The organism is Thiomonas intermedia, from assembly GCF_002028405.1.
Taxonomy (GTDB): Bacteria; Pseudomonadota; Gammaproteobacteria; order Burkholderiales; family Burkholderiaceae_C; genus Thiomonas; species Thiomonas intermedia.
In genome coordinates this window covers 909,439-963,608 of sequence record NZ_CP020046.1, presented here as the reverse complement: position 1 = coordinate 963,608, position 54,170 = coordinate 909,439, and the positions used below count along the sequence as shown (strand labels likewise).

At 66.3% G+C, this 54,170-nt stretch carries 57 protein-coding genes, 1 tRNA gene and 1 riboswitch (2 of these 59 only partly in view); of the genes, 32 read left to right on the top strand and 26 right to left on the bottom strand.

Features of this window, described 5'->3' with window-relative positions; genetic code table 11:
• From BVH73_RS04540 to BVH73_RS04520, 5 genes are all read left to right on the top strand, one after another.
• On the top strand, nt 1-4,645 hold the 3' portion of the coding sequence (locus BVH73_RS04540) for a glutamate synthase-related protein (protein ID WP_079416481.1). It extends 107 nt beyond the left edge of the window; 4,645 of the gene's 4,752 nt are visible here — the last part of the coding sequence; its start codon lies off the left edge, out of view; the stop codon is at nt 4,643-4,645.
• 122 nt (nt 4,646-4,767) lie between these two features.
• A complete protein-coding gene (locus BVH73_RS04535; protein WP_079416479.1) occupies nt 4,768-6,255 on the top strand; it encodes a glutamate synthase subunit beta in 1,488 nt (495 codons plus the stop codon).
• A 73-nt stretch (nt 6,256-6,328) separates the two neighbouring features.
• Complete coding sequence (locus BVH73_RS04530; RefSeq protein WP_079416477.1) at nt 6,329-7,021, top strand: gamma-glutamylcyclotransferase; 693 nt, start codon at nt 6,329-6,331, stop codon at nt 7,019-7,021.
• Nucleotides 7,022-7,098: 77 nt separating this feature from the next.
• Entirely contained in the window at nt 7,099-7,287 is a 189-nt protein-coding gene (locus BVH73_RS04525; RefSeq protein ID WP_079416475.1) for a hypothetical protein, read from the top strand.
• Nucleotides 7,288-7,397: 110 nt separating this feature from the next.
• The gene (locus BVH73_RS04520) at nt 7,398-8,291 is read left to right on the top strand and encodes an EamA family transporter (protein ID WP_079416473.1); all 894 of its coding nucleotides are present in this window, start codon (nt 7,398-7,400) and stop codon (nt 8,289-8,291) included.
• A gap of 12 nt (nt 8,292-8,303) precedes the next feature.
• On the opposite strand, the gene BVH73_RS04515 is transcribed toward BVH73_RS04520, so the two are convergent.
• On the bottom strand, nt 8,304-8,510 hold the full coding sequence (locus tag BVH73_RS04515) for a zf-HC2 domain-containing protein (protein ID WP_245800411.1): 207 nt from the start codon (nt 8,508-8,510) through the stop codon (nt 8,304-8,306).
• Nucleotides 8,507-9,082, bottom strand: a complete 576-nt coding sequence (locus BVH73_RS04510; protein ID WP_079416469.1) for a sigma-70 family RNA polymerase sigma factor — start codon at nt 9,080-9,082, stop codon at nt 8,507-8,509. The genes BVH73_RS04515 and BVH73_RS04510 overlap by 4 nt, the downstream gene beginning before the upstream one ends.
• Before the next feature lie 239 nt (nt 9,083-9,321).
• Here BVH73_RS04510 and BVH73_RS04505 point away from each other — a divergent pair, with 239 nt between their 5' ends.
• The 5 genes from BVH73_RS04505 (at nt 9,322) to BVH73_RS04485 (ending at nt 12,645) form a co-directional block, all read left to right on the top strand.
• Complete coding sequence (locus tag BVH73_RS04505) at nt 9,322-9,651, top strand: BufA1 family periplasmic bufferin-type metallophore (protein WP_079416467.1); 330 nt, start codon at nt 9,322-9,324, stop codon at nt 9,649-9,651.
• A 69-nt stretch (nt 9,652-9,720) separates the two neighbouring features.
• Nucleotides 9,721-10,632 carry an MbnB/TglH/ChrH family RiPP precursor modification enzyme gene (locus BVH73_RS04500; RefSeq protein ID WP_079416465.1) on the top strand — a complete coding sequence of 304 codons (912 nt, stop codon included), beginning with the start codon at nt 9,721-9,723 and terminating at the stop codon, nt 10,630-10,632.
• A complete protein-coding gene (locus tag BVH73_RS04495) occupies nt 10,620-11,456 on the top strand; it encodes an HvfC/BufC N-terminal domain-containing protein (RefSeq protein WP_169836749.1) in 837 nt (278 codons plus the stop codon). Before BVH73_RS04500 ends, BVH73_RS04495 begins: the two co-directional genes overlap by 13 nt.
• A gap of 42 nt (nt 11,457-11,498) precedes the next feature.
• Nucleotides 11,499-11,990 (top strand): DoxX family protein, encoded by a 492-nt coding sequence (locus tag BVH73_RS04490; protein WP_079416461.1) that lies wholly within the window; start codon nt 11,499-11,501, stop codon nt 11,988-11,990.
• A 61-nt stretch (nt 11,991-12,051) separates the two neighbouring features.
• Nucleotides 12,052-12,645 carry a thioredoxin fold domain-containing protein gene (locus BVH73_RS04485; protein ID WP_079416459.1) on the top strand — a complete coding sequence of 198 codons (594 nt, stop codon included), beginning with the start codon at nt 12,052-12,054 and terminating at the stop codon, nt 12,643-12,645.
• Between the two features lie 41 nt (nt 12,646-12,686).
• On the opposite strand, the gene BVH73_RS04480 is transcribed toward BVH73_RS04485, so the two are convergent.
• Complete coding sequence (locus tag BVH73_RS04480) at nt 12,687-13,361, bottom strand: thioredoxin fold domain-containing protein (protein WP_169836748.1); 675 nt, start codon at nt 13,359-13,361, stop codon at nt 12,687-12,689.
• 159 nt (nt 13,362-13,520) lie between these two features.
• Nucleotides 13,521-14,516, bottom strand: a complete 996-nt coding sequence (locus tag BVH73_RS04475) for an SLAC1 anion channel family protein (RefSeq protein WP_154048421.1) — start codon at nt 14,514-14,516, stop codon at nt 13,521-13,523.
• Between the two features lie 150 nt (nt 14,517-14,666).
• Between BVH73_RS04475 and pdxH the strand changes: the two genes are divergently transcribed.
• The gene (gene pdxH, locus BVH73_RS04470; protein WP_079416455.1) at nt 14,667-15,305 is read left to right on the top strand and encodes a pyridoxamine 5'-phosphate oxidase; all 639 of its coding nucleotides are present in this window, start codon (nt 14,667-14,669) and stop codon (nt 15,303-15,305) included.
• 107 nt (nt 15,306-15,412) lie between these two features.
• Here pdxH and BVH73_RS04465 read toward each other — a convergent pair whose 3' ends face one another.
• Nucleotides 15,413-15,760, bottom strand: coding sequence for a hypothetical protein (locus BVH73_RS04465; RefSeq protein ID WP_079416453.1), 348 nt, complete (start codon nt 15,758-15,760; stop codon nt 15,413-15,415).
• A gap of 78 nt (nt 15,761-15,838) precedes the next feature.
• Here BVH73_RS04465 and BVH73_RS04460 point away from each other — a divergent pair, with 78 nt between their 5' ends.
• Nucleotides 15,839-16,429: a thioredoxin fold domain-containing protein gene (locus tag BVH73_RS04460; protein ID WP_079416451.1), complete on the top strand. Its 591-nt coding sequence runs from the start codon at nt 15,839-15,841 to the stop codon at nt 16,427-16,429.
• Here BVH73_RS04460 and BVH73_RS04455 read toward each other — a convergent pair.
• Both BVH73_RS04455 and msrA read right to left on the bottom strand, forming a co-directional pair.
• Nucleotides 16,407-17,492, bottom strand: coding sequence for an HPP family protein (locus tag BVH73_RS04455; RefSeq protein WP_079416449.1), 1,086 nt, complete (start codon nt 17,490-17,492; stop codon nt 16,407-16,409). The two genes, BVH73_RS04460 and BVH73_RS04455, sit on opposite strands and share 23 nt — an antisense overlap.
• A 19-nt stretch (nt 17,493-17,511) precedes the next feature.
• Complete coding sequence (msrA, locus tag BVH73_RS04450) at nt 17,512-18,075, bottom strand: peptide-methionine (S)-S-oxide reductase MsrA (RefSeq protein WP_079416447.1); 564 nt, start codon at nt 18,073-18,075, stop codon at nt 17,512-17,514.
• Nucleotides 18,076-18,215: 140 nt separating this feature from the next.
• Here msrA and BVH73_RS04445 point away from each other — a divergent pair, with 140 nt between their 5' ends.
• The gene (locus tag BVH73_RS04445; protein WP_079416445.1) at nt 18,216-18,734 is read left to right on the top strand and encodes a copper chaperone PCu(A)C; all 519 of its coding nucleotides are present in this window, start codon (nt 18,216-18,218) and stop codon (nt 18,732-18,734) included.
• A gap of 286 nt (nt 18,735-19,020) precedes the next feature.
• Here BVH73_RS04445 and ubiD read toward each other — a convergent pair whose 3' ends face one another.
• The gene (ubiD, locus tag BVH73_RS04440; protein ID WP_079416443.1) at nt 19,021-20,571 is read right to left on the bottom strand and encodes a 4-hydroxy-3-polyprenylbenzoate decarboxylase; all 1,551 of its coding nucleotides are present in this window, start codon (nt 20,569-20,571) and stop codon (nt 19,021-19,023) included.
• A gap of 320 nt (nt 20,572-20,891) precedes the next feature.
• Here ubiD and BVH73_RS04435 point away from each other — a divergent pair, with 320 nt between their 5' ends.
• On the top strand, nt 20,892-21,746 hold the full coding sequence (locus BVH73_RS04435) for a lytic transglycosylase domain-containing protein (RefSeq protein WP_245800410.1): 855 nt from the start codon (nt 20,892-20,894) through the stop codon (nt 21,744-21,746).
• A gap of 21 nt (nt 21,747-21,767) precedes the next feature.
• A riboswitch (ZMP/ZTP riboswitch) is annotated at nt 21,768-21,916 on the top strand.
• 86 nt (nt 21,917-22,002) lie between these two features.
• Complete coding sequence (gene glyA / locus BVH73_RS04430; RefSeq protein ID WP_079416439.1) at nt 22,003-23,250, top strand: serine hydroxymethyltransferase; 1,248 nt, start codon at nt 22,003-22,005, stop codon at nt 23,248-23,250.
• On the opposite strand, the gene BVH73_RS04425 is transcribed toward glyA, so the two are convergent.
• Together BVH73_RS04425 and putA are read right to left on the bottom strand one after the other, a co-directional pair.
• Nucleotides 23,238-23,975 (bottom strand): GNAT family N-acetyltransferase, encoded by a 738-nt coding sequence (locus BVH73_RS04425; protein ID WP_079420332.1) that lies wholly within the window; start codon nt 23,973-23,975, stop codon nt 23,238-23,240. The two genes, glyA and BVH73_RS04425, sit on opposite strands and share 13 nt — an antisense overlap.
• A 47-nt stretch (nt 23,976-24,022) precedes the next feature.
• A complete protein-coding gene (putA, locus tag BVH73_RS04420; RefSeq protein ID WP_079416437.1) occupies nt 24,023-28,054 on the bottom strand; it encodes a trifunctional transcriptional regulator/proline dehydrogenase/L-glutamate gamma-semialdehyde dehydrogenase in 4,032 nt (1,343 codons plus the stop codon).
• Between the two features lie 179 nt (nt 28,055-28,233).
• Here putA and BVH73_RS04415 point away from each other — a divergent pair, with 179 nt between their 5' ends.
• The gene (locus tag BVH73_RS04415; RefSeq protein WP_079416435.1) at nt 28,234-28,707 is read left to right on the top strand and encodes a cyclic nucleotide-binding domain-containing protein; all 474 of its coding nucleotides are present in this window, start codon (nt 28,234-28,236) and stop codon (nt 28,705-28,707) included.
• 21 nt (nt 28,708-28,728) lie between these two features.
• On the opposite strand, the gene BVH73_RS04410 is transcribed toward BVH73_RS04415, so the two are convergent.
• Both BVH73_RS04410 and BVH73_RS04405 read right to left on the bottom strand, forming a co-directional pair.
• Entirely contained in the window at nt 28,729-29,373 is a 645-nt protein-coding gene (locus BVH73_RS04410) for a LysE family translocator (protein ID WP_079416433.1), read from the bottom strand.
• Between the two features lie 52 nt (nt 29,374-29,425).
• Nucleotides 29,426-29,502: transfer RNA gene (locus tag BVH73_RS04405), tRNA-Ile, on the bottom strand.
• A 171-nt stretch (nt 29,503-29,673) separates the two neighbouring features.
• Here BVH73_RS04405 and BVH73_RS04400 point away from each other — a divergent pair.
• The 4 genes from BVH73_RS04400 (at nt 29,674) to BVH73_RS04385 (ending at nt 33,021) form a co-directional block, all read left to right on the top strand.
• Nucleotides 29,674-29,892, top strand: a complete 219-nt coding sequence (locus BVH73_RS04400) for a (2Fe-2S)-binding protein (protein WP_079416431.1) — start codon at nt 29,674-29,676, stop codon at nt 29,890-29,892.
• 152 nt (nt 29,893-30,044) lie between these two features.
• Entirely contained in the window at nt 30,045-30,527 is a 483-nt protein-coding gene (gene bfr, locus BVH73_RS04395; protein WP_079416429.1) for a bacterioferritin, read from the top strand.
• 112 nt (nt 30,528-30,639) lie between these two features.
• On the top strand, nt 30,640-32,058 hold the full coding sequence (locus BVH73_RS04390; protein WP_245800409.1) for an MFS transporter: 1,419 nt from the start codon (nt 30,640-30,642) through the stop codon (nt 32,056-32,058).
• A 60-nt stretch (nt 32,059-32,118) separates the two neighbouring features.
• Nucleotides 32,119-33,021, top strand: coding sequence for a D-hexose-6-phosphate mutarotase (locus BVH73_RS04385; RefSeq protein ID WP_079416427.1), 903 nt, complete (start codon nt 32,119-32,121; stop codon nt 33,019-33,021).
• Between the two features lie 44 nt (nt 33,022-33,065).
• Here BVH73_RS04385 and BVH73_RS04380 read toward each other — a convergent pair whose 3' ends face one another.
• Together BVH73_RS04380 and BVH73_RS04375 are read right to left on the bottom strand one after the other, a co-directional pair.
• Complete coding sequence (locus BVH73_RS04380; protein ID WP_079416425.1) at nt 33,066-34,745, bottom strand: GMC family oxidoreductase; 1,680 nt, start codon at nt 34,743-34,745, stop codon at nt 33,066-33,068.
• 79 nt (nt 34,746-34,824) lie between these two features.
• On the bottom strand, nt 34,825-36,345 hold the full coding sequence (locus tag BVH73_RS04375; protein WP_079416423.1) for a CoA-acylating methylmalonate-semialdehyde dehydrogenase: 1,521 nt from the start codon (nt 36,343-36,345) through the stop codon (nt 34,825-34,827).
• A gap of 131 nt (nt 36,346-36,476) precedes the next feature.
• Here BVH73_RS04375 and BVH73_RS04370 point away from each other — a divergent pair, with 131 nt between their 5' ends.
• The 3 genes from BVH73_RS04370 to BVH73_RS04360 all read left to right on the top strand — a co-directional run bounded on the left by BVH73_RS04370 (nt 36,477) and on the right by BVH73_RS04360 (nt 38,721).
• Nucleotides 36,477-37,418, top strand: coding sequence for a LysR family transcriptional regulator (locus BVH73_RS04370; RefSeq protein ID WP_079416421.1), 942 nt, complete (start codon nt 36,477-36,479; stop codon nt 37,416-37,418).
• A 91-nt stretch (nt 37,419-37,509) separates the two neighbouring features.
• Nucleotides 37,510-37,860: an ArsR/SmtB family transcription factor gene (locus BVH73_RS04365; RefSeq protein ID WP_079416419.1), complete on the top strand. Its 351-nt coding sequence runs from the start codon at nt 37,510-37,512 to the stop codon at nt 37,858-37,860.
• 75 nt (nt 37,861-37,935) lie between these two features.
• Nucleotides 37,936-38,721, top strand: a complete 786-nt coding sequence (locus BVH73_RS04360) for an SDR family NAD(P)-dependent oxidoreductase (RefSeq protein ID WP_079416417.1) — start codon at nt 37,936-37,938, stop codon at nt 38,719-38,721.
• An 18-nt stretch (nt 38,722-38,739) separates the two neighbouring features.
• Here the strand turns inward: BVH73_RS04360 and BVH73_RS04355 are convergent, their stop codons facing one another.
• The 3 genes from BVH73_RS04355 to gpmA form a co-directional block, all read right to left on the bottom strand.
• Nucleotides 38,740-39,516, bottom strand: a complete 777-nt coding sequence (locus tag BVH73_RS04355) for a HesA/MoeB/ThiF family protein (protein WP_079420329.1) — start codon at nt 39,514-39,516, stop codon at nt 38,740-38,742.
• A gap of 37 nt (nt 39,517-39,553) precedes the next feature.
• Entirely contained in the window at nt 39,554-41,056 is a 1,503-nt protein-coding gene (locus tag BVH73_RS04350; protein WP_079416415.1) for a S41 family peptidase, read from the bottom strand.
• 126 nt (nt 41,057-41,182) lie between these two features.
• A complete protein-coding gene (gene gpmA, locus BVH73_RS04345) occupies nt 41,183-41,890 on the bottom strand; it encodes a 2,3-diphosphoglycerate-dependent phosphoglycerate mutase (RefSeq protein ID WP_079416413.1) in 708 nt (235 codons plus the stop codon).
• Between the two features lie 197 nt (nt 41,891-42,087).
• Between gpmA and BVH73_RS04340 the strand changes: the two genes are divergently transcribed.
• The 6 genes from BVH73_RS04340 to BVH73_RS04315 all read left to right on the top strand — a co-directional run bounded on the left by BVH73_RS04340 (nt 42,088) and on the right by BVH73_RS04315 (nt 45,563).
• Nucleotides 42,088-42,498: a rhodanese-like domain-containing protein gene (locus BVH73_RS04340; protein WP_079420328.1), complete on the top strand. Its 411-nt coding sequence runs from the start codon at nt 42,088-42,090 to the stop codon at nt 42,496-42,498.
• A gap of 7 nt (nt 42,499-42,505) precedes the next feature.
• Nucleotides 42,506-42,769 carry a glutaredoxin 3 gene (gene grxC / locus BVH73_RS04335; protein WP_079416411.1) on the top strand — a complete coding sequence of 88 codons (264 nt, stop codon included), beginning with the start codon at nt 42,506-42,508 and terminating at the stop codon, nt 42,767-42,769.
• A 113-nt stretch (nt 42,770-42,882) separates the two neighbouring features.
• Nucleotides 42,883-43,377 carry a protein-export chaperone SecB gene (gene secB, locus BVH73_RS04330; protein WP_079416409.1) on the top strand — a complete coding sequence of 165 codons (495 nt, stop codon included), beginning with the start codon at nt 42,883-42,885 and terminating at the stop codon, nt 43,375-43,377.
• 34 nt (nt 43,378-43,411) lie between these two features.
• On the top strand, nt 43,412-44,455 hold the full coding sequence (locus tag BVH73_RS04325; protein ID WP_079420327.1) for an NAD(P)H-dependent glycerol-3-phosphate dehydrogenase: 1,044 nt from the start codon (nt 43,412-43,414) through the stop codon (nt 44,453-44,455).
• A gap of 27 nt (nt 44,456-44,482) precedes the next feature.
• Entirely contained in the window at nt 44,483-45,100 is a 618-nt protein-coding gene (gene pth, locus BVH73_RS04320) for an aminoacyl-tRNA hydrolase (RefSeq protein ID WP_079416407.1), read from the top strand.
• A 4-nt stretch (nt 45,101-45,104) separates the two neighbouring features.
• A complete protein-coding gene (locus tag BVH73_RS04315; protein WP_245800408.1) occupies nt 45,105-45,563 on the top strand; it encodes a hypothetical protein in 459 nt (152 codons plus the stop codon).
• Nucleotides 45,564-45,616: 53 nt separating this feature from the next.
• On the opposite strand, the gene BVH73_RS04310 is transcribed toward BVH73_RS04315, so the two are convergent.
• From BVH73_RS04310 to rsmD, 3 genes are read right to left on the bottom strand one after another with little or no spacing between them, the layout of a single operon-like run.
• A complete protein-coding gene (locus tag BVH73_RS04310) occupies nt 45,617-45,880 on the bottom strand; it encodes a YfhL family 4Fe-4S dicluster ferredoxin (RefSeq protein WP_079416405.1) in 264 nt (87 codons plus the stop codon).
• Nucleotides 45,881-45,889: 9 nt separating this feature from the next.
• Nucleotides 45,890-46,387: a pantetheine-phosphate adenylyltransferase gene (gene coaD, locus BVH73_RS04305; RefSeq protein WP_079416403.1), complete on the bottom strand. Its 498-nt coding sequence runs from the start codon at nt 46,385-46,387 to the stop codon at nt 45,890-45,892.
• Nucleotides 46,388-46,421: 34 nt separating this feature from the next.
• Entirely contained in the window at nt 46,422-47,069 is a 648-nt protein-coding gene (gene rsmD, locus BVH73_RS04300) for a 16S rRNA (guanine(966)-N(2))-methyltransferase RsmD (protein ID WP_079416401.1), read from the bottom strand.
• A gap of 65 nt (nt 47,070-47,134) precedes the next feature.
• Here rsmD and ftsY point away from each other — a divergent pair, with 65 nt between their 5' ends.
• Nucleotides 47,135-48,235: a signal recognition particle-docking protein FtsY gene (ftsY, locus tag BVH73_RS04295; RefSeq protein ID WP_079420324.1), complete on the top strand. Its 1,101-nt coding sequence runs from the start codon at nt 47,135-47,137 to the stop codon at nt 48,233-48,235.
• Nucleotides 48,236-48,311: 76 nt separating this feature from the next.
• Here the strand turns inward: ftsY and BVH73_RS04290 are convergent, their stop codons facing one another.
• The 4 genes from BVH73_RS04290 to chrA all read right to left on the bottom strand — a co-directional run bounded on the left by BVH73_RS04290 (nt 48,312) and on the right by chrA (nt 51,228).
• On the bottom strand, nt 48,312-48,698 hold the full coding sequence (locus BVH73_RS04290; RefSeq protein WP_154048420.1) for a c-type cytochrome: 387 nt from the start codon (nt 48,696-48,698) through the stop codon (nt 48,312-48,314).
• Between the two features lie 81 nt (nt 48,699-48,779).
• Complete coding sequence (locus tag BVH73_RS04285) at nt 48,780-49,100, bottom strand: CzcE family metal-binding protein (RefSeq protein ID WP_079416398.1); 321 nt, start codon at nt 49,098-49,100, stop codon at nt 48,780-48,782.
• Nucleotides 49,101-49,310: 210 nt separating this feature from the next.
• Nucleotides 49,311-49,949, bottom strand: a complete 639-nt coding sequence (locus BVH73_RS04280) for an FMN-binding negative transcriptional regulator (protein WP_079416396.1) — start codon at nt 49,947-49,949, stop codon at nt 49,311-49,313.
• Nucleotides 49,950-50,028: 79 nt separating this feature from the next.
• The gene (gene chrA, locus BVH73_RS04275; RefSeq protein WP_079416394.1) at nt 50,029-51,228 is read right to left on the bottom strand and encodes a chromate efflux transporter; all 1,200 of its coding nucleotides are present in this window, start codon (nt 51,226-51,228) and stop codon (nt 50,029-50,031) included.
• Between the two features lie 70 nt (nt 51,229-51,298).
• Here chrA and BVH73_RS04270 point away from each other — a divergent pair, with 70 nt between their 5' ends.
• Nucleotides 51,299-51,607, top strand: coding sequence for a cupredoxin domain-containing protein (locus BVH73_RS04270; protein ID WP_079420321.1), 309 nt, complete (start codon nt 51,299-51,301; stop codon nt 51,605-51,607).
• Here the strand turns inward: BVH73_RS04270 and BVH73_RS04265 are convergent.
• Nucleotides 51,579-52,934 (bottom strand): MFS transporter, encoded by a 1,356-nt coding sequence (locus BVH73_RS04265; protein WP_079416392.1) that lies wholly within the window; start codon nt 52,932-52,934, stop codon nt 51,579-51,581. The two genes, BVH73_RS04270 and BVH73_RS04265, sit on opposite strands and share 29 nt — an antisense overlap.
• A gap of 7 nt (nt 52,935-52,941) precedes the next feature.
• Nucleotides 52,942-53,616, bottom strand: a complete 675-nt coding sequence (locus BVH73_RS04260) for an ArsR/SmtB family transcription factor (protein WP_079416390.1) — start codon at nt 53,614-53,616, stop codon at nt 52,942-52,944.
• A gap of 527 nt (nt 53,617-54,143) precedes the next feature.
• Between BVH73_RS04260 and BVH73_RS04255 the strand changes: the two genes are divergently transcribed.
• On the top strand, nt 54,144-54,170 hold the 5' end (the start) of the coding sequence (locus tag BVH73_RS04255; protein WP_079416388.1) for an AAA family ATPase. The gene runs 951 nt beyond the window's last position; 27 of the gene's 978 nt are visible here — the first part of the coding sequence; the start codon lies at nt 54,144-54,146; its stop codon lies beyond the right edge, outside the window.

Genomic DNA, 54,170 nt, shown 5'->3' with positions numbered 1-54,170 from the left:
GGCGCACATCAAAGGGGTGAAGTCGCACGACATCGTGCAGAACGGCCTGCTCATCCTCAAGAACCTCGACCATCGCGGCGCGGTGGGCGCCGACAAGCTCATGGGCGACGGCGCGGGCATTCTGATCCAGATTCCAGACGTCTTTTTCCGCGAGGAAATGGCGGCGCAGGGTGTGGAACTGCCGCCGCCAGGCGAGTATGGCGTGGGCATGATCTTCCTGCCGCGCGAGGAGGCGTCGCGCCTGGCGTGCGAACAGGAGATCGAGCGTGCCGTGCGCGCCGAGGGCCAGGTCCTGCTGGGCTGGCGCGATGTGGCCGTCGATGCCGACATGCCGATGTCGCCCACCGTCCGCGCCAAAGAGCCGGTGATCCGCCAGGTGTTCATCGGCCGTGGCCCCGACGTGATGGTGACCGACGCGCTGGAGCGCAAGCTCTTCGTCATCCGCAAGACCGCGAGCCACGCGATCCAGAAGCTCAATCTGCGCCATGGCAAAGAGTATTTCGTGCCCTCCATGTCGGCGCGCACCCTCGTTTACAAGGGTCTACTGCTGGCCGATCAGGTGGGCGACTACTACAAGGATCTGAAGGATCCGCGCGTGGTGTCGGCTCTGGCGCTGGTGCACCAGCGGTTTTCCACCAACACCTTTCCGGAATGGCCGCTGGCGCACCCGTACCGGCTGGTAGCGCACAACGGCGAGATCAACACCGTCAAGGGCAACTACAACTGGATGCGCGCACGCGAAGGCGCCGTGAGTTCGCCGGTACTGGGTACCGATCTGCAGAAGCTGTGGCCGCTGATCTACCCCGGCCAGAGCGACACCGCGAGCTTCGACAACTGCCTGGAGCTGCTGCTGATGGCGGGCTACCCGCTGTCGCACGCCATGATGATGATGATTCCCGAGGCGTGGGAGCAGCACACCCTGATGGACCCGCGCCGCCGGGCCTTCTACGAGTATCACGCCGCCATGATGGAGCCGTGGGACGGTCCCGCCGCGATCGCCTTCACCGACGGCCGCCAGATCGGCGCCACGCTCGACCGCAATGGCCTGCGCCCGGCGCGCTACATCGTGACCGACGATGACCTGGTCATCATGGCGTCCGAGTCGGGCGTGCTGCCCATTCCTGAAAGCCATATCGTCAAGAAGTGGCGTCTGCAGCCGGGCAAGATGTTCCTCATCGACATGGAGGCCGGCCGCATCATCGACGACAAGGAGATCAAGAGCCAGCTCGCCGGCGCGCGTCCCTATGGTCAGTGGATCGAAAACCTGCGCATCCGCATCGACGACCTCGAACACCTGGGCCGAGCCGAGCCTTCGCCTCTTGCCTTGCTCGACCGCCAGCAGGCGTTCGGCTACACGCAGGAAGACCTCAAGTTCCTGATGGCGCCGATGGCCGAAAAGGGTGACGAGGCCGTGGGCTCGATGGGCAACGACGCCGCGCTGGCGGTGCTGTCCAGCCGCGCCAAGCCGCTCTACAACTACTTCAAGCAGTTGTTCGCCCAGGTCACCAATCCGCCGATCGATTCGATCCGGGAGAACATGGTGATGTCGCTGGTGTCCTTCGTCGGCCCGCGCCCCAACCTGCTCGACATCAATCAGGTCAACCCGCCGATGCGTCTTGAAGTCAGCCAGCCCGTGCTCGACTATGACGACATGGCGCGCCTGCGCTCCATCGCCCAGCACACCGGGGGCAAGTTCCGCAGCTTCGAGCTCGACATCTGCTATCCGGTGGACTGGGGCAAGGAAGGCATTGAGGCGCGCATCGCGTCCATCTGCGCCGAGGCTGTGGATGCGCTCAAGAGCGGACACAACATCCTCATCATCACCGACCGCCACATGAGTGCCGAGCGCGTGGCCATTCCGGCCCTGCTGGCCATGAGTGCGGTGCACCAACATCTCACCGCCCACGGCCTGCGCACGCAGACCGGGCTGGTGGTGGAAACCGGCAGCGCCCGCGAAACCCATCATTTCGCCGTGCTCGCGGGTTATGGCGCCGAAGCCGTCCACCCCTATCTGGCGCTGGACACCATCGCCGAGATGGCCCGCGACCTGCCGGGCGATCTCAGTGCCGACAAAGCCATTGCCAACTACATCAAGGCCATCGGCAAGGGCATGCAGAAGGTGATGTCCAAGATGGGCATCTCCACCTATATGAGCTACTGCGGCGCGCAGATTTTCGAAGCCGTCGGCCTGTCGCGTGAACTCATCGACAAATACTTCACCGGCACCATCACCCAGGTCGAGGGCATGGGGGTGTTCGAAGTCGGCGAAGAGGCGTTGCGCATGCACCGCGACGCTTTCGGCGATTCGCCCGTGCTCGCCCAGATGCTCGACGCCGGTGGCGACTACGCCTGGCGCGTGCGCGGCGAGGAGCACATGTGGACGCCCGATGCCATCGCCAAGCTGCAGCATGCCACCCGCGCGGGCAACTACAACACCTACAAGGAATACGCGCAGATCATCAACGATCAGTCGCGTCGCATGCTCACGCTTCGCGGCCTGTTCGAGTTCAAGATCGACCCGGCCAAGGCCATCGCCATCGACGAGGTCGAGCCTGCCAGCGAAATCGTCAAGCGCTTTGCCACCGGCGCGATGTCGCTGGGCTCCATTTCAACGGAAGCGCACGCCACGCTCGCCGTGGCCATGAACCGCATCGGCGGCAAGAGCAACACCGGCGAAGGCGGGGAAGACCCGCTGCGCTACCGGCCGGAGATGCGCACGGGCTCGGCCGGCATCCAGGACGGCGATACCCTGGGTTCGGTGCTTGGGCCTCAGCGCATCGTCAGCGACATTCCGCTCAAGAGCGGCGATTCGCTGCGCTCCAAGATCAAGCAGGTCGCCTCGGGCCGCTTCGGCGTCACGGCTGAATACCTGGCCAGCGCCGACCAGATCCAGATCAAGATGGCGCAGGGCGCCAAGCCCGGCGAGGGCGGGCAGTTGCCCGGTGGCAAGGTGTCCGAGTACATCGGCATGCTGCGCTACTCGGTGCCGGGCGTGGGCCTCATTTCGCCGCCGCCGCACCATGACATCTACTCCATCGAAGACCTGGCCCAGCTCATCCACGATCTGAAGAACGCCAACTCCCGTGCGTCCATCAGCGTCAAGCTGGTGTCGGAGTCGGGCGTGGGCACGGTGGCCACCGGCGTGGCCAAGGCCAAGGCCGATCATGTGGTGATCGCCGGGCACGATGGCGGCACGGGCGCTTCGCCGCTGTCCTCCATCAAGCATGCGGGCTCCGCGTGGGAAATCGGCCTGGCCGAAACCCAGCAGACGCTGGTGCTCAACCGCCTGCGCAGCCGCATCCGCGTGCAGGTCGACGGCCAGATCAAGACCGGCCGCGACGTGGTCATCGGCGCGCTGCTGGGCGCCGATGAATTCGGCTTCGCCACCGCGCCCCTGGTGGTCGAAGGTTGCATCATGATGCGCAAATGCCACCTCAACACCTGCCCGGTGGGCGTGGCCACGCAAGACCCGGCGCTGCGCAAGAAGTTCTCGGGCAAGCCCGAGCATGTGGTGAACTACTTCTTCTTCATCGCCGAGGAAGTGCGCGCCATCATGGCCCAGCTCGGCGTGCGCACATTCGATGATCTGGTCGGCCGTGCCGATCTGCTCGACGCGCGCAAGGGCGTCGAGCACTGGAAGGCGCGCGGGCTCGATTTCTCGCGCGTGTTCCACCAGCCCGATGTGCCTGCCGAGGTCGCACGCCGTCAGGTCGAGGAGCAGGATCACGGCCTGGCCCGCGCGCTCGATCACGTGCTCATCGAACGCGCCCGCCCGGCGCTGGAGCGCGGCGAGAAAGTGCAGTTCATCCAGAACGCGCGCAACGTCAACCGCACGGTCGGCGCCATGCTCTCTGGCGAAGTGGCCCGGCGCTACGGCCACGATGGCCTGCCCGACGACACCATCCACATCCAGATGGAAGGCACCGGCGGCCAGAGCTTCGGCGCCTTCCTCGCCCGGGGCATCACGCTCTACCTGATCGGCGAAGCCAACGACTACACCGGCAAGGGCCTGTCCGGCGGCCGCGTGGTGGTGCGCCCCAGTCTCGACTTCCGCGGCGATGCGCCGGGCAACATCATCGTCGGCAACACCGTGCTCTACGGCGCCATCGAAGGCGAGGCCTTCTTCCGCGGTGTGGCGGGCGAGCGTTTCGCGGTACGCAACTCCGGCGCGACCACGGTGGTCGAAGGCACCGGCGACCATGGCTGCGAATACATGACGGGCGGTACCGTGATGGTGCTCGGCGAAACCGGGCGCAACTTTGCCGCCGGCATGAGCGGAGGCATCGCCTACGTCTATGACGTGGACGGCCAGTTCGCCAAGCGCTGCAACACTGCCATGGTGGCCCTCGACAAGGTGCTGTCGTCGGCCGAACAGAAGGCGCAGATGGCCGAGGCGCTGTGGCACCGCGGCCAGACCGACGAGGCCCAGTTGCGCAAGCTGTTGCAGGACCACCTGCGCTGGACCGGCTCGCAGCGCGCGCGCGAACTGCTCGATACCTGGGAAGAGGCGCGCGGCCGCTTCGTCAAGGTGTTCCCGCAAGAATACAAGCGGGCTCTGGGCGAAATGGCCGCCAAGCGCGAGGCGCAGTCCGCCACGGCCAAAGCCAAGGCCCCCGCCGGCAACGCCAGCGTGCCCGCCAAATGAGGCCCACCCCGAGAACCTGCGCTGCGCTGGGCTCCCCCCTCAAGGGGCGCGAAACCCTTGGGGCGGCCCGGCGGGTTTCGCCTCATTGGCTCCAGTGTTCAGACATCAAATAAGGATCGACCATGGGAAAAATCACCGGATTCATGGAATTCGAACGGCAGGAAGAGCAGTACGAAGCGCCCGCCGCGCGGCTCAAGCACTGGAAGGAGTTCGTGCAGGAGTTGCCCGACGACAAGGCCAAGATTCAGTCGGGGCGCTGCATGGACTGCGGCATTCCGTTCTGCAACAACGGCTGCCCGGTCAACAACATCATCCCCGACTTCAACGACCTCGTGTGGCAGGGCGACTGGAAGCGCGCGCTCGACGTGCTGCATTCGACCAACAACTTCCCCGAGTTCACCGGCCGCATCTGCCCCGCGCCGTGCGAATCGGCCTGCACCCTGGGCATCAACGAACTGCCCGTGGGCATCAAGTCCATCGAACACGCCATCATCGACCGCGGCTGGGCTGAAGGCTGGGTGACCCCGCAGCCGTCGGCTCACAAGACCGGCAAGACCGTGGCCGTGGTCGGCTCCGGCCCCGCCGGTCTGGCCGCGGCCCAGCAGCTTGCCCGCGCCGGCCACGCTGTCACCGTGTTTGAAAAGAACGATCGCATCGGCGGCCTGCTGCGCTATGGCATTCCCGATTTCAAGATGGAGAAGAGCCACATCGACCGCCGCATGGCGCAGATGCAGGCCGAGGGCGTGACCTTCCGCACGGGCGTGCTGGTGGCCGAAATGCCCAAGGACGGCCCCGGCGCGACCGTGGCCAACGGGGCCAAGGAGGCCATCACCCCCGCCCAGCTGCAGGCGGATTTCGATGCCGTGCTGCTGACCGGCGGTGCCGAGTTTCCCCGCGACCTTCCGGTGCCGGGGCGCGAGCTCGACGGCATTCACTTCGCCATGGAATTCCTGCCGCAGCAAAACAAGGTCAACGCCGGCGACAAGCTGAAGGGCCAGATCATGGCCACCGGCAAGCATGTGGTGGTGATCGGCGGCGGCGATACCGGCTCGGACTGTGTGGGCACTAGCAACCGCCACGGCGCGACCAGCATCACCCAGTTCGAGGTCATGCCGCAGCCGCCCGAGCAAGAGAACAAGCCCCTGGTCTGGCCCTACTGGCCGATCAAGATGCGCACCTCCAGCAGCCACGAAGAAGGCTGCTCGCGCGACTGGGCCGTGGCCACCAAGGCCTTCGTTCCAGGCACCGGCAAGGACAAGAACAAGGTCAAGCAACTCAAGGCCTGTCGCGTCGAGTGGAAAGACGGCCGCATGCAGGAAGTGCCCGGCAGCGAGTTCACCCTGCCCGCCGATCTGGTGCTGCTGGCCATGGGCTTCGTGCATCCCGTGGGCAGCGTGCTGGAGGCCTTTGGCATCGACAAGGATGCGCGTGGCAATGCCAAGGCGGGCACCGAAGACGAGTCGGGCTATGCCACCAATGTGGCCAAGGTCTATGCCGCGGGCGATATGCGCCGCGGGCAGAGCCTGGTGGTGTGGGCGATCCGCGAAGGCCGCCAAGCCGCACGCGAGATCGACCGCTTCCTCACCGGCACCACCGTTCTGCCGAGGTGAACCAGCGTCCGGGCTTCACCGATTTTTTGATTTGTGCGGAGACGGTACAGCCGGTTTTTTGCACAATGCGGAGATGATGCGCGAAGCCGATGACGATCATGGTCTGCCCCAATTTCCGGGGCGGGATCCGCAGGACATGCTGGAGGCCACGCTGGCGACCCGTCCCGACGGCGATCTCTGGGTGTTCGGCTACGGCTCGCTCATCTGGAACCCGGAGGTGACGCACGACGAAGTGCGCGCCGCGCGAGTCTGGGGTTGGCGTCGCACGCTGCGCATGTGGTCGCGCATCAACCGGGGCACGGAAGACGCGCCCGGCCTGGTGTTCGCCCTGATGGCGGGGGGGTCGTGCAGCGGCATTGCCTTGCGCGTGCCCCGGCATCGGGCCGAGCGCGAATTGCGCCAGTTGTGGCGTCGCGAAATGCCTCGCGCGGTGTATGACCCCCGCTGGCTTGCCTGCCGCACCCCGCAGGGCGTGGTGCAGGCGCTGGCCTTCACCCTGGCGCCCAGCAGCCCGAGCTATACCGGCACGCTCGACGACGGGCAACTGCTCGACATTCTGCGAACCTGCCGCGGTCGCTACGGGACGACCTTCGATTACGTCGCGCGTACCGCGCACGCGCTGCACGGTCTTGGCATTCGCGATGCCGAGATCGAACGCATCATGCGGCTGGCCGCGCAACACTGTCTGGGCGCTGACGGCGAGGCGCAGGACGGCGAACCCGGGTCCGCGGCCCGATCCGGCGCGGCACGGTCGCATCCCCGATAGCATGTGGCCTTAGCGCCATGTGCCGCGACGTCGTCTCGAGGCGCGCTGCATTTTTTCCACTTTCACCAGGAATCCCATTGGTCAAGCCGAATTACTCCTACGAAAAACGCCAGAAAGAGTTGGCCAAAGAGCGCAAGAAGCAGGAAAAGCTCCAGCGCAAGGCCAATAAATCCGAGAGCGGCGCGCCCGATGCTCCGCCCCAGCCTGACCAGCCTTCAGGCGACGAGCGCGGCGAAGGGGCGGCAGACCAGCGCTCTACGCCCTGATTCGGCGCGTTGAAGACGGATGCACGGTCGTTGCATGCAGCGGCTGCTGACTTTCGTCCCATGGCACGGCGTGGGTGCTCATCGCGCCTGAACCGGCGTCATCATTCCCGATGCAAACCGATTTCCCCACGTTGGCCTACTTGGCCGTGATCGTCGGCGCGTTGCTGCACGCCAGTTGGAATGTGGCGATTCGCAGCGGCACCGACCGGCGCATGGAGACCGCCCGTCTCGTCGCGGGCGGCAGCGTGGTGGCCGCGGTCGTGCTGCCCTTCATGCGGCAACCCGCCCCGGCGGCCTGGCCGCATCTGGCGATCACGGCGATCCTGCATGTGGTTTATTTCGGTCTGCTCGCTGCAGCCTATGCCCGGGCCCGCGTGGCGGTCAGCTATCCGCTCATGCGCGGTGCAGCGCCTTTGCTGGTCCTGCTGGCGGCGGTCTGGCTGTTCCAGGAGCCCTTGACCTTGCCGGCGGTGGCCGGTGTGGGCATGGTGGGCCTGGGCGTGCTGCTCATGCGGGTGCGGCTTCTGCCCGGCGAATCGTCGGCCGTGGGCTATGCCTTGCTCAACGCGGCGGTCATCGCGGCCTATACCCTGAACGACGCCGCCGGAGCCCGCGCCTCCGGCGCACCCATGGCCTATGCCTTGTGGACCTTTCCGCTGACCGCCCTGCCCACCCTGGCCTGGCTGCTTCGACGCCGCGGGCTGACTGCGCTTCTCGCCCTGGATATGCCTTTGCCCAGGGACGGCGCGGCATCCCGGTGGCGGGCCAGCCTGCGTCCCGTTCTGCGCGGACTGGGCGGCGGAGCCAGCAGTCTGGGCTCGTATGCCCTGGCGCTGTGGGCCATGACCGTGGCGCCCGTGGCGCAGGTCGCGGCACTGCGTGAGACGGCCATGTTGTTCGGCGTGTTGCTGGCCTGGATTTTCCTGCACGAACGGCCCCATCTGCATGGCTGGATCGCGCTTGCGCTCATCGCCGCGGGCGCGGTGATGCTGCGGCTGGGTTGACCACTCTCCGATTCACTCGTCGCCGTTGTTGCGATAGTTTTTCCAGCCGTTCAGCGCGGCGCGCATGGTCTGCACCTCCTGCTCGAAACGGGGACAGGCCTTGCAGACCAGAAAATGGATGCGCACGGCCAGACGCTCGGGGAATTCGAGCGCGCGATCTTCCCGCGCCAGGATGAGCGCGGCGACTTCTCGGCAGGTGCGACGGAAGGGGTAGTTCACTTGGCGGGGTTCCCGAACCAGTTGAGTTGCAGGCATTCGCGCAGACGCATGCGGGCACGGTGCAGCATCGTCCAGACATTGGTCGAGGAGAGGCGCAATTCCTGACAGATGGCGTCGGTGTCGAGCTCCAGCCATTCGCGCATCAGGAACACGCGGCCGATCTGGCCGGGCAGCGCATCCATGCAGGCCTCGAGCACCTCGAAGAACTGGCGCTGCTGTAGCGTGTCCGACGGGCTCTGCCAGGTCTGTGGCGTCGTGCGGAAATGACCGTCGGGGGCGAACACCAGATCGTCGATCACCTCGCCGTCGTCATCGGTGTCATACGCCACCTCGCGCTGACGCTGGCGGAGTTGGTCGAGCACCTTGTGCTTGAGGATGCCCACCACCCAGGTCTTGAGCTGCGACTGGCCGGCAAAGCGCGACGCGCCTTCGAGGGCCGCCAGCAAAGTCTCCGAGACCGCATCTTCGGCCCAGGCCGCATTGCGCAATTGCAGTTGCGCCAGGCGCAGCAGCGTGGGGCGCAGGGCTTCGAGGCGTCCGTGCAAATCGGCAAGCTGCAGGGAATCGGACATGGCGGGGGACGTGAGAACGATACGGTGACCGGGGCCGGTGGCGCCGGTTCATGGAAGCCCGCGCATTCTTCCACAGCCTTCGGCCCTGCGCTGGCGCACGGCATGCGGGTTTCCACCAGGATTTGGGCTGTCAGGAACGCCGCCGCACGACGACCAAGAAGCAGCCCGGATTTCTTGTTGACCGGGTTTGAGCAGGCAGACCGTCTGCCGTCGCCTTCCACACTTTCAGGAGATTCACCATGAACAAACGCCAAGTCCTCCAGACCGCCGCCGCTTCCCTGCTGGCCATGGGTGTGCTGTCGCTCGCGCCTGCAGCGCAGGCTCAGAGCATGGACAAATGCTTCGGCATCGCCAAGGCCGGTCAGAACGATTGCGCGGGCATTTCCGGACTGCATTCGTGCAAGGGCACGAGCACCACCAGCTATGACCCGGGCGACTTCGCGGTCAAGCCCACGGGCACCTGCAAGGAGATGGGAGGCCTGAACATGGAACAGGCCAAGGCGCTGTTGAAGAACCCCGCCGAGGTCAAGATGTTCGAAGAAAAAATGGCCAAGAAGATGAGCATGTGAGTTCACGCGGCGGCTTTGCCGACGCTCTGCTCGTCGACCATCGCCGCCGCTGTGCCCAGGAGACAAGACATGATCCTCCCTGACACGGCTCGCGCGGGCATCGGCCTGCGCCAGCCCCACTACAGCGCGTTTCACGCGATGCAGCCCCGCCTGGGCTTCGTCGAAGTGCACTCCGAGAATTTCTTCAACCCCCATGACGCCGCGGCGCAGGTATTGCAGCGGGTGCGGCAGGATCATGCCGTGAGCCTGCACGGCGTGGGTCTGGCGCTGGGTTCGGCCTGCGGGCTCGATGCGACGCATCTCGATCGTCTGGCCGATCTGGTCGAGCGCATCGCACCGGTACGCGTTTCCGATCATGCCTGCTTCGCCCGCGCGCCCTGGGCCTCGCGCGGTGTGGTGCATGCCAATGATCTGCTGCCGGTGGCCTTCACCCGTGGTTCGCTCGACATCTTCGTGCGCCATGTGCAGCAGGTGCAGGAGCGTCTGCGCCGTCCCATCCTGGTCGAGAACCTGAGCAGCTATCTCGACTTCGCCGAAGCCGACTTCACCGAGCCCGAATTCTTTGCCGAACTCGGGCGGCGCACGGGCTGCGGCCTATTGCTCGATGTGAACAACCTCATGGTCAATGCCAAAAATGCCGGCGAGCCAGACCCCGTGCAGCGCGTGGCCGACTGGCTGGATGAGCTGGCCGCTGCAGCGCCTGCTGCGTTGGTGGGCGAAATCCATCTCGCGGGCCACAGTGTGCAGAACGGACTGGTCGTCGACGACCATGCCAGCGTGGTCTCGCTGCCGGTATGGCTGGCCTATGCCCACGCCTTGCGCCGCTTCGGCGCGGTGCCGACGCTGATCGAATGGGACACCGATCTGCCCACGCTCGATGTGCTGCTGGGCGAAGCGGGGCAGGCGCAGGCCCTGCTGGACGAGTACCTGCAAAACGGGCAGGGCACGCATGCGAGCGAGGTGATGGCATGTCTGCCATGAAGCAGTCCGCGCCTGGTGCGCCAATGCCTTTTGGCGGGTGCGTGGTGTCTGGCGAGGCGCGCAGACAGCAGGCCTTGCTGCATGCCCTGTGGGTGTCGCACCCGCCGCGCGAAGCTGATGAAGCGCTGGGCCTGCGCCAGACCGGAGCACGTTGGCGATCAGGCCTTGCGGCCTATCGCGGCAACGGTCTGGCCAATGGCAGCGCGGCATTGCGGGTGCAGTTTCCCACCCTTCTGGCCATGCTGGGCGAGTCGGCCTTCGACGCCGTGGCCGCGCGTTACTGGCGCGGCTGGCCGCCGAAGTGCGGCGATCTGGCGCGGCTCGGCGAAGACTTCGCCACCTGCGTGCAGGCACAGCCCGACCTGCACGACTGGCCCTGGCTGGTGGATAGCGCCCGGCTCGACTGGGCGCTGTGGCGCGCGCTCGACGCGCCTGCCGCGGCCTTCGGCGCCGACGATCTGCAGCGGCTCGCCCATGACGATCCGGCCACATTGCGTCTGCATCTCGCGCCAGGATCGTGTCTGATCAAGGCGTCATGGCCGCTCGTGTCCTTGTGGCGGCTGCATCAGCACCCGACCCCCGATGGCGCTGCGCTGCGGCAGGTCGTGCGTGCGGGGGGCGAGACGGCGTGGGTCTGGCGCGACGGCTTCCAGCCCCGCGTGCGCGCGGCTTCAGAGGCCGAAGCCGCATGGTTGACGGCCTTGCAGCGGCCGATGCGGCTGGACCTCGCCCTCGACGCTGCGGCCGATGGATTCGATGTCGGCGCCTGGTTGCACGAGGCCATGGCCCAAGGCTGGCTGGACCGGGTGGAGAGCCTGGCCTGAAAGCTTCCACCCGTTCGCACTTCCCCTTTCAAGGAGATCACCATGCATTCCTCCCACCCCCTGACCGCGTCTGCCCCGGTGTTGCGGCCCACCGGTTTCATCGCTCGTGGCTGGTGCGCGCTGAGGCGAGGTCTCGACAGCCTGCAAGCCCCGGCCCTGCTGGCGGCCCGGCTGTATGTGGCCTATGTGTTCTTCGCCTCCGGGCTGCAAAGTCTGCGCGACTGGGGCTCCACCCTGTGGCTGTATGAAAACGAGTTCCGCGTCGCCCTTCTGCCGCCGCACGTCGCGGCGGTTCTGGGCACCGCGGGCGAGGTGTTGCTGCCGCCCCTGCTGGCACTGGGCCTGTTTGGCCGCTTCGGCGCACTGGGTTTGTTTGTGGTGAACGCCGTGGCTCTGCTGTCGTATCTGCACGCGTTGCAGGCGCCGGCCATTCTGTTTCACGTCATCTGGGGCATTCTGTTGCTGGTCGTGGTGCTGTGGGGGCCGGGCAAGTGGTCGGTGGACCATGGGTGGATGAAGCGTCGGGCGTCGTAAGCGCGAACGGCGTGTTTGCGGCATACTGGCTCGCAACCCCATTGCAACGAGGAGACCCCGCATGCATCCCACCCGCCGCGCAGCCTTGCGCACGTTCTTCGCGGCCGCCCTGAGCGCCAGTGTCATCGGTCTGGCGCCGACGGCTTCAGCCCAGCAGATGCAGAATCCGAATGCCGTCAAGGTGCTGGGCGAGATGGGCAAGGCCACCCTCATCACCGAGGGACATGGTCCCCGCGTGATCTACATCTTCTTCGACGCCAACTGCCCGTACTGCCATCAGCTCTACACCGATCTGCGTCCCCGCATCGGCAAGGACGGCCTGGAAGTGCGATGGGTGCCTGTGGCCGTGCTCACGCCCAGCAGCGTGACCAAGGGCGCGGCCATTCTGCAGGCCAGTGACCGCCTCAAGGCCTTCCACGACAACGAAGCGGGCTATGGCAAGGGGCCCACGGGGCAGGGCGGAGGCATCGCGCCCGCGACCAAGGTCCTGCCAGCCACCAGTGCCATCCTCAATGCCAACAATGCGCTGCTCGATGCCACCAAGTCGCCCGGCGTCCCCACCATGCTTTACCGCGACAAGCAGGGCGACGCCATGCTGGTCGTCGGCCCGCCCGATGCGCAGCAGTTGAAGGACATTCTGGCGAGCGTGAAGTAAGGGTGGGCAGGACGCAGGGCGCGATGGGCTGGACGTTGCGCTCAGCCCGCGCTGCCCAGCACAGTCGCCAGCGCATCGGCCGGCAGCAGCCCGACGAAGAGCCGGGCGCGGCCCTTCGCCCCGCGATACAGCATCACCGGAAAGGTGTGCAGGTCGGCTTGGCGCATCAAAGCGGCATTGGCCTGGAGCTGCGCCGTGATGCGGGGGGCTGGATGCGCCAGCGGACGGATGCCGCCGGCCGGGCTATCGCCGAAATCCCAGTCGTTCTCGTTTTTATGGAAGGCGGCCAGCGGATCCGCCGCGGCGAGAATGGCCGCCGCCTTGCCCGTACTGCTGGCTTCGAGCTGCCCCACCGGGATCCATCGCAGTTGCAGTCCGTCCTTGCCGACCTCGCTGCGCGTGGCCAGATAGAGCTTGTGCGAAAACGGGCAATTCGGGTCGAAGAAGATGTAGACGATGCGCGGCCCCGTGCCCTCCTGCACCCAATGGGCCGAACCGATGGCCCCGAGCAGTCTGGCCGCGCGCGCCGCTTCGGGATCGGCCGCCCAGTCGGCTGCGGCCTCCACGCCCGCCGCCCGGGCGGCCTGAACGGCGATCGTCTGCCACAGCCATGCCGTACCGGCCAGCGGCGCCACCAGGCTCCATCGCAGCAGTCGCCGCCGACAGCGGCGCTGGGCTTGTGATGTCTCAGGGGCGAAGACCTTTGCGGGCAGCACAACATCCTCCTTGGGGGGCACTTTCGCCTTTCACCCTTCACGATAGGCAGGCCCGCGGCGCGTGTAAACCGCAGATACCCCAAGGCCTCCCGGTGGCTTGTACCTCCTGATGCAAAAAACCCGGCGGACCGGGCTTTTCGGTGCGGCGACGATTCGGCCTTATTCCGGGATGAACACCTTGCCGGCCGCGATGGCCCTGACCGTGAGCACCGCGAGCAGGGCGATGAGCGCGGTGGTCACGGCCAGCAGCGCGCCGCCCAGGCCCATGAGAAAGCCGCTGCCGATCTTGCTGCCCATGGTGAGCGAGGCGATGGTGATCGCCGCCATCGGGAAGGAATAGGCCCACCACGACATGAAGAACGGCACCTTGCGGAACTGCGGCAATTGATAGAACAGCAGCAAGGTGGTGAACAGCGCCACATAGAACAGCACCCGTGCGAAGCTGTCGACCACGCCGCCATCGAGCGCCAGATAGGAGAGAAAGCCCACGGCCGGTGGCGCGATCAGGATGAACAGCGTGGGCAGCAGTTTGGTGGGCACGGGCGGATGGAAGAAGAAGCGGTTCATCATCACCGTCAGCAACACGATCCAGAACACCAGGCCGACGCTGAAGAAGAACCAGGAGATCTCGGGCGAGCCGTGCGTCATGCCTGCAATGGGCACCAGGATGTTGCCCACCACCGGGATGAACCAGGCCGGCGTGGAATGCTGGATCTGGTAATGCGTGTGATGGATCCACGATGACATGATGACCACGGTGAAAATCAGGTGCAGCGCCACCCCAGTCCACCAGAGCGCCCACGACAGCCCCGGCAGCACATGCAGAAAGGCGATGGACAGCAGAATGGCGCTGATGGAAATGGCCGGAAAGAAGCTCACGCGCACCGGATGGCCGAACTCCGCCTTGAACTCACCGTAGTGCCGCGCCACCTTGGCCGCGTAGCCCAGCAGCAGCACGGCAAAAAGAGTCAGCGCGACATAGCTCAGGCCGATGCCCACACCGTGCGGCATGGACAGCACCTGCGCCGACTTGTGCCAGGCGATCGCCAGACCGGACGTGCCCATCACCGTGGCGAACAAGGTGATGGGGAAGTGCGCCAGCCAGCTGCTGGCGTGCGCCGTTTCGGCGGGCTGAGGGGTGGGTGCGGTGGACATGGCGGTCAATAGTTGAGAAAAACGGTACGGCATTGTGGGCGCGACGCGAGCGGCAGATATTGATCGAACGCAACATTGAAAAATTTTGATACATGAGTGTGACCGTGGTCACCTCCATCGGCATTTGGAGGCCATTTCTATACTGCATGCATGAAATCACTGACCGATTTGCGCAAGGATTATTCGAGGGCCGAACTCGACGAGGCGCATGCCGACGCCGATCCCTTCAGGCAGTTCGAGCACTGGCTGCAACAGGCGATGGACGCCCAGGTGCCCGAGCCCAATGCCATGACCCTGGCCACGGTGGGCGAAGGCGGGCGCCCGTCCACCCGCGTGGTGCTGATCAAGCAGGTCGATACGCGGGGCATCGTCTGGTACACCAACTATGCCAGCCGCAAGGGCCGGGAGCTTGCGGAACATCCCTTCGCGGCGCTGCAGTTCCACTGGGTGGAACTCGAGCGTGTGGTGCGCATCGAGGGCCGGGTGGAAAAGGTCGATGCCGACGAGTCCGACGCCTACTTCGCCAGCCGTCCGCTGGCCTCGCGCCTCGGCGCCTGGGCTTCACCGCAGAGTGCGCCGATCGAGGGTCGCGGCACTTTGCTCAAGCGCGCTGCCGAATTCGGTCTGCGCTATGGCGTGAACCCGCCCCGCCCGCCGCACTGGGGAGGCTATCGTCTGCTGCCCGATGCCTGGGAGTTCTGGCAGGGGCGGCCCTCGCGTCTGCACGACCGCCTGGCCTACACGCTGCAGGGCGAAGGGCGCTGGGGGGTCAGGCGTTTGGCGCCCTGAGAGTGCGCTGGTTCGCGTCAGGCCCGCGGGGGATGAGAAAACTTGGGGCGGCCCGGCGTTTTCTCAGGGGCGTGGCGCAGCCCGTCGTCTGGCGGAGGCTCGGCGCGTCAATCGTCGAGCAGGACCAGCGTGGCGACGGCGTCTGACCGCCGGATGGCGATGCCCAGTTCGACATACTCGGGCAGCTCGCTCATCGGGGTCGGATCGGCCTCGCAGGCGCAGCCGGGGATGATGCTGAAATAGCTCAGACCGGCTTTCACCTGGAGGGCATCGCCTTGCTCTCTGCGCTGCAACACCAGCAGGGCGACGTCGTCGGTCAAGGCGTGGCTGCCTCGGCTCAAGCCTTGTTGCAGCAGCCCGGGCAGGGCGCCGGTCTGCCGCAATTCGGTCAGCAGCACAGTGCCGAAGTCGGGCTGCGACCAGGCGGCGCAGGTCTCAGGCAGGGTCAGGGTCATCGTGGTCGGGAGTGCCGAAAGGCGTGTTCTGCGGCATTATTGAGAGCGTTGATCCATTTCCACAACAGGGAGACCCGCATGGCTTCACATCCGTCGTTGCATCGTCGTCAGGTTCTGCGCGGCCTCGGCGCGGTCGCATGCCTCGCCGCCTGGCCCGCAGCCCAGGCGCAGAGCGCCCGGCAGGCTGAAGGCGTGCTGGCACAAATCGGCAAGGCCACCTACATCGCCGAAGGCAAGGGTGAGCGTGCGCTGTACATTTTTTTCGATCCGAACTGCCCGTTCTGCCATGAGCTGTATAAAAAACTGCGCGGCCTGGTGGGCAAGACCGATGTGCAGTTCCGCTGGATTCCGCTGGGCATGCTCACCGCAAGCAGCCTGCCCAAGGCGGCAGCCATCCTGCAGTCGCCCGATCCCTTGCAGGCGTTCCAGAAAAACGAGAACGACTACGACTTCGCGGCCAACGGCCAGCCGGGCGGAGGTATCGAGCCCGCGGCTTCCATCACGGCCAAGGTTCAGGCGGAGCTGGCTGCCAATCTGGCGATCTACAACGGCCAGAAGCTGTTCGGCGTGCCGGTGGTCGTGTGGCGCAAGACGGATGGCCGCGCCGACATGATGATCGGCGTGCCGTCGGATGCGCAGATCCAGATCATGCTGAAGGAGGCGAAGTAAGCAGGGTCACCGGGGTGCGATGCAGCGCCCGCATCACGTCGCTTTGCGTGATCATGCCGGTGAGCCGCGCCGACGCGTCGATGACCGGCAGATGGTGATGGCCGCTGCTGGCGAACAGCGGGATCAGTTCGGAGAGATGCCGCGTTTGCGAGACGACGCGCACCTGCCGCGTCATGCGTGCGGCCACGGGCGCGGAAGACTCTCGCATGGCGCTGGGGGCGCCCTCGGGGTTCAGACGCAGGTCGGCGGCGGTCACAATGCCGACGACCTGTCGATGCCGGTCGATCACCGGCAGCGCCTTGATGCCGTGTTCGGTCAGACGGTCCTGGGCCTCGGCCACGCTTTCATCGGGCCGGGCGACCTGCACGTCGCGCTGCATGATGTCGGCGCAGCTCACGGCGTCCAGGCGCTGGCGGTAGGCCTGGGTCTGCGCTTCTTCAAGCAGGTTGCGCAGCGTCGCCCGATCGATGTCGAGCACTTCGCCGTAGCGTGTCACCGCCGCGTCGATGGCGCTGGACAGATCGTCGGTATTGGGCAACAGGGCCTCGGCCCCGGCGGACGGTGCGGGGTGAGGACGCCGCGTGGCGGCATGCCAGAGCCATGCCGCGGCCACGAGCAAGGCTGAATTGAGCGCCACGGGCATGAGGGCGAAGCGCCAGTCGGTGGTGTGCGTCAGCACCGCCAGCAAAGCGGCCGCGCCGCCCGGCGGATGAAGGCAGCGGGCCTGCAGCATCAGGGCAATGGCCGCGCCCACCGCCACCCCGGCCGCGATCCAGGTCGGTCCGATCCAGGCCGCGCTGACGATGCCCATCAGCGTACCCAGCGTGTTGCCGCCTATGACCGACCACGGCCGTCCCAGCGGACTGCTGGGCAGGGCAAACACGATGACGGCACTGGCCCCGATGGGGGCGACCAGCCAGGCGGCCTGCGTCCAGCCCGTGCCCGTTTCGACGAAGCGGCTCAGCAGCCCGACGGCGGCAACGCCGAGCACCGCGCCAACCGAAACGCGCAGCCACTCGACCCAGCCGACGCGGGGGCTGCCCGCGGTTTGAGCGCCGCTCAAGGTGCGATTCCCTGCGCGATCATGCCGACTCGCGCAGCAGCGCGGCGTACTTTCGACGCAGCTTGTCCACCTTGGGTGCGATGACGGCGGCGCAATACCCCTGGTAGGGATGGTGGGCGAAATAGTCCTGATGTTCCGATTCGGCAGGGCTGTAGTTGGATTCCGGCGCGATCTCGGTCACGATGGGATCGGCGAACAGCGCCTGGTCGCGCAGGCGCTGCACATAGGCGCGCACGGCCGTGAGCTGGGCGCCGTCGTGGGTGTAGATGCCCGAGCGGTATTGCGTGCCGATGTCGTTGCCCTGGCGGTTCAGGGTGGTGGGGTCGTGCATGGCGAAGAACACGTCCAGTACCGTGTCCAGATTGAGCACGTCGGGATCGAAGTCCAGGCGGACGACCTCGGCATGCCCGGTCTGGCCGGTGCAGACCTCCCGGTAGCTCGGACGCAGCGTGGTGCCGTTGCTGTAGCCGCACTCCACGCGCAACACGCCGCGCAAGGGACGGTAGGCGGCGTCGAGGCACCAGAAGCATCCTCCCGCGAGGGTGATGCGCTGAGGCAAAGAGGGCAGGGCGAAGGTTGACATGGGGCAGGAGTCGTGAGTGCGGCAATTTGCCGCGGTCCGCGCATTGTCGGAGGCTGACAAAATGCACGCCTTTTCTGTGGCGATTTTCGCCGACAATCGGCAGCGGCGTCCGTGCCGTATTGATTTCTAGGAGAACCTTGATGACGATCCGCGTGTTCACCCGCCGACAGGCCCTGGCGATGATTCCCGCTGTGTTGATGCTGACCAGCGCGTCGGCCGCGCTGGCCCAAGGCGCCGGCGCGATCGCGGTGACGCAGGCCCAGGCGCTGCCGTCGATACCCGGCGCCCGCAACGGCGGTGGCTTTCTCACCCTCGTCAACCACGGCAAGACCGATGACAAGATCGTTGCCGCTTCATCGCCCGTCTGCGGTCATGTGGAACTGCACACCATGAGCATGGAGAACAACGTGATGCGCATGCGTGAAGTGGAAACCATTCCGGTGCCTGCTGGCAAGACCTTGCGCATGCAGCCGGGCTCGGGCTATCACCTTATGTTCATGGACCTGAAAGCGCCGTTGAAAGTGGGCGAGACGGTACCTGTGACGATCAAGTTCGCGGCAGGCGGGCACATGGAGGTGAAACTCAAGGTGGAGCCGCGGGACAAGATCGCCAGTGACGCCTCCATGCCGGGCAAGGACATGCACGGCGGCATGCGCTGAAGCGTCCCCAAAAAAGAAGCGGGCCGCCAACCTGAAGGTGTGCGGCCCGGGGGTCCGACAGTCGGGTTTGCTGCCGCCTGTCAATCTCACGCAGGGATGCATGAGGGGGGTCTAACAACAGTCCGGGTTCCACCCAGTCTGTTCGCCGAGCAGCTGCACTGCAACGACGACTTGAAGGTACGCCCCGTGTGTCGGCGCCGTCAAGACCAAACATGACCCAGGCATGGGGGTATGGCCGAATCGGCTGAGTGATCATGGCGCAAGGCCTTGAAAGTTTTGCGTTTCATCAGGGGGGCGGTTGCGCCGACAAGGTGTCGATCAGACTTTGCATGCGCGCTTTCACGGCTTCGTCGGGCACGATGGCGCGGCCCCATTCGCGCTGGGTCTCGCCCGGCCATTTGTGGGTGGCGTCCAGTCCCATCTTGCCGCCAAGGCCCGACTGCGGCGAGGCGAAATCGAGGTAGTCGATCGGGGTGTTGTCCACCAGAAGCGTGTCGCGCACCGGGTCCATGCGGGTGGTGATGGCCCAGATCACGTCGTTCCAGTCGCGAATGTTCACATCCGCGTCGGTGACGACGATGAACTTGGTGTAGAGGAACTGCCGCAGAAAGCCCCAGATGCCGAACATCACCCGCTTGGCGTGACCGGCATAGGCTTTGCGGATGGACACCACGGCGAGCCGGTAGCTGCATCCTTCGGGCGGCAGGTAGAAGTCGACGATCTCCGGGTACTGTTTCTGCAGAATCGGGACGAACACCTCGTTGAGCGCCACGCCCAGCACCGCCGGTTCATCGGGCGGCTTGCCGGTATAGGTGGAGTGATAGATCGGCTGGTCGCGGTGGGTGATGCGCTGGACCTCGAAGACGGGAAACCAGTCCTGCTCGTTGTAATACCCGGTGTGGTCGCCGAACGGCCCTTCGAGGGCATGGAGGTAGCCGTTTTTCTCCATCAGGGGCACGCCGGTTTCGCTTTCACCCCGCCAGCCCGGCTCAGCGGGCGGGAGATGACCTTCGAGCACGATTTCCGCAGACGCCGGAACCTGCAGGTCGAGACCGACGCAGCGCGCCACTTCGGTGCGGGCGCCGCGCAACAGCCCCGCGAACTGGTACTCGCTCAGGGTGTCGGGCACGGGGGTGACCGCGCCCAGCGTGGTGGCCGGGTCGGCGCCCAGCGCGACGGCCACCGGAAAGGGCTGTCCAGGGTGGGCCAGGGCGAATTCGCGGAAATCGAGGGCGCCTCCCCGATGCGTCAGCCAGCGCATGATGAGCTGGCGGCGGCCGATGCGCTGCTGGCGGTAGATGCCCAGGTTCTGCCGCTTGCGCGGACGCGGCACATCCTGCGGGCCGCGCGTGATCACCAGCCCCCAGGTGAGCAGCGGCGCCACGTCGCCCGGCCAGCAGGTCTGCATCGGCAAGCGGTGCAAGTCCACCTCGTCACCTTCCAGTACGACCTGCTGGCAGACGGGGCGCGATACCGTGCTCGGGCGCATGTCCCAGACAGCCTTGACCAGATGCATCAACTCGCCGGCGTCCTTGAGGCCCTTCGGCGGTTCGGGCTCTTTGAGGCGGGCGAGCACTTCGCCGATCCGGCGCAGTTCGCTGAGATCCTTCGCACCCATGCCCATGGCTACGCGCTGGGGCGTGCCGAACAGATTGCCCAGCACCGGCATGGCATGGCCCGTCGGTCGCTCGAACAGCACCGCCGGTCCGCCCCCCCGAAGCAGGGCGTCGCAGACGGCCGTCATCTCGAGATGAGGCGAGACGGGTTCGGCCGTGCGCCGCAGCAGGGAAAGAGCCTCCAACTGGGAGAGAAAATCACGCAGATCCCGGTATTTCATATAACTAATAGAAGTGAAAGATAAGACCTTATGCGTTGACCTGGAATAACGACGTTCCTAAAATTCGATCCGTGTTTGCCCTAATACGCCTGACATTCAGGCAGGCAACACACTCGTCCCGAAGCACGCCTTGCCGTGAACGACCCATTGATCGGTCGCGGCAACCCCGGTGCAGGCCCCTATGCAAGGCCGCATCTTAGGCCGCCGGGCTCCCTTGGTGAGCCTGTGTTTTCGGATCTGTGCCCTTGGGAACTGGCGCTGGTTGTCCTCCGACACTCGCCCGTTCCGCTCAGACACAGGAGTGTTCCATGTTGAACGCCATGCAATCTTCCCTGCCGCGCGCGCGTCGGTTGGTGGGAGGTTTTTGGGAATTGACCCACCAGACTTTGATGATGGTGGGCTTGTTTGTGGTGGCCGGTGGTGCGTATTTGTACTTCCAGCCCAAGGCGATGAGCACGCTGGACCGCGGCCTGACTCAGTGGGTCATGGCGCGCAAGACGGCGACCGATGAGCTGCAGGCTCTGGCGCAGAAGCCGGCCGATGTGCTGTTGCCCGTGGCGCAAGCGGCGCCCCTGCCCAGCAGCGCCTTGCCTGCGCTGACGCTGCAGCAGCGCACCGTATCCAACTGGCTGGCGCGACGCTACAGCATTGCGCCCAATGCCATGGCCCAGCTCGTCAGCGCGGCCTGGACGGTGGGACGGCAGGAAAAGCTCGATCCGCTGCTGATTCTGGCGGTGATGGCCGTCGAGTCGTCATTCAACCCTTATGCGGCCAGCAGCGTGGGCGCCACCGGGCTCATGCAGGTGATGGCCGGCGTGCATCGTGACAAATTTGCGCCCTTTGGCGGCCCTCAGGCCAGCATCGATCCGCTGGCCAATATGCGCGTGGGCGCCCTGGTGCTCAGAGATGCGATCAGCCGCGGGGGTTCGGTGCGGGTGGGGCTGCGCTATTACGTTGGCGCCACGACCGATGCGAACGAGGGCGGCTATGCCGACAAAGTGCTGGCCGAACAGGAGCAGCTCGAACGCGTGGCGGGGCTGCCGCCCAAGGCTGCGGCGCCGATGACGGCCAGCGCAGGCCATGTCGTGTCACCGCAAGCGTTGTCGGCTGTCGCCAAATCGACCGTGGCGACCGAGCCATCGACGGCCCTGCAGAAGCACGCTTCCCTCACCTGACCCGCTGCCGACCCGCTACCATAGCTTCTGCACGACTGGCGATAGAGACTGGCGACACACGCGCGGTCTCGAGGTGGGACGAACCACCGGGGAGTGCTGGATTTCGAGTGCAGTGTTTCACCCCTTCTGGGACTGGACTGCTGCACGAGCCGTTCGCCTGGGCCAGCCTATCGCTGTCTATGATCGTCATCAGCCCAGGCTTGCGCACTTCCCTTCTGGATGAAGCGGCGCGGGCCGTCAATTGGACCTTTTTTCCATGTTCGACCGCACCAAGACCCTCGCCCAGATCGACCCCGAACTGTGGACCACCATCCAGTCCGAGAACCAGCGCCAGCAAGACCACATCGAGCTGATCGCCTCGGAAAACTACACCTCGCCCGCCGTCATGCAGGCGCAGGGTTCGCAACTCACCAACAAGTACGCCGAGGGCTATCCCGGCAAGCGTTATTACGGCGGTTGCGAGTTCGTCGACATCGCCGAGCAACTGGCGATCGACCGCGTCAAGCAGATCTTCGGCGCCGAGGCGGCCAATGTGCAGCCCAACTCCGGATCGCAAGCCAACCAGGGTGTGTTCTTCGCCCTGCTGCAGCCGGGCGACACCATCATGGGCATGAGCCTGGCCGAGGGTGGTCACCTGACCCATGGCATGGCGCTGAACATGAGCGGCAAGTGGTTCAAGGTGGTGAGCTACGGTCTGAACGCGCAGGAAGAGATCGACTACGACGCCATGGAGCGTCTGGCGCACGAGCACAAGCCCAAGCTCATCATCGCAGGCGCCAGCGCCTATAGCCTGCGCATCGATTTCGAGCGCTTTGCCAAGGTGGCCAAGGCGGTGGGCGCTTACTTCATGGTGGACATGGCGCATTACGCCGGCCTGATCGCTGCGGGCGTCTACCCCAATCCCGTGCCCCATGCCGACGTGGTGACCACCACCACCCACAAGAGTCTGCGCGGCCCGCGAGGCGGCGTGATCCTGATGAAAGAGGCGCACGCCAAGGCCATCAACAGCGCCATCTTCCCCGGCATCCAGGGCGGTCCGCTGATGCATGTGATCGCGGGCAAGGCCGTGGCGTTCAAGGAAGCGCTGGCGCCCGACTTCAAGGTCTATCAGCAACAGGTGGTGGCCAATGCGCGCGTGCTGGCCGAAACGCTGACGCGGCGCGGCCTGCGCATCGTCAGCGGGCGCACCGAATCGCACGTCATGCTGGTGGATCTGCGGTCCAAGCAGATCACCGGCAAGGAGGCCGAAAAAGTGCTGGGCGAGGCGCATCTCACGGTCAACAAGAACGCCATTCCGAACGACCCCGAAAAGCCGTTCGTCACCTCGGGCATCCGCATCGGCTCGCCGGCCATGACCACCCGTGGCTTCAAGGAGGCCGAAGCCGAGAAGACCGCCAACCTCATCGCCGACGTGCTGGAGAACCCGCACGACGCGGCCACGCTGGAGCGGGTTCGCGCCGAGGTCAAGCAGTTGACCGACGCCTTCCCGGTCTACTCCGACTGATCGCCGGGCGCGCGCCCCAGGGCGGCTGCGGTGAGTGCCGACAGGCGCTCGCGCTGCCGCCCTTTTTCATCGAAGTTTGCCGGTGCCAGCCAGCGTTTGAAGGCGCTCCTCAACTGCGGCCATTCCCCGTCGATGATGCTGAACCAGGCGGTGTCGCGGTTGCGACCTTTCACCACGGCCGCCTGACGAAAGAGGCCCTCGAACTGAAAGCCCAGGCGCTGGGCGGCGCTGCGCGAGGCCGCGTTCAGCGCATTGCATTTCCATTCCAGTCGGCGGTAGCCCAACGCAAACGCCTGGTCCATCAGCAGGAACAGCGCCTCGGTGGCCGCGGGTTTGCGCTGCAGCAGCGGCGAGAAGTAGAGATGGCCGATCTCGATGCTGCCCGCCGCAGGGGTGATGCGCAGGTAGCTGGCCAATCCGACCGCGCGCCCGGTGTGCGCGTCGAGAATGGCGAAGAACAGGGGGTCGGAGCCCAGGCCGTTGGCCATCATCCAGGCCTCATAGTCCTGCGCCGATGCGAACGGCCCGTAGGGAAGGTAATTCCAGCCCTCGCCCTGGGCGTCCAGGGTTTGCGCGGCGTAGAGGTCGGCGCCGTGCCGGGAGGGTTCTGCGGGTTCCAGCGTGCAGAAATGGCCTTCGAGCGAGGTCTTGGCGGGCAGCGCGGGCGGGCGCCAACCGGGAACGGGCTGACCCAGCGGGGCCGTGGATTGGGGGGGGAGTGACATGGACGTGGCGGTGCTCAAATCGACATTGTGGGGCATGGCACGGCTGTTCATGCCAAGGTCATGAGCTGTGCATTGCCGCCGGCCGCGGCGGTGTTGATGCTCACGCTTTGCTCGTGCATCAGGGCGTGGAGATCGATCAGGGCACCCTCGGCGAGTTGTGCCGGGCTGCGACTCTCCATGCGCACGATCGGGCCATCGCGCTGTGCCAGTTCGATCTGGGTGCGGGCCAGGGCGTCGGCGTCGCCTTCGAACAGCACGACGCTCAGGTCGGGCCGTGTTTCGCGCTGCGCTGGCGTGCAAGCCCGCACGAACCGCTTCACCTCAGGCGGCAGCGCCTCAAGCCACGATGCGATCGGGCTGTCGGGGCCTGGTATCTCGATCAGGGCATCATGGCCGGTGGCGAGCGAGGCGGCAAGCTGATGCAGCAAGCCCAGGGCGGTCTGCGGCATGCACCACAGGCCACCTTCGCGGGGCAACAGCCGGTAGCGGTTGGATTCTCCGGTCGGGCCAGGCAGGATGAAAGTGAGGCCGGCCGGACTGGCGGCGAGATAGTGCGCGCAGGCGTCGCGCAGGCGGGCCACGCCCGGAGCGTCCAGACCGAAGGCGCGGGGCTGGAGCGCGTCGATCAGGCGGCGCAGGGCGTCGTGGCTCGCGGGAGCGGGGTCGGCCGGGATGCGCTCCAGGGAGCCCGGCAGATGCAGATCGGACGGTCCGCCACGAGCCGGGTCGTGGGGTTGCACGAGGCGATCGAGGTAGAGCGGGCCACCGGCTTTGGGGCCGGTGCCGGACTTGCCCTGGCCACCGAAAGGCTGGACCCCGACGACGGCGCCGATGAGATTGCGGTTGACGTACACATTGCCTGCGCGGGCCTTCGTGCTCAACTCGTCGAGGGTCTCGTCGATGCGGCTGTGGATGCCGAAAGTCAGGCCATAGCCCGTGGCGTTGACCGCGTCGAGCACCGTCGCCACCTGGTCGCGGCGGTAGCGCAGCACATGCAGCACGGGGCCGAAGACTTCGCGCTGCAGGCGGTCGATGCGGTCGATTTCGATCAGCGCGGGGCGAACGAAGGTGCCCAGGCCGTTGCTTTCGTCGCGCCCCAGCCGCGTCACCGCCAGCCCTGCCGCCTGCATCTGGGCGATGTGCGCTTCGAGCGTGTCGCGAGCCTCGCGATCGATCACGGGGCCGATGTCGGTGTGCATGCGGTCGGGATTGCCGAGGCTCCAGTCGTCCATGGCCTCGCGGATCATGCCGATCACCCGGTCGGCCACGTCGTCCTGGATGCACAGCAGGCGCAGCGCGGAGCAGCGCTGGCCGGCCGAGTCGAAAGCCGAGGTCAGGACGTCGGCCACCAGCTGTTCGGCCAGTGCCGACGAATCGGCGATCAACGCGTTCTGTCCCCCCGTCTCGGCAATCAGGACCACGCTGCGACCCTGCGGGCTCAGACGCTGCGCTACTGTGCGCGCGATGCTTTGGGCGACCTCGGTCGAACCGGTGAACATCACCCCGGCCACGGACGGATGCGCCACCAAGGCGGCGCCCACGGTGCCGCCTTGGCCCGGCACGAGTTGCACTGCGTCGGCGGGTACGCCCGCGGCATGAAGCAGCCGGACCAGGGCGGCCGCGATCAGCGGCGTCTGCTCGGCGGGTTTGGCCAGCACGGCATTGCCCGCAGCCAGCGCCGCGGCCACTTGGCCACAGAAGATGGACAGCGGGAAATTCCAGGGGCTGATGCACAGCACCACACCCAAAGGGCGATGGGTGGCGTTGTCGAACCGGGAGGCCACCTGCGCCGCGTAGTAGCGCAGAAAGTCCACGGCCTCGCGCACCTCGGCCACGGCGCTCGGCAGGGTCTTGCCGGCTTCGCGCATGATGAGTCCGAGCAGGGGCTGCATCTGCTGTTCCAGCGCGTCGGCGGCGCGCTGCAGGCAGATGGCGCGCTCGGCCGGCGGGGTGGCCTGCCAGACCGGGGCCGCGCTCTGGGCGCGTTGCAGGGCGTCGTCAACTTGGGGCCGTGTGGTGTGGTGCACCCATCCCACGGTGTCGCGCGGATCGGCCGGATTGAGCACGGCCTGCCAGCCGTCGGCTTCGGCCTGCGCGGGCTCGGCTGGTGGAGGTGCATCCCGGACGGTAGGCGCGGCGTGAGGACGTTGTTGCGCACTGCGCAGCAGTGCGGCGCTGAGCGAGGCCAGTTGCTGCTCGTGGGCAAGGTTGAACCCGGCAGAGTTCGGTCTCGACAGCTCGCCCAGCCCGGCGAAGAGTTGCCGGGGCAGGGCGATGCGCGGATGGGGGGAGCCAAGCACGCCGGTCTGCGCGGCGATGGCGCGTGCGTCATCCACCGGATCGCTCACCAGCTCGGAAACGGGCACGGCGTCGTCGCCAATGCGGTTGACGAACGAGGTGTTGGCGCCGTTTTCAAGCAGGCGCCGCACCAGATAGGCCAGCAGGGTGTCGTGCGTGCCGACCGGCGCATAAATGCGGCAGGGCCGCGACAGCTTGCCTTCGCCGCTCGCGCCGACGACCTGGTCGTACAGCGGCTCGCCCATGCCGTGCAGGCATTGGAACTCGTACTGTCCAGGGTAGTAGTTCTGCCCGGCCATGTGCACGATGGACGCCAGGGCCTGCGCGTTGTGCGTGGCGAATTGCGAATAGATGGCGTCCGGCGCGGCCAGTAGTTTGCGGGCACAGGCCAGGTAAGCCACATCGGTGTGCACCTTGCGGGTGTAGACCGGGTAGCCGTCGAGGCCGTCGACCTGCGCGCGCTTGATCTCGCTGTCCCAGTAGGCACCCTTCACCAGACGCACCATCAGCCGGTGCCCGCTGCGCCGGGCCAGATCGAGGAGGTGGTCGATGACGAAAGGGCATCGCTTCTGGTAGGCCTGGATCACGAAGCCGATCCCGTTCCAGCCCTTGAGGGCAGGGTGGAAGCAGAGCGCCTCCAGCAGATCGAGCGAGAGTTCGAGCCGGTCGGCTTCCTCCGCGTCGATGTTGATGCCCACGTCGTACTGCCGCGCCAGCACCACCAGGGCGGTGAGCCGGGGCAGCAGTTCGTCCATCACCCGGGCGTACTGGGCACGGCTGTAGCGGGGATGCAGGGCGGAGAGCTTGATCGACAGCCCCGGACCCTCGAAGATGCCGCGTCCGTGCGAGGCCTTGCCGATGGCGTGCAGTGCCTGCTCATACGCGGCGAAGTAGCGCTGCGCGTCGGCCTCGGTGAGCGCGGCCTCGCCCAGCATGTCGTAGGAGTAGCGAAATCCTTTGCGCTCCTGCGCGCGGCTGTTGGCTAATGCCTCGGCAATGGTCTGCCCGGTCACGAACTGCTCGCCCATCAGCCGCATGGCACGCTGCACGCCTTGCCGGATCAGCGGTTCGCCACCCTTGCCGATGAGTCGGGACAGTGAGCTTGCCAGGCCTCTTTCGCTGGACGTCGCGGTCAGCCTGCCGGTGAGCATCAGCCCCCAGACGGCGGCGTTGACGAACATCGAGGGCGAGTGTCCGAGGTGGGCCTGCCAGTCGCCGCGGCTGATTTTGTCGCGGATCAGGGCGTCGCGGGTGGCGTTGTCGGGGATGCGCAGCAGCGCCTCGGCCAGACACATCAGGGCGACCCCTTCCTGGCTGGAAAGCGAAAACTCCTGCACCAGCGCCTCCACGCCGCCCATCTCGCGCCTTGCTCTCACCCCTTCGACCAAGCGCTGCGCCCGTTCACGGACGGCCTCTCGCGCGCTTTCGTCGGACATCTGTGCAAGCTCGATCAAACTCGGCAGACATTCGGGCTCAGGCCGGTGCCAGGCCGCGGTGATGGCGGCCCGCAGATCAGTCTGTGGCAGAACGCTCTGCGCCCAGTCGAGAAAGGGCACCGGGGAGGCGGCAATCTCGGGTTCGAGGTTGTGAAACTCAGGCGCAACCAGGCCCGGAGTCGAGGGGGGTGTCTTCTCCCACTCGCCGCGCTCGATCTGTTCGACGCGATCCAGAGTGGCCTGCTTGATCAGCCAGTGCGGCGTGCGTCCCAGGCGATCTGCGGCTCTGCGCACCCGCTCCCGCAGGGCGTCGTCCATTTTGATGCCTATGGTGGTTGCACCCATGATTTTTCCTGCCCATGCAATGGGTTGCGATTTTTGCACCGAGTCGCAACCCATGAATAAGTATTAACCCTTGATCTGGGCGGGGTTGGGCGGGGCCTGGGTCGTTGATGTGGGTCAACACCACGTTCGGGCAAAGGACTGCAATGGCCTTGTTGATTCGAAGCCGAAGGAACCCAGCCATGCAACCGTCCGCCCTGCTTCACGACTTGCACAGCCGTACCCTGCTGTCCGCCCTCAATGCCGAGCAGTTGGGGCGTTTGCTTCATCACGCGCGCGAGGTGCAACTCGCACCCGATGGCGTGATCTTTCTTCAAGATCAGGCGGCAGACGCCTTCTACGTCGTGCGGGAAGGTCGCGTGAAGATCTGTGTGCCCGCCATCAACGGCCCGGGAGTCGAGGTGCAGACCCTGGGTCCGTGGGACGTGATCGGCTGGTCATGGCTGATTCCGCCCTACCGCTGGGCATTCGAAGCCAAGGCGCTCACCCCGGTCACGCTGTTGCGCTTCGATGGCAAGGCCATTCTGCAGGAGTGCGAGCAAGACCCTGCGCTGGGCTACGCCCTGATGAAAATGTTCGCCACCCTGATGTCCGAGCGCCTGCACGCGGCACGGCTGCGCATGATGGCGTCCTGGGCACCTCCGGGTTGGGCATGACCCCCGGCAGAGGCAGTCAGGTCAGGGCCGCGAAAGACGCAGCAAACCCAGGCCGAAAGCGCAGAACACCGATCCCGACACCCTTTGGGGCCAGCCCGAGGCGAACCACCCGTTCAGGCGCTTGCGCGCCAGCACGGCCACACCCGCATAAGTGCTCAGAGCCAGCAGGGAAATCGCCATGAACGTCAGCGTCAAGGCGGCATACTGCGGCCCCAGCGGGCGCGAGACGTTCAGGAACTGCGGAAACAGCGCGGCAATGAAGGCAATCGCCTTGGGATTGGTCAAGGCCACGGTCAGACCCTTGACATAAAGCCTGTGCGGCATCTGCGCCGGCTCCGGGTGGCGAGGCGCCTCGACCCGCGCAGACGCCACACGCCTGGACGCATTGCGCCATTGCTGCACGCCCAGCCAGATCAGATAGGCGGCGCCCGCCACCTTCACCACGGTGAACGCCAGTTCGGACGATTGCAGGATGGCGTTGAGCCCCAAGGCGCTCAACGTGGCGAGCACCAGCAGACCCGTGATATTGCCCAGGGACGACCAGAGCGCATGCCGCCAGCCCAGATTCATGGCGTTGTGTATGGACAGCATCACCGCTGGCCCAGGCGTGAACGAGGCGGCCAGCGCAAAGCCGATGAACAGCAGGTAAGTCGTCCAGGAGGGCATGACGGTGTCGGAAGAAGCGATGCCGTGCTTCTTCGTGCATTCGCAGGGTATTTGGTAGGCCGTGTTGGACTTGAACCAACGACCAAAGGATTATGAGTCCTCTGCTCTAACCAACTGAGCTAACGGCCCGAATGACGCGCCGCACTGCGGGCGCAAAAGCCGACATCTTAGCGGGCGTCATGCGGAAGGGCGGTGAATGAAAGTCTGCGCCTATCCCGGTGTATCGCTGGGGTTTATTGACAATCATTCGCAACAATAGGATGATGCGACCCATTCGTATTTGCTGGAGTTCTCGCCACCATGTTCGTCTGCATTTGCCGCAATGTCACCGATGGTCAGATCCGTCAGGCCATGCGCGAGCATGACCTGTGCAGTCTGCGCGAGGTGCGGGAGCATCTGGGCGTCGGCTCGCAATGCGGCCGCTGCGCCCAATGCGCCAAGCAAGTCATCGCCGGAGAGCTTGAGCGTCAGTCGCAGGCCGAGCGTCGGCGCTGCGTGCCGATTGCTGTGGCGGCTTGAGGGCACCGCCACGGGCGTCCTGGTCACGGGGAAGGTCACGATATTCACTTTTTTTGACATCTGGATGGGGTTGCCCTGCTACGCTCGGTACATGCCACGCTGCGCACGGCTTTGACGGTGTTGCAGTCCGTTTAATCCATCTGGAGACCCCCATGAAAGGTGACGCCAAAGTCATTCAATATCTGAACAAGGCGCTGAAGGTCGAGCTCACCGCCATCAATCAGTACTTTCTGCACGCTCGTATGTATGAGAACTGGGGCCTGAAAGATCTGGGTGAACATGAGTACAAGGAGTCCATCGAGGAGATGGGTCATGCCGACAAGCTGATCAAGCGCATTCTGTTCCTCGACGGGCTGCCCAATCTGCAGGATCTCGACAAGCTGCGCATCGGCGAAGAGGTGCCGGAGTGCATGGAGTGCGACCTCAAGCTCGAAGAGCATGGTCGTGCGCTCTATGTCGAAGCCATTGCCCACTGTGAATCGGTGCGGGATTTTGTGTCTCGCGACATCCTCACCGACATCCTCGATGACACCGAGGAACACATCGACTATCTGGAAACGCAGATCAAGCTATGCAAGAGCATGGGTCTGCAGAACTATCTACAGACCGCTGCGGGCCAGATCGGCGGGGACTGAATCCCCTTCCAGCTCGGCCTGGCCGGGCCATGATGCCGAGCGGCTTGGGCCGCTCGCGTCGTTTTGACCAGTGCTCCGCGTGTCGCAACCCTCCCATTCGTCCTCCTCCACGGTGTCTGACGACGTCGTCGTCAGCCGCGCCGCGTTCGTGCAGCTGTTTGCCGCTGTCATGCTGCCGATTTTTCTGGCGGCGGTCGATCAGACCTTGCTGGCGGCTGCCACGCCAGCCATTGCGCGCGACCTGGGCGATTTTGCCGACAGTGCCTGGATTGCCGTGGGCTATCTGCTGGCTTCCACCATCATGGCGCCGTTGTATGGGCGACTCGGAGACCGCTACGGCCGCCGCGACGCGCTGGTCGCCGCGTTGGGCCTGTTTGCGTTCGGTTCGCTGGCCTGTGCCCTGGCGCAGGGCATGTGGTGGTTGATCGCCGCGCGGCTGTTGCAGGGACTGGGCGGGGGCGGGCTGATGGTGATGAGTCAGGCGCTCATCGGTGAAGTTGTGCCTCCGCGGCAGCGTCCGCGCTTCCAGGCGTACTTCGGCATGGTGTTCGTGCTGGCCAGCGTGACGGGGCCGGTGCTCGGTGGCCTGGTCGTCAGCCACTTCAGCTGGCGCTGGCTGTTCATCGGCAATCTGCCGCTGGCGGCGTTGGCCGTGTGGCGGGTGTTCCGCCTGCCGTCGAGTGCGCGATACAGACAGCCCGGTGAATCGCACGATGCGCTGGGGGTGTTGTTGTTTGCCGCTTGCGCCTCGCTGATGCTGCTCTGGCTCACGCTGGCGGGGCACCGCTTCGCCTGGGCGTCGTGGCCCAGTGTGGTCATGGCGGGACTGGCCCTGGGCCTCGGTGGCCTGTTGCTGCGACGCGAGCACGGGCATCCCCATCCCTTTCTTCCGCTGGAGCTGCTGCGCCTGCCCGCGATTGCGTGGACGAGCGTCACCCTGGTCTTGTTTGCGGCGGCCTTGTTCGCCCTGGTGTTCTTTCTGCCGGTGTATCTCCAGGTGGGGCATGCGACCGGCGCGGCGCACGCGGGCCTGCTCTTGCTGCCGCTGACGGCGGGGCTGGTACTGGGTTCGAATGCCACCGGCCGGCTGGTCGCCAGGACGGGTCGTCCCGATGTGCCGCCGCGCTGGGGGCTGAGTGTCGCGGCACTGGCCCTGGGTTTGCTGGGAATGGCGCCCGCGGTACCCCTGGTCATCGGCACCTTGGGGGTGGTGGCCGGGCTGGGTTTCGGGACCGTGATGCCAACGTCGCAATTGGTGGTGCAGACGGTGGCGGGCCGCAGCCGACTCGGGGCGGCGGCGGCCACGGTTTCGCTGGCCAGGTCCACTGGAGCGGCCGTGGGCACGGCGGTGTTTGGCGCCCTGGTGTTCGGTCTGACCTCCAGCGCGGATCTGCAGGCTGCGCTGCATGCCACCGATCCAGGTGCGGCCCAGACGGTCATTCGCGCCTTTCATCTGGCGTTTTTCTGCGCCGGCGGGCTGACGCTGCTCGCCGCCTGGACTTCGACCCGGGTGCCGCGCGTGACGATTTGACCGCGGCCCCATCCGCCGAGGGACAATGAAGTCTCCCCCTTCCTCGTTGCCCAGACGCCCATGCACAACCTCGATACGCTCAACCGTTTCGCCATCCCCGGTCAATTGGCCTTCCGCGCCCATCCGACCGGTCTGATCTTCGCCGAGATCGACAACGCCGCCGGGCAGGCCAGCCTTTGTCTGCAGGGCGCGCATCTCACCAATTTCCGCCCCAAGGCCCAGCCGGAGCCGGTGGTGTGGGTCTCCGAGGCGGCGCGCTACCTGCCGGGCAAGTCTATTCGCGGCGGCGTGCCGGTGTGCTGGCCGTGGTTTGGCGCGCATCCGCGCGAAAGCCAGTTCCCGGCACACGGCTTTGCGCGTACCGTGCCGTGGGCGGTGATCGACAGTGGCGCCACGAACGGCGTCACCCATCTGACCCTGCAACTGCAGCCCTCGGAGGCCACGCGCGCCCAGTGGCCGCACGACACGCCCGTGATTCTGCGCGTGCAGGTGTCGGACGTGCTGGAGATGGCGCTGATCACGCACAACGCCAGTGACCAGGCCCTGCCGCTGAGCGAGGCGCTCCACACCTACTTTCAGGTCGGCGATATTGCCGAGGTCGAGCTGCACGGGCTGGACGGCTGCGCCTATCTCGACAAGACCGAAGACTTCGCCCACAAGCGTCAGGCGGGCGCGCTGCGCTTTGGCGGCGAAACCGATCGCGTGTATGTGGATACGACGGCCGAATGCGTCATCGTCGATGCCCGCCTGCAGCGGCGGCTGCGCATTGCCAAGCAGGGATCGGCTTCCACCGTGGTCTGGACGCCCTGGGAGCAGAAGGCCGCTGCCATGGGCGACTACACCGCGCAGGGCTGGCGCAACATGCTTTGCGTGGAATCGGCCAACGCCGCCGACAATGCTTTGAGCCTGGCGCCTGGCGCGACGCAGACTTTGCGCGTGCGCTACAGCGCCGAGGCGCTGTGAACGCGCACTGAGGCGCTCGCGTCAGCCGCGGGCCTGCACACCGGCTACCCCTTGGCCGCTTCGCGGATCCAGCGGGCGGCCTTCTCGGCGATCATCAGCGTCGGGCTGTTGATGTTGCCGCTGGGAATCCGGGGCATCACCCCGGCGTCGACCACGCGCAGCCCGGTCACCACGCCGCCGCGGCCATCGTGAAGGCGCAGCCGCGTATCCACCACCGCATCGGGGTCGTCGGCCCGGCCCATCGCCGTCGTTCCGGCCGGGTGGAAGATGGTGGTGGCAATGTCTCCGGCCAGGCGGGCGAGTTCGGCATCGGTCTGAAACTGCGTGCCCGGCTTGAACTCCTCCGGCGCGTAGCGTGCCAGCGCCGGTTGCGCCACGATGCGGCGGGTCAGATGCAGACTGTCGGCCGCCACCTGGCGATCCTCGTCGGTGCTGAGGTAATGGGGCGCAATGGCCGGTGCGTCGGCAAAGCGCGGGCTCTTGATCCGCACCGTTCCGCGGCTGCCTGGGTTGAGGTTGCAGACGCTGGCGGTGAAGGCGTCGAAAGCGTGCAGGGGTTCGCCGAAGGCGTCCAGGCTGAGCGGCTGCACGTGGTACTGGAGGTTGGGATGCGTGTATTGCGTGCTGCTGCGGGTGAACACGCCGAGCTGGCTGGGCGCCATGCTCATCGGGCCGGTGCGCTTGAGGGCATATTCCAGACCGATCATCGCCTTGCCCCAGCTTGACGCCGCCCGTGTGTTGAGCGTGCGCGTGCCCTGCACCTTGAACACCGCGCGAATCTGCAGATGATCCTGCAGATTCGCGCCCACGCCGGGCAGGTTGATCACGGGCGTGATGCCGTGTTGCTGCAGCAGCGCCGCAGGCCCCACGCCCGAAAGCTGCAGGATCTGCGGCGAACCGATGGCGCCCGCGCTGAGCAGCACCTCCCGGGTGGCGTGCACGGTGAGCGTCTCGCGGCCGGTCCAGACTTCGGCGCCGGTGCAGCGTGGGCTGCCGTCTGGCGCGGTGTCGAACAGCAGGCGGCAGACGTGAGCACCGTTCCAGAGCTCGAAGTTCTTGCGGCCATAGCAGGTCGGGCGCAGAAACGCCTTGGCTGCGTTCCAGCGCCAGCCGCCCTTCTGATTCACCTCGAAATAGCTGACGCCCTCGTTGCTGCCGCGGTTGAAGTCGTCGGTGGCGGGAATGCCGGCCTGTTGTGCCGCCTGGGCGAAGGCGTCGAGGATGTCCCAGCGCAGGCGCTGCTTCTCCACGCGCCATTCGCCACCGTGGCCGTGCAGCGCGGCGAAGGCGGGGTCGGTGGCACGGTCGGCACCGGCATCGCGGCGCCAGTGGTTTTCATGGGCGATGAAGTCGGGCAGGCAGGCGTCCCAGCGCCAGGTGTCGTCGCCGGTGAGGGCGGCCCAGGCGTCGTAGTCGCGGGCCTGGCCGCGCATATAGATCATGCCGTTGATGCTGCTGCACCCGCCCAGCACCTTGCCGCGCGGGTAGCGCAGGGTGCGGCCGTTGAGCCCGGGGTCGGCTTCGGTCTGGTAGAGCCAGTCGGTGCGCGGGTTGCCGATGCAGTACAGATAGCCCACGGGAATGTGGATCCAGTGGTAATCGTCCTTGCGCCCGGCCTCGATCAGCAGCACGCGCTTGTCGGCATCGGCGCTCAGGCGGTTGGCCAGCAGGCTGCCCGCGGTGCCCGCGCCGATGATGATGTAGTCGAAGGTGGAGTCGCTCATGGTGCGTGCATCATGACATGACCGCGCCGAACGGTTGCAAGACGCGGTGCCGCCATGCCGCAGCGGCGGCGCGTTCGGCTTACTTCGCCGTGGGCATGACGAACTCGGCGCCTTTGGGCGTGCTTTCCGGCCAGCGCTGCATGATGCTCTTCTGCTTGGTGTAGAAGCGCACGCCTTCCTCGCCATAGGCATGCATGTCGCCGAACAGGCTGGCCTTCCAGCCGCCGAAGCCATGCCAGGCCATCGGCACTGGAATGGGCACGTTGATGCCCACCATGCCGGCCTGGACGCGGCGGCCGAACTCGCGCGCCACATGACCGTCACGGGTGAAGCAGGCCACGCCGTTGCCGTAGGCATGGGCATTCACAAGATCGAGCGCCGAGCCGAAGTCGGCCACGCGCACGCACGACAGCACCGGGCCGAAGATCTCTTCCTGGTAGATGCGCATGTCGGGCGTCACGTGATCGAACACCGTGCCGCCGATCCAGAAACCGGCTTCATGACCGGGTACCGCCTGGCCGCGACCGTCCACCAGCAGCTTCGCGCCTTGCTCCACGCCCGAGGCAATGTAGCTTGCGATGCGCTCGCGTGCCGCGTCGGTGACGATGGGCCCCATCTCGGCGTCGAGTTCCATGCCGTTTTTCACCTTCAGCGCCTGCGTGCGCTCCACGAGGCGGGGCAGGATCTTGTCGGCCACGTCGCCCACCAGCACGCCCACCGAGATGGCCATGCAGCGCTCGCCGGCCGAGCCGAAGGCACTGCCCATCAGGGCATCCACGACCTGATCGAGGTCGGCGTCAGGCATCACCACCATGTGGTTCTTGGCGCCGCCCAGCGCCTGCACGCGCTTGCCCTGGCGGGCGGCCTCTTGCGCAATGTGATGCGCCACCGGGGTCGAGCCGACGAAGCTGATGGCCTTCACGTCCGGGTTCGCCAGCAGGGCATCCACCGCCACCTTGTCGCCCTGCACGACGTTGAACACGCCGTCGGGCAGGCCGGCCTGCTTGAGCAGTTCGGCCATGAACAGGCTGGGCGAAGGATCGAGCGGGCTGGGCTTGAGCACGAAGGTATTGCCCGCGGCGATGGCCACCGGGAACATCCACATCGGCACCATGCAGGGGAAGTTGAACGGGGTGACACCGGCCACCACGCCCAAGGGCTGTCGCATCGTCCAGTTGTCGATGCCGGTGGATACCTGCTCGGTGTAGTCGCCCTTGAGCAGTTGCGGAATGCCGCAGGCGAACTCGACGATCTCGATGCCGCGGGTGACCTCGCCCTGTGCGTCGGTGAACACCTTGCCGTGCTCGGCGGTGATCATGGCGGCCAGGGTGTCGCGGTGCTGGTTGAGCAGGTCGAGGAATTTGAACATCACCCGGGCACGGCGGATCGGCGGCATGTCGGCCCATTTCGGAAACGCGGCGTGTGCGGCGGCGACGGCGGTGTCCACCTGGACCGCATCAGCCAGTTCGACCTGTCTCGACACGGCACCCGTGGCCGGGTTGAACACGGCCTGCTTGCGTGCGCCCTCGGCCGAAACCGTGCGTCCGCCAATGAAATGCACCGCGTCGGCGGTGCCTGTGAACGGGTGCGGTGCGCCCATGATGGAGTCTCCTGTGAACAACGGCCATGAGAAAGATCCATTCAGTCTAGGAGCCGTCCCGTCGTTTGAACAGCGCTCTAAACTGACAACATTGTTTTGAAAAATGAACAATCAATTCTCTGGAGGAAGTGATGTCCCTGTCTTTGGCCACGCGTGACGATCTGCTCTGGCAACAAGTGCACTGGCTGGGCACCATCGCCGCGCAGGGCAGCGTGACCGCTGCCGCGCAGCGACTCGGGGTCTCCAAGGCCGCAGTCAGTCAGCAGCTTGCCGCGCTGGAGCGCCGCGTCGGCGTCCCCCTGGTGCGGCGGACCACTCGCACCCTGCGTCTGACCGAAGCCGGACAGCGACTCGTCGACGAGACGGCGCCTGCATTCGCCCAGATCGTGCACAGCGTTGGCGCGGTGCACGATCTGGCTGCATCGCCGCGTGGACTGGTGCGCGTCACGGCCCCGGTGGCGCTGGGGCGGCAGCATGTGGCACCGCACGTTCTGAGCTTTTTGCGCCAATATCCGGATATCCAGGTCGAACTGGATCTGTCGGACCGGTTGACCAATCTGCCGCAAGAGGGCTTCGATCTGGCCGTGCGGCACGTGGCCGCGCCGCCGGACAGTCATGTGGCGTGGAAGCTGTGCGACACCCGCTCCCTGCTGGTGGCCAGTGCGGCCTATCTGCGCAGGCATGGTCAGCCCGACCATCCCGAGGATCTCGCGCGGCACGCCTGCCTGACCTATCTGCGCCCAGGTGCCGCCATTTGGATGTTCGAACAGCCAGGGGACAAAGCGGCTGAACCCCAGCGCGTGCGCGTGACCGTGCAGGGGCCGCTGAGGGCCAACACCAGCGAAGTGCTGCGGGAAGCGGCGCGTGCCGGGCTGGGCATCGCTCTGGCGCCCGACTTCAGCCTTGATCTGGGCGGTCGCTCATCCACGCTGCGGACGGTACTGCCGCAATGGCGGGCCGTGGGCTTCTTCGGTCAATCCATTTACGCGATTCGACCCTGGAGCCCAAGCACGCCTCGCGCGGTCCAGCTTCTGGTCGAGCACCTGCGAGAGTCGCTGGCCAGCAGCTTTTGACGCCGCGTCAAAGCCACGTTGCGCCCCGCTGAAAGGTGGACTAGGATATTGATAAGTTTAAACAATTAAACATATCAACGCTGAGTAAGGCATGACCAAAGAGAACCCTTCCAGCGTTGCGGGCCATGGCGTCGACCCGCAACTGCTCAACCAGATCGCGCACACCTTCTCGGACTGCACTCCGCTCTTCTTTGCCCTGGGTGAGACGGGGCGGCAGCAGATCCTGCTGCTGCTGACCCAGGACACCGAGCTCAACGTCAGCCAGCTGGCGCAGCGACTGCCGCTATCGCGGCCTGCCATCAGCCACCACCTCAAGATCCTGCGCCAGGCGGGGCTGGTTACCGTACGCCAAGCGGGGGTGGAGAACTATTACGCCCTCAGTGCGGACGATGCGCTGGTGCTGCTCAAAAAATTCGTGGCCGAAATCGAGGCCAGCTGCTGAGAGCGGCAGAGCGCATGGCCGGTACGTTTGGGTTATTTAAGTTTATAAGTTTGAACGCATGGATGAAAGGGCGACATGATGGAACCTCAGCGTTGGGCCGTGGTCACCGGGGCTTCCGGCGGCATAGGCCGAGATATCGCACGCGAGCTGGCAGCGCGCGGCTACAACCTGATCGTGACGGCGCGGGATGAGGCGAAGCTGCAGACTCTCGCGGCCGCGTTGACGGCTGACCACGGCGTGAGCTGCCTGTGCGTGCCCGTCGATCTGGGCGCGATCGACGGCCCCGAGCAACTGGTCGCGCGCATCGCTGCGGCCGACATCTCGCCCAGCGTGCTGGTCAACAATGCGGGCTATGGCGTTTACGGACCGCTGGCGCAGGCGGACGTGGCCCAGACCCAGGGCATGATCGATCTCAACATCAGTGCACTCACCCGCCTGACGATGCGACTTCTGCCCGATCTGTTGCGTCAGGGCCGCGGGCATATTCTCAATGTCGCCAGCACCGCGGCCTTTCAGCCGGGGCCGGGTATGGCGGTGTACTTTGCGTCCAAGGCGTACGTGCTGTCTTTCAGCGAGGCTTTGGACGCCGAGTTGCGCTCACAGGGCGTTCGGGTCACCGCGCTGTGTCCCGGGGCCACGCTCACCGACTTCGGCACCCGCGCGCAGGGGCAGCGATCGGCCTTGTTCAAGGGACACCTCGCCACCTCGGAAGCCGTGGCGCGCTACGGAGTGCAGGCGATGGAGCGGGGCCAGCGGGTGGCTGTTCACGGCCTGTTCAACCGCCTTCTGGCCATGGGCGTGAGGTTTACCCCGCGGTCTCTGGCGACCGCACTGGCGGGCTGGAAGATGCGCGAGGTCTGACGGCGTCCCCCAAAAAAGTCAGCTCACCGGGAGATGCCCGCAGACAGGGCAAAGCGGGTTGCGTTGCAGGTTGACGGTCTGGAAATCAGTGTCCAGCGCATCGATCAGCAGCAGCCTGCCGCGCAGGGTCTGGCCGGTCTGGCACAGAATTTTCAGGGCCTCAACGGCCTGCAGACTGCCCACCAGGCCAACCAGCGGGGCGAGCACGCCCATGGTGGCGCAGTTCACCTCCTCGGCGGGGGCGTCTTGTGGGAACAGGCAGGCATAGCAGGGGCCGCGCTCACCCCCAGCGTCGCGGCGGGTATCGAACACGCTGACCTGGCCCGCGAAGCGCAGGGCCGCGCCGCTGACCAGCGGAACGCCATGGCTGACGCAGGCGCGGTTCAGCGCGTGGCGCGTGGCGAAGTTGTCGCTGCAATCCAGCGCCACGTCGGCGCTTGCGACCAGCTCCTGCAACTGGGCCGAGTCCGCCCGGTGCGCTAGCGCGTGGATCTGGATCTCGGGGTTGATCTGGAGCATGGCGACCCGGGCCGAGTCGACCTTGCGCTGGCCCAGGCGCGCTTCGGTATGGGCGATCTGCCGCTGCAGATTGGTCAGATCGACCGTGTCGTCATCGATCAGGGTGATGCGGCCGACGCCTGCGCTGGCCAGATAGAGGGCGGCCGGAGACCCCAGGCCACCGGCCCCGAGAATGAGGGCATGGCTGGCACCGAGACGTTCCTGACCTTCGATGCCAACTTCGTCGAGCAGAATGTGCCGCGAGTAACGCAGCAATTGGCGATCGTCGAGGGACATGCCGGCGGCCGCCAACCCTGGTGACGGATTCCTGCCCTTACTTGCCCTTGCTGACGCCGCTGGCGTCGGCCTTGGGACTGCTGGCCGGGCCTGATGCGGCCGGGGTTTTCGCCTTGGCCGTCTGCGCGGGATGCTTGGCCGTCACCACCGGCTTGCCTTCGAGGTAATTCATCGCCTGCGTGACCTGCCAGTCTTCCTTGCTGGCATATTCGGGCAGCTTGGGCAGCTTGTTCGGGTCTTTCTGGAGTTCGGCTTCGAGCAGTCGCCGGGCGTCTTCCTGCTTGCGCACGTCGTCCTCGACACGCTTGGCATCGGCCGCCTCGTTGCCGGTGCCGATCTGGTTTTTGTAATCGATCTCGCGCATGCGCAGGGCGGCGTAGGGGTCGCCGCTCTCCAGCGGATCGACCTCATAGTTCGGGGTGATGCCCTTGCCCTGGATCGACTGGCCGTTGGGCGTGTAGTAACGCGCCGTGGTCAGCTTGAGCGCGGTATCGGGCCCAAGGGGCAGCACGGTCTGGACCGATCCCTTGCCGAATGACAGCGTGCCCATGACCACCGCGCGCTTGTAGTCTTGCAGCGCGCCGGTCACGATCTCGGAAGCCGAGGCCGAGCCGCCATTGATCAGCACCACCAGCTTCACCGTCTTGACGCCCGCCGGCAGGGTTTCCAGCGGGTTGTCGCCAGCGCGGCTCATGTAATCGCTGGGCGTGTTGCGATAGGTGGCGTTGGCCTCGGGCATCTGGCCCTTGGTGCTGACGATGGCGGCATCATTGGGAAGAAACACCGAGGCCACGCCGACCGCGCTTTCCAGCAATCCGCCCGGATCGTTGCGCAGGTCGAGGATTAGACCCTTCATGGCCGGATCTTCCTTGTAGAGCGCATCGATCTTGGCCACGAAGCTCTTGAGCGTATCGGCCTGGAACTGGGTGATGCGAACCCAGCCGTAGCCCGGGGCGATCATCTTGCCCTTGACGCTCTGCACCTGAATCAGCTCGCGCGTCACGGTGAAGGTGAGGGTGCGGTTCTCGGCCTTGCGCAGCACGGTGAGCGTGACCTTGGTGCCCGGCTTGCCGCGCATGAGCTTGACCGCGTCGTTCAGGCTCAGCCCCTTCACGGCGGTGCTGTCGATGCGGGTGATCAGGTCACCGGCGTGAATGCCGGCACGCGCGGCAGGAGAGCCCTCGATGGGGGACACCACCTTGACCAGTCCGTCTTCGGCGGCAATCTCGATGCCCACGCCCACGAACTTGCCGCTGGTACTTTCCTTGAAATCCTTGAAATCCTTCTTGTCGAGGTATTCCGAGTGAGGATCGAGGTTGTTGACCATGCCATTGATGGCGTTTTCGACCAGCTTCTTGCCGTCGACCGGCTCGAAAAAGTCGGCCTTGATCAGGCCGTAAACCGCGGCAAACTGTTGCAGTTCCTCCAGCGGGATCGGCGACGTCGTGTTGCGCGCCAGCGCCTGGACTTGCAGGGTGGCCATGATGCCCGTGATGGCACCAACGACAACCCAGGCTGCGACTCGGAATTTACTGGCCATGGTGGGTCAAGCGGAGTGTCTGCGAAGAGCGGGAAGTATAGGGGCTACGCTCTCGGGGCGGCGTAGCTGCCCTGCATCCCGCAGGGCGCCTGCGGGATAGACCGCCGAGGAAGAACCCGGTAGCAATCAGACCTTGCCGCCCGCGGCGTTGAGGTAGTAGCGCTGCAAAGGCTTGAGATCGCCGTCCAGCTCGTACACCAGCGGAATGCCGTTGGGAATATTCAGCCCGGTGATGTCATCGTCGGAGATGTTCTCCAGATACTTCATGATGGCGCGCATGGAGTTGCCGTGCGAGACCACCAGCGTGCGCTTGCCCGCCTTGATGGCCGGTGCCAGCGATTCGTGCCAGAACGGCAGAACCCGTGCGATGGTGTCCTTCAGGCATTCGGTCAGCGGCAGCTCTTCGGGTTTGAGGCGCGCGTAGCGCGGATCGGCGGCCAGTTCCTGACGGTGGCTGTCGTCGAGCGGGGGCGGCGGAATGTCGTAGCTGCGACGCCAGATGTGTACCTGCTCGTCGCCGAACTTGGCGGCGGTTTCCGCCTTGTTCAATCCCTGAAGCGCGCCGTAGTGGCGCTCGTTGAGGCGCCAGGTGTGCACGACCGGCAGCCACATGGCGTCGAGTTCATCGAGGGTCAGCCACAGGGTGCGCACCGCGCGTTTGAGCACCGAGGTGTAGGTCAGATCGAAGCCGTAACCCAGTTCCTTGAGCAGTCGCCCGGCGGCGCGGGCTTCCCGGATGCCTTGCTCGGTCAGATCGACATCGGTCCAGCCGGTAAAGCGGTTTTGCTGGTTCCAGGTCGATTCACCGTGGCGTAGCAGGACGAGTTTGTACATGGGAGTCTCGGAGTGCGAAGTCAAGAAGGATGGCCTCAGTAGGCGCGTCAGCGCATGGCACAGGCAGAATAGTAGTCCACGCGTCGTGCGTCGCTGCACTGCAGCAATTCACTCGACTCGCAAGGAGGCTGATAACCATACATCAGCGCTTGCGGATTTGATTTTTTAGAATGTCCACCTTTCTGGGAGATCGTGAAGTGCAGTTCATCATCGAAAACTGGGCCCTCGTCCTGATTGCCTTGACCTCTGGCGGCATGCTGTTGTGGAGTTCCTACGGCGGCATCTCGGGGTCGGACGGCGTCAGCGCGGCGCAGGCCGTGCTCAAGGTCAACCGCGAAAAAGGCGTGATGATCGACGTCTGCGAACCGGCGGAGTTTCAGGCCGGGCACGCCGTGGGCAGCAAGAGCATTCCGCTGGGCCAGCTCGACAAGCGTCTGAGCGATCTGCCCAAGGACAAGAACGCACCCGTGCTGGTGATGTGCGCTTCGGGCATGCGCGCCAAGCGCGCCGCGGCGCAGTTGCGCAAGGAAGGCTTTGTGAACGCCTCGGCCATTGCCGGCGGCATGCGGGCTTGGCGAGAAGCCGGGCTGCCGGTCGAGAAAGGATGAGCGTCGAATGAACAAGGTTCGCATGTATACCTCCGCCGTCTGCCCGTACTGCATTCGCGCCAAGGCGCTGCTGCAGAAGCGCGGCGTTGCAGAGATCGAGGAGATCCGCATCGATCTCGATCCCGGGGAGCGCCAGCACATGATGGCGGCGACCGGCCGCCGCACGGTGCCGCAGATTTTCATCGGCGACACCCATGTGGGCGGTTGCGATGATCTCTACGCGCTCGACGCCCGGGGCGGTCTGATGGCGCTGCTGCGCGAAGCGGCCTGAGACCCGCGCGGCCGGCCGGTGGGTTGGACGGCTCCGTCGCGCCACAGGCCTAGAATCCCTCGCAATCAATCGACGCCCGCATCCTGCGGGCTTTTTTCCATGGAGAATTTTTGATGAGCGCCACCCCCGAGAACACTCAGTCTGCCGATCCGGTTTTCATGCTGCAGCGCTGCTATTTGAAAGATCTTTCGCTGGAGCAGCCGAATTCGCCGCAGATCCTGCTGGAGCAGCAGCAGCCCAATGTGGATGTTCAGATGAGCGTGGAAGCGCAACCCGTCGTCGAGGGGCTGTTCGAGGTCACCGTGGCAGCCACCATCACGGCCCGCATGCAGGACCGCGTGCTGTTTCTGGTGGAAGGCAAGCAGGCCGGGATTTTCGAGCTGCGCAACATCCCGCAGGAACATGCCGACATGCTGCTGGGCATCGCCTGTCCGCAGACCGTCTATCCCTATCTGCGCGCCAATCTTGCCGACACCATCACCCGCGCGGGCTTCCCGCCGGTTCACCTGGCCGAAATCAACTTCCAGGCCATGTACGAACAGCAGCAGGCGCAGCAGCAGGCCGCCAACGACGCGCCTTCCATCATCACGCCCGACCGCCTGAACTGATCGCTCCGTTGATCGATCGCACGCCATCTTGCCGATGCAGCCGCACACGCCTCGCTCGCTGACCGTGCTGGGCGCCGGTGCCTGGGGTACGGGCATCGCTTGCCAGATTGCCGCGCATCAGGCCGTCTTGCTCTGGGGGCGCGACGCGGCGCAGATGCAGCAGTTGCAGGCCACGCGCCTCAACGCGGCCTATCTTCCCGAAGTGGCTTTGCCGCCGGCCTTGAGCGTCACGGCGGATCTGGACGCCGCGCTGCGTCACGCCGCCGGTCCCCAAGGCCTGCTGCTGCTGGCGGTGCCGGTATCCGGGCTGCGGGCCACGGCACAGGCGGTGCGGATTTTCAACGCCGACAAGCCGCACGGCGCGCGGGTGCGGCATCTGGTCTGGCTGTGCAAGGGCTTCGAGCAGGGCAGCGGCCTGCTGCCGCATGCCGTGATCGATGCCGTGTTCGCCGGCATGGATGCGCCCCCGGCGACGGGTGCGCTGTCCGGGCCGAGCTTTGCGCTGGAGGTCGCGCGCGGCCTGCCCGTGGCGCTCACCCTGGCCAGCGCCGACGCCGAGCTGCGACAGTCTGCCGTGGCGGCCCTGCATCATGGCGCGATGCGCATCTACGCCACGCCCGACGTCGTCGGCGTGGAGGTGGGTGGCGCGGTGAAGAACGTGCTGGCCATCGCCACCGGCGTGAGTGACGGCATGGGGCTGGGCCACAACGCGCGCGCCGCGCTCATCACCCGGGGGCTGGCCGAGATGTCAAGGCTGGGCGTGGCGCTGGGTGGTCAGGCCGATACCTTCATGGGCTTGAGCGGCCTGGGTGATCTGGTGCTCACCGCCACTGGCGATCTGTCCCGCAATCGCCGGGTCGGTCTGGCGCTGGCGCAGGGCCAGAAGCTGGAGCAGGTGGTGGCTGCGCTGGGTCATGTGGCCGAGGGCGTGCATACCGCGAAGACCGCGCTCGCGCTGGCGCGCGCCCACCGCGTGGCCATGCCCATCACCGAAGCGGTGAGCCGTCTGCTCGAAGGCAAACTGACGCCGCAGGCGGCACTCAGCGGGCTGCTGCAGCGCCAGCCGCGCGGCGAATGAGCCCGTCTTCATTCCTACGGACTTCGCATGATTGAACTTCTGGTCGGCCTGGGCAATCCCGGGCCCGAGCATGCCCTGGATCGCCACAATGCCGGCTTCTGGCTGGTGGACCAGATCGCCACCGCCGCTGGCGCCAGCCTCAAGCCCGAACGCGGCTTTTTCGGCGACGTCGCGCGCGTGCGCCTGGGCGGCCGCGAGCTCTGGCTGCTCGAACCCAGCACCTATATGAACCGCTCCGGCCAGTCCGTCGGCGCCTTCGCCCGCTTCTACAAGATCGCGCCGCAGAACATTCTGGTGGCGCACGACGAACTCGATCTGCCGCCGGGCCAGGCCAAGCTCAAGCTGGGCGGCGGCCACGCCGGACACAACGGCCTGCGCGACCTCATCGCCCATCTGGGGACGCCCGATTTCTGGCGCCTGCGCCTGGGCATCGGCCACCCGGGCGACCGGGCGGCGGTGATCGGCTTCGTGCTGGGCAAGCCGCCGCAATCCGAGCTGAAACTGATCGAGCAGGCCATGGAGCAGTCGCAGGCCGTGCTGCCGCACCTGCTCAAAGGCGAGTTCGAGGCCGCGATGATGCAGCTTCATCGCAGCAACCGCGGTGAGCCTGGCAAGAAGTCTGGCTCACCGCCCGCCCAAGGTTGACGCCATGCGAACCGCGGTGCGACTTCCGGGCTTGTCCCTGGTGCTTTGGGCGACGCTGATGGCGTGCGCCGGCGCTGACGTTGGCGCGCAGACGACGGACGACGGCAAGACTGCGCCGGTGTGGCGTTGCGGCAATCTGTATTCGCACCAGCCTTGCGGATCGGGTCAGACGATTCCCGCGCAGGACGGCCGCACGCCCGAACAACGCGAGCAGGCCGACCATCAGCAGCAGCGCCTCAAAGACCTGCTCGACGCCCGCGATCAAGAGCGCGCCGCCGCCGAGGCGCAGGAGGCTCGCAGGGCCGCGGCGGCACAGCTTGCGCAGCGCCGGGAGCAGGCTTTGCAGGCGCGCAAGGCCGAGCAGGCGGCAAAGCGGGCGCAGGCTGCGCATCACAAGCACCGTCTGCACAAGATCAAGGAACGTCAGGTGAAGGTGCCCGCGCCCGCCGAGGCCAGTCCCTGAGCGCACCCTAAGCGCACCCTAAGCGCACCCTGAGCGGCGCGCCACGCGCGCTTTCAGGGCTGAAGCGCCTTGGCCGCGGTGAGCTGGCGATACTTGTCCAGCAATTGTTCGCGGCTTTCCACACGGTCGGGACGCACGGGAATGCAGTTCACCGGGCAGACCTGCACGCATTGCGGCGTGTCGAAATGGCCCACGCACTCGGTGCAGCGGTTCGGGTCGATCTCATAGATCTCGGGGCCCATGGAAATCGCCTCGTTCGGGCATTCGGGCTCGCACACATCGCAGTTGATGCAGTCGTCGGTGATCCACAGGGCCATGATGCGCCTTCAGTTTGCAGCCGAGCGGCGCTGGGCCACCTTGGCCTGCAGCCGCTCCATCACCAAGGGGACCACGAACTTGCTCACATCGCCACCAAGCATGGCGATTTCCCGCACGAACGTCCCGGAAATGAACTGATACTGGTCGGCCGGGGTGAGGAACAGGGTTTCGACGTCGGGCATGAGCTGGCGGTTCATGCCGGCCATCTGGAATTCGTATTCGAAGTCGCTCACCGCCCGCAGCCCGCGCACCACCACCTGGCCGCCGCGTGTCACGACGAAGTCGCGCAGCAGTCCGGTGAAACCGCTGACCTCGACGTTGGGATACGGCGCCAGGACTTCGCGTGCGATCTCCAGGCGCTCGTCCAGGGTGAACATGGCGTTCTTGTGATGGCCGGCCGCGATGGCGACCACAAGCCTGTCGCACAACTTGCTGGCGCGGCGCACCAGGTCTTCATGGCCGCGGGTGAGCGGATCGAAGGTGCCGGGGTAGATGGCGAGCAGCATGACAGCGGGGCGGACGAGGGAGGGAAGGCGCAGTTTAGGGGTTTTGCGCCGACTGCGCGTCGGATGTGTTGCGATGCAGCAAAGCAAAATGGACCTGGCCCGCACGCCCGCGCCGCCAGAGCGTCCAGCCTTCTGCAGCGAGGGCATCGAACAGATCGCCCGTATCGGCTTCGACATAGACCAGGCCTTGCGGCGTGAGCAGGGGCTGCACCGCCTGCAGCGCGGCGAGCTGCTGCGCGCTGGCGTAGGGCGGGTCGATGAACACCACGTCGAAGCGCTCACCAGCGCGTGCCAGACCGTGCGTGGACGCGAGCGCATCGGCCGCGCGCACCTGCACCTGCGCGGCGCCCAGGCGTTGCGCCGCTGCGGTGATGGCGGCCGCGCAGCGCGGCTGCTGTTCGATCAGCAGCACCGAGGCCGCGCCGCGCGAGGCCGCCTCCAGCCCGAGCGCGCCGCTGCCTGCATACAGATCGAGCACACGCAGGCCGGCAAGCGTCTGACCGAGCCAGTTGAACACGGTCTCGCGGACCCGGTCCGGCGTGGGGCGCAGGCCCGGCAAATCGGGCACGGTCAGTTTGCTGCGTTTCCACAAACCCCCAATGATGCGGACTTCACCGCCATGGGGACGAGGGCGGCGAGCGGCGGGCGTTGGGGCGCGGCGGCCTGGAGAGGATGTTTTCATGGGCAGGTAAATTGTAGGGAAGCTGCACCCGCCTTCTGTGTTCTCCCTTGTTCGATCGGCCGTCCATGTTCCGCTTCTTCAAACGCAAATCCGCTCCCGAAACCGTCGCCCCCGAGGTGACGGTCGAGGTCGTGCCCGAGGCGACGCCTTCGGACAGGCCGATGGCCGAGGCGGTCTCGCTCCCGGCGCCCGCGCCGACGTTCGAGCCTGCATTGCCGGACGACGACACGTCGGCGCAAGCCATGCAGGTCGTGGAGGAGGCGCCCGCCTCCGGCTGGTTCAGCCGCCTGCGATCAGGCCTGCGCAAGACCGGTGCGGGTTTGAACGGGCTTTTCGGCGGCAGCAGGATCGACGAAGCACTTTATGAGGAACTCGAATCCGCCCTGATCATGGCCGATGCCGGCATGCCCGCCACCACCGCCTTGCTGGCCGATCTGCGGCGGCGGGTGAAAGCAGCCCGCGCGGAGACGCCGATGCAGGTCCGCGCCTTGCTGGCCGACGCGCTGGCCGATCTGCTCGGGCCCCTGCAGAAGCCGCTTGACATCGGCCGCCAGAGCCCCACCGTCTTGATGATGGTGGGCGTCAATGGCGCGGGCAAGACCACGACCATTGGCAAGCTCACCCAGCATCTGCTGGGCGCTGGCGCGAAAGTGCTGCTGGCCGCAGGCGATACCTTCCGCGCCGCGGCGCGCGAGCAACTCGTCGCCTGGGGTCAGCGCAACGCCGTGCAGGTGATCGCCCAGGACGGGGGCGATCCGGCCGCCGTGGCGTTCGACGCCGTCAGCGCTGGCAAGGCACGCGGGATGGACGTCGTCATCGTCGATACGGCGGGCCGGCTGCCCACTCAATTGCACCTGATGGAAGAGCTCAGGAAGGTCAGGCGCGTGGTGGCCAAAGCCATGGACGGCGCCCCGCACGAGGTGCTGCTGGTCATCGACGCGAACAACGGCCAGAACGCTCTGGCGCAGGTGCGCGCCTTCGACGATGCGCTCGGCCTCACCGGCCTGGTCATCACCAAGCTCGACGGCAGCGCCAAAGGCGGGGTGATCGCCGCCATCGCCCGCGAACGGCCGGTGCCGGTGTATTTCATCGGCGTGGGCGAAGGGCTGGAGGATCTGCAGACCTTCGATGCCCGCGCGTTTGCACGGGCACTGGTCGGCGATTGACGCCGGTCGAAAGGGTCGTTCCCGAGAGGTTGGCCCTTCAGGGCGGTGTGGCGTGCACACAGCCCTGAAGGGGGCTTCAGTGCAGCGTATGCAGGTAGCCCACGATGGCCACGGCCTGGGCGTGTGAGAGTCGGCCGACCCAGCGCGGCATGGGCGGCTGAAGGTGCTCGCCGTCTTCGTCCTTGCCTTGCAGAATGGCGCGAACGATCAGGGCGTCGCTGTGGTGATACACCGCTTCGAGATGCGGCGCCCGCAGGTTGGCGGCGACCACATGCCCGAACCGCGCACCTCCGCGCCCATCCGCCTGATGGCAGGAGGCGCAATGTTCATCGAACAGGGTTTTTCCGGCCAGCAAGGCGGGCGGCCGGGGCTCGTGCCGCATGGGCGCCGAAGGCGATGCCGAGGCCGTCGGGGGCAGAACAGACAGGCCGATCAGACAGCCCAGAGTGATGGATTTCCACATGGGGGATGTTTCAGGAGTGTTGTGTGCGTCATGGCCGCGGGATCAGGTCCCGCGGCGTCGAGGTTGCAGGCCGCGCGGGAATCAGCGTGCGTGCGGGAAGTCTTGCACGTAGGCGTAGACGGGATGGTCGAGCATGCCCGCAGGCGCCACGCGCTGCAGATTGATTCTGGACGCTTCACGCACGCCGTCGAAATCGAAGGCGAACTGCTGGTTGTTGAGCTTGAAGTCCACCGTCTGGCCCCAATCCACGTTCACGTTGTCGGTCGTGGGGGTGAGGACCAGGGTTTGCGTGGCCATGGCCGGCGTGGATGCATCGCCGACAAGACTGGTGGGAACGGCCGCCTGGGCGGCGACGGCCATGGACAGACCGGCCAGGACGATGAAGACAGAGCGTTTTTGCATGATGTGTACTCCTTGACAGGGCCGAGGCCCCGGTTGTTGATCGCCACACCGCGTTTTGCCGTGTGGACGACTGCAGTGTTCGCGCGCCGCCTTAGCACTTCCTTAGAGGGGGTATGGCGCGGCGCGGACCGAGGCGACAACCCATCGTGGCGCCGTGATGCGAATGGAGCAGACCCGCCATCGGGCCGATGTCGGCGGCGACTGCCGCGTTCAGCGCGACTCGGGAAGAAGGCTCAGCGCCATCGCTTCGGACAGGTTTCTGTCACCGCGCTGGCGCAGCGCCTCGATGGCGCCCTGACGGTCGCGCGGTTCCCGGTTCTGGCTCAGTTTGGCCTTGCCTTCGAGCCGGGTGAGGGTGATCTCGATGCCGACGATGGTCTGCAGCATGGCATCGATGTAGTCGGGCGCGGCGTCGCCCATCTTCCAGGGGCGGGGCTCGTGCGCCTCATGGGTGCGCGTGAGCCGGGCCACCACCCCGCGCACGAAACGCTCGTCGTCGTGCACGGTGAGCCGCCCGTGGGCGTGGACGGCTTCGTAGTTCCAGGTGGGCACCTGCCGATGCGTCTCGTGCTTGCTCGGATACCAGCTCGGCGAGATGTAGCCCCCGGCGCCACGGAAGACGACCAGCACCTCGGCGCCGTTGCGGCATTGCTGCCACACCGGGTTGGCGCGGGCCACGTGGCCGGTGAGCCTGCCCAGCCCGCCCGGCGCCGCGTCGAACTCGAAAGGGATGTGGTTGGCGTCGAGTCCCTCGGCGGTCTGCGTGATCAGTATCCCCAGGGGATGCGCGCGCAGGAGGCGCTGCCATTCGTCGGGCTGGGTGATGGCGAAGTGGGCAGGAAGGTACATGGCGTTGACTTTCGATGGGATGGCAGCCTGCGCGCAGGCCGTTGGCCTGTGCCATGATGCCGCAGAACAGGCTCGCGCCTCAGCCCAGCACGCCCATGATGGCCGCGCCGCCCAGCACCACGGCCCACGGCGGGGCCTTCCAGATCTGCAGCAACAGCAGCGCGGCCAGGGCCAGGGCGAAATCGCGCGGCGTGTGGATGGCGGCCGTCCACACCGGGTCGTAGAAGGCCGCCAGCAGCAGGCCGACGACGGCGGCGTTGATGCCCATGAGCGCACTGCGCAGAGCGGGATGGCTGCGTAGCGCATTCCAAAGCGGCAGGGCGCCCGCCACGAGCAGAAAACCGGGCAGGAAGATGGCCAGTAGCGCCACGGTGGCCCCCACCCATCCGCCCGGTCCCTGGGCCGAGGCCGCACCCAGAAACGCCGCGAAGGTGAACAGCGGACCGGGCACCGCCTGCGCGGCGCCGTAGCCCGCGAGAAAGGTGGCGTTGTCCATGCCGCCGGGCACGACCTGGGCCTGCAGCAGCGGCAGCACCACGTGGCCGCCGCCGAACACCAGAGCCCCGGCCCGGTAAAAACCGGCCAACAGCGACAGCGTCGGCTGCTGCGCCGAGGCCGCCAGAACCGGCAGCCCGACCAGCAGCACACCGAACGCTCCGAGCAGCATCCAGGCGCTGCGCCGCTGCAGCGTCAGCTGCAACGGCGCATGGACCGCTTCCAGGGGCGCACGGATCAGCCAGCGCCCCACTACCGCGCCCAGCACGATGACCGCGAGTTGCCCGGCCACCCCGGGGACCACGGCAGCCAGCACGGCGGCGGCCACTGCCAGACTGGCGCGCGTCCGGTCGTGGCAGAGGCTGCGGCCCATGCCCCAAAGAGCCTGCGCCACCACGGCCACCGCGACGAGCTTGAGCCCGTGCAGCCAGCCGCCGTGAGTCAGCCCGCCGACGTGGGTCAACAGCAGGGCGAACGCCGCCATGGCCAGCGCCGAGGGCAGGGTGAAGCCCAGCCAGGCCGCGAAGGCGCCGGGCAGACCGCCGCGCACCAGACCCAGGCCCATGCCCACCTGGGAACTGGCCGGGCCGGGCAGGAACTGGCACAGCGCCACCAGATCGCCGTAAGCCTGCGCCGAGATCCAGCCGCGCCGCTCGACGAACTCGCGGCGGAAAGACTCCAGGTGGGCGATCGGGCCGCCGAAGGCGGTCAGGCCCAGTCGCAGGAAGGCCGCGAAGATGGGGCCGGGGCGGTCGGTCAGGGGAGGTGTTGTCGTGTCGGACATTGGGGTTATCGAGCTACCCGGTCGGGCCGTGAAAATTCTATGGATGCAGCATGACACCGAGGAGACCGCCATGCGCCGATTCGCCAGCTTCGCTTTCGCCGTGCTCATGCTGCCCGCCAGCGTTCTAGCGGCCACCGTGCAGATTCAGATCAAGGGCATGAATTTTCATCCGGCCGCGGTCAGCGTGGCGCCGGGCACCACGGTGATCTGGACCAATGCCGACGCCTTCGGCCACACCGCCACCAGCGATACCAGGCTGTGGGATTCGGGCATGCTTCAGCCCGGGCAGACCTTCAGCCATACCTTCGACAAGCCCGGCAGCTATCCGTATCACTGCGCGGTGCATACCTTCATGACCGGGGTGGTGACGGTGAAGTGAGCCTGGGCAGGGTTTCCTCCGCGCGCAGCCACACCCACGCGCCCGAGGCCAGCAGCAGCGCGGCGGTACACCAGAACGCCGGGGCGATCAGGCCCGATGCCTGGGCGATGGCGCCCAGCAGCAGCGCTCCCAGGGCGAAGCCGGTGTCGCGCCAGTAGCGGTAGGTGCCGAGCGACGAACTGCGCCAGTTCGGGTGGGAGATGTCGGCCACCGAAGCGATCAGGTTGGGGTAGAGCAGCGCCATGCCCACGCCCATGACCACGGCCGCGGCCAGCCATGCGGCCATGCCCGCGACCAGCGGGACCGAGACCACGCCCAGCGCCAGCAGCCACAGCCCGGCGACGATGGTGGGCTTGCGACCGATGCGGTCCGATAACGGCCCGGTCCACAGTTGCGAGGCGCCCCAGCTCAGGCCGTAAACCCCGGTGATCCAGCCGATGGCCACCACGTCCAGACCGTGGCTGTGCAGGTACAGCGGGAACAGCACCCACAGCAGGGTGTCGGCCACCTTGTTGGCCACGCCGGCCTGGCACAGCGCGGAGAAGGTGCGGTGGCGAAACGACACGAAGGCGAACACCTGCCGCGACGTCGGGTGTGCGGGCAGCCCCTCGGCGAACTTCGGCTTCAGTCCCTGGTGATTGCCGTCGGCATGCCGACGGCTCTCGGCGCGCGCCCACGGCAGGGTTTCGCGCACGAACAGCAGCGCGGTTCCCAGGCCGATGGCGATGACCACCAGCGCGAAACCCAGCAGCGCCGGTCGCGGCCCGTACAGCGAGGCGAGATAACCGGTGGCGATGCCGGCCAGCCCCACTGCGGCATAGCCCGCGAACTCGTTGATGCCGGTGGCAAGTCCGCGCTGTTCGGCGCGGGTGATGTCCACCTTGCTGGTCACCGTCATGCTCCAGGCGAAGCCCTGGTTGATGCCGAGGAACAGATTGGCCACCACCACCCACCACCAGTTCGGCGCGAAGTAGATCAGCAGCGGAATGGGGATGGCCGCCAGCCAGCCCATCACCAGCACCGGCTTGCGCCCGATGCGTTCGGAGAGCCGTCCGGCGACGAAATTCAGCATCCCCTTCACCAGCCCGAACGACACGACGAAGGCCATCAGGTAGAGGAAGGACGACTTGGGGACGTGGAAGTCCTGCGCCGCCACCACCGGCAGCACATTGCGTTCCATGCCGATGACCAGGCCGACGAAGCCGACCTGCACCGCCTGCCAGATGAACTGGTGCAGATTGATGCGGATGCCCTGCCGGTGCAGGGCCGGCGTCACATCGGCGCCTTCACGACCGTCTGCGAGCGGCGCAGCGTGGGCGTCTCGCATGACGGACTCAGGATGCAGCAGCGTCCCGCGCCAGCGGCAGCCCCGCGGCCTGCCATTCCGGCACGCCTTCGGCCACCTTGCTGGCGCGAAAGCCGCGCTGCACCAGCAGCGTCACCGCGGCGTCCGACATCACGCAGAACGGCCCGCGGCAATAGGCCACGATGTCCTTGTCGCGCGGAAGTTCGCGCAGCCGCGCCTCCAGCTCGGGCAGCGGCAGCGACCGCGCTCCGGGCAGATGCGCGGTGCGGTATTCGGCCTCTGGGCGCACGTCGATCAGCACCGCGTCGCCCTTGCGCACCTTGTCGAGCAGAGTCTGGCTGCTCTCCAGCGTGAGCCGTTCGGGCCCGGCGAACAGCCGCTGCATCACCACCTGAAGATCGGCCACATGCGCCTCGGCCACGCTGCGCAGCGCCACCCACAGCGCCGCCACGTCGGCGCCGCTGAGGCGATAGACGCGGCTCTTGCCCTCCTGCCGCACCTGCACCAGCTGCGCGCCTTTGAGCACGCGCAGGTGGGCGCTGGCGAGCTTGATGTCGATGGCGGCTTCGCGCGCCAGCGCGTCCACCGGCTTTTCGCCCTGAGCCAGGATTTCGAGCAGTTCGAGCCGCTTGGGGCTGGACACGGCCGCGCCGATGCGGGCGACCTGTTCGTACAGATGATTCTTGAGTTCACGCGAGTTCATTAGCTACACTCTAACGAACGTGCGAATGATTGTCCATGGGCTCTTGCATCGCAGGCTTTGTCTGGCGTGTTCAACCGACAGCGGGTGTCGGCGGCCGCGCTCCGAGGTATTCCGCTGCGTCGTGTTCAGCGCTGTTTCTATGGGGCCGGAATGGAGAAGGATGAGTGGTTCACGGGCAAGGCCGTGCAAGGCTCCCCCTCCCAGCCTCCCCCACGGGTGGGGGAGGAGTAGAGGGCGCTGCGCGTGATCTGCATAAGCCCTCCCAGCCTCCCCCACGGGTGGGGGAGGAGTAGAGGGCGCTGCGCGTGATCTGCATAAGCCCTCCCAGCCTCCCCCACGGGTGGGGGAGGAGTAGAAGGCGCTGCGCGTGATCTGCATAAGCCCCTCCCGGTCTCCCCACGGGTGGGCGAGGGGTGTTGGCTCCCTCTCCACATGTGGGGAGGGCTGGGGTGGGGCGCAGTCTCAGACTTCAACGTAGCGGATCAATAAGATCACCCCATGTGCTTGGACTCACTTTCTCATTCGCAATGACCTATCCCCACCAGGCCGAAGTG

Excerpts from the sequence above, each read along its gene's own strand:
- BVH73_RS04500 (WP_079416465.1), top strand. The coding sequence starts at position 9,721 with ATGATCCTCCCTGACACGGCTCGCGCGGGCATCGGCCTGCGCCAGCCC.
- BVH73_RS04425 (WP_079420332.1), bottom strand. The coding sequence starts at position 23,975 with ATGTCACTCCCCCCCCAATCCACGGCCCCGCTGGGTCAGCCCGTTCCC.
- BVH73_RS04510 (WP_079416469.1), bottom strand. The coding sequence starts at position 9,082 with ATGTCCGATTCCCTGCAGCTTGCCGATTTGCACGGACGCCTCGAAGCC.
- BVH73_RS04310 (WP_079416405.1), bottom strand. The coding sequence starts at position 45,880 with ATGGCCCTGTGGATCACCGACGACTGCATCAACTGCGATGTGTGCGAG.
- secB (WP_079416409.1), top strand. The coding sequence starts at position 42,883 with ATGAGCGCCACCCCCGAGAACACTCAGTCTGCCGATCCGGTTTTCATG.
- BVH73_RS04375 (WP_079416423.1), bottom strand. The coding sequence starts at position 36,345 with ATGGGCGCACCGCACCCGTTCACAGGCACCGCCGACGCGGTGCATTTC.
- BVH73_RS04435 (WP_245800410.1), top strand. The coding sequence starts at position 20,892 with ATGCAATCTTCCCTGCCGCGCGCGCGTCGGTTGGTGGGAGGTTTTTGG.
- BVH73_RS04350 (WP_079416415.1), bottom strand. The coding sequence starts at position 41,056 with ATGGCCAGTAAATTCCGAGTCGCAGCCTGGGTTGTCGTTGGTGCCATC.
- BVH73_RS04495 (WP_169836749.1), top strand. The coding sequence starts at position 10,620 with ATGTCTGCCATGAAGCAGTCCGCGCCTGGTGCGCCAATGCCTTTTGGC.
- BVH73_RS04285 (WP_079416398.1), bottom strand. The coding sequence starts at position 49,100 with ATGCAAAAACGCTCTGTCTTCATCGTCCTGGCCGGTCTGTCCATGGCC.
- BVH73_RS04360 (WP_079416417.1), top strand. The coding sequence starts at position 37,936 with ATGATGGAACCTCAGCGTTGGGCCGTGGTCACCGGGGCTTCCGGCGGC.
- BVH73_RS04385 (WP_079416427.1), top strand. The coding sequence starts at position 32,119 with ATGCACAACCTCGATACGCTCAACCGTTTCGCCATCCCCGGTCAATTG.
- BVH73_RS04270 (WP_079420321.1), top strand. The coding sequence starts at position 51,299 with ATGCGCCGATTCGCCAGCTTCGCTTTCGCCGTGCTCATGCTGCCCGCC.
- BVH73_RS04530 (WP_079416477.1), top strand. The coding sequence starts at position 6,329 with ATGATGCGCGAAGCCGATGACGATCATGGTCTGCCCCAATTTCCGGGG.
- BVH73_RS04365 (WP_079416419.1), top strand. The coding sequence starts at position 37,510 with ATGACCAAAGAGAACCCTTCCAGCGTTGCGGGCCATGGCGTCGACCCG.
- BVH73_RS04415 (WP_079416435.1), top strand. The coding sequence starts at position 28,234 with ATGCAACCGTCCGCCCTGCTTCACGACTTGCACAGCCGTACCCTGCTG.
- chrA (WP_079416394.1), bottom strand. The coding sequence starts at position 51,228 with ATGTCCGACACGACAACACCTCCCCTGACCGACCGCCCCGGCCCCATC.
- ubiD (WP_079416443.1), bottom strand. The coding sequence starts at position 20,571 with ATGAAATACCGGGATCTGCGTGATTTTCTCTCCCAGTTGGAGGCTCTT.
- BVH73_RS04445 (WP_079416445.1), top strand. The coding sequence starts at position 18,216 with ATGACGATCCGCGTGTTCACCCGCCGACAGGCCCTGGCGATGATTCCC.
- BVH73_RS04380 (WP_079416425.1), bottom strand. The coding sequence starts at position 34,745 with ATGAGCGACTCCACCTTCGACTACATCATCATCGGCGCGGGCACCGCG.
- BVH73_RS04505 (WP_079416467.1), top strand. The coding sequence starts at position 9,322 with ATGAACAAACGCCAAGTCCTCCAGACCGCCGCCGCTTCCCTGCTGGCC.
- BVH73_RS04535 (WP_079416479.1), top strand. The coding sequence starts at position 4,768 with ATGGGAAAAATCACCGGATTCATGGAATTCGAACGGCAGGAAGAGCAG.
- BVH73_RS04490 (WP_079416461.1), top strand. The coding sequence starts at position 11,499 with ATGCATTCCTCCCACCCCCTGACCGCGTCTGCCCCGGTGTTGCGGCCC.
- bfr (WP_079416429.1), top strand. The coding sequence starts at position 30,045 with ATGAAAGGTGACGCCAAAGTCATTCAATATCTGAACAAGGCGCTGAAG.
- gpmA (WP_079416413.1), bottom strand. The coding sequence starts at position 41,890 with ATGTACAAACTCGTCCTGCTACGCCACGGTGAATCGACCTGGAACCAG.
- BVH73_RS04475 (WP_154048421.1), bottom strand. The coding sequence starts at position 14,516 with ATGTCCACCGCACCCACCCCTCAGCCCGCCGAAACGGCGCACGCCAGC.
- pth (WP_079416407.1), top strand. The coding sequence starts at position 44,483 with ATGATTGAACTTCTGGTCGGCCTGGGCAATCCCGGGCCCGAGCATGCC.
- BVH73_RS04410 (WP_079416433.1), bottom strand. The coding sequence starts at position 29,373 with ATGCCCTCCTGGACGACTTACCTGCTGTTCATCGGCTTTGCGCTGGCC.
- BVH73_RS04520 (WP_079416473.1), top strand. The coding sequence starts at position 7,398 with ATGCAAACCGATTTCCCCACGTTGGCCTACTTGGCCGTGATCGTCGGC.
- pdxH (WP_079416455.1), top strand. The coding sequence starts at position 14,667 with ATGAAATCACTGACCGATTTGCGCAAGGATTATTCGAGGGCCGAACTC.
- rsmD (WP_079416401.1), bottom strand. The coding sequence starts at position 47,069 with ATGAAAACATCCTCTCCAGGCCGCCGCGCCCCAACGCCCGCCGCTCGC.
- BVH73_RS04280 (WP_079416396.1), bottom strand. The coding sequence starts at position 49,949 with ATGTACCTTCCTGCCCACTTCGCCATCACCCAGCCCGACGAATGGCAG.
- putA (WP_079416437.1), bottom strand. The coding sequence starts at position 28,054 with ATGGGTGCAACCACCATAGGCATCAAAATGGACGACGCCCTGCGGGAG.
- BVH73_RS04370 (WP_079416421.1), top strand. The coding sequence starts at position 36,477 with ATGTCCCTGTCTTTGGCCACGCGTGACGATCTGCTCTGGCAACAAGTG.
- msrA (WP_079416447.1), bottom strand. The coding sequence starts at position 18,075 with ATGTCAACCTTCGCCCTGCCCTCTTTGCCTCAGCGCATCACCCTCGCG.
- BVH73_RS04460 (WP_079416451.1), top strand. The coding sequence starts at position 15,839 with ATGGCTTCACATCCGTCGTTGCATCGTCGTCAGGTTCTGCGCGGCCTC.
- BVH73_RS04325 (WP_079420327.1), top strand. The coding sequence starts at position 43,412 with ATGCAGCCGCACACGCCTCGCTCGCTGACCGTGCTGGGCGCCGGTGCC.
- coaD (WP_079416403.1), bottom strand. The coding sequence starts at position 46,387 with ATGCTGCTCGCCATCTACCCCGGCACCTTCGATCCGCTCACCCGCGGC.
- BVH73_RS04465 (WP_079416453.1), bottom strand. The coding sequence starts at position 15,760 with ATGACCCTGACCCTGCCTGAGACCTGCGCCGCCTGGTCGCAGCCCGAC.
- BVH73_RS04290 (WP_154048420.1), bottom strand. The coding sequence starts at position 48,698 with ATGTGGAAATCCATCACTCTGGGCTGTCTGATCGGCCTGTCTGTTCTG.
- glyA (WP_079416439.1), top strand. The coding sequence starts at position 22,003 with ATGTTCGACCGCACCAAGACCCTCGCCCAGATCGACCCCGAACTGTGG.
- BVH73_RS04485 (WP_079416459.1), top strand. The coding sequence starts at position 12,052 with ATGCATCCCACCCGCCGCGCAGCCTTGCGCACGTTCTTCGCGGCCGCC.
- grxC (WP_079416411.1), top strand. The coding sequence starts at position 42,506 with ATGAACAAGGTTCGCATGTATACCTCCGCCGTCTGCCCGTACTGCATT.
- BVH73_RS04315 (WP_245800408.1), top strand. The coding sequence starts at position 45,105 with ATGCGAACCGCGGTGCGACTTCCGGGCTTGTCCCTGGTGCTTTGGGCG.
- BVH73_RS04265 (WP_079416392.1), bottom strand. The coding sequence starts at position 52,934 with ATGCGAGACGCCCACGCTGCGCCGCTCGCAGACGGTCGTGAAGGCGCC.
- ftsY (WP_079420324.1), top strand. The coding sequence starts at position 47,135 with ATGTTCCGCTTCTTCAAACGCAAATCCGCTCCCGAAACCGTCGCCCCC.
- BVH73_RS04355 (WP_079420329.1), bottom strand. The coding sequence starts at position 39,516 with ATGTCCCTCGACGATCGCCAATTGCTGCGTTACTCGCGGCACATTCTG.
- BVH73_RS04400 (WP_079416431.1), top strand. The coding sequence starts at position 29,674 with ATGTTCGTCTGCATTTGCCGCAATGTCACCGATGGTCAGATCCGTCAG.
- BVH73_RS04260 (WP_079416390.1), bottom strand. The coding sequence starts at position 53,616 with ATGAACTCGCGTGAACTCAAGAATCATCTGTACGAACAGGTCGCCCGC.